Below are 57,671 nucleotides of genomic sequence, written 5' to 3' on the forward strand. Positions count from 1 at the left end.
AACTATTTCAACACGACTTACGGCCCCGAACTCGGACTTACCGTAAAGTTTACTTTCGATACTCAGGACCAGTACAAACAAAAACTCAACCTCGCCATGTCGGCAAAGCAAAATAATTACGATATGGTTTTCGACGCAAACTGGATATATCTCAATCAGTTCGCGCAAAAAGGTTACTACTACAATCTGTACGATTACTTTAAGGAAGGAAGCAAGTACGAGGGATTGAGCGCGAATTTCGACGACGAGTATCTCAAAAACAATTTCTTCAATAACGGACTGTACGGAATACCGCTCACCGAAACTTTCGGCGAGATATCCGTGGCGTATATCCGCAAAGACTGGCGCAAAGAGTGCGCCGCCGATACGGCTTACAAAATGCCCGACGGCGTGAAATACAATTCGTCCAACAAGACCGTAACTTACGCCGACTTAACCGACGGAATAGACGATTTCGACGAGTTGCAATACTATCTGTATTGGGTGCGCGACCATAAAGCGGGCGTAACTCCCATACTTTCCAACAGCAACGCGACTTGGGGCGCGTGGGACGTAATCAACTCGCGCAATCTGCCGTCGCACTCGGCGGGCGACTTTACCAAGGCGGGAATTAAGCAGGAAATAGTGCTTTCGGGCGATATTACCGCCACGGCTTATATAGACGAGGGCGAGGTGGTTGCGGCTAACGTGACCGACGAGCGCGAAGACGCTCCCAAAGGGCTTTCGAGCTATCCCGCGGGTTTCAACACCTACGACAACAAATGGCAGGAAGATTACGAATTTGCGTACAAATGGGCGCAAGACGGTATAATATCCAAAGACGTGCTGTCGGTAACCGATTCGGACGCGCGGTTCAAAGCGGGTACGGGCGGTTGCGTAGTGCAGACTATAAACAATTTCAACAACGTGGAAGCCGCGCTCAAAAGCCAGTGCGGCAATGCGGCGGAACTCGAGATATTCGTAAACGAGCAGGCGTTGCGCGAGAAAAAGGCGGGTTACGCCCGCACCGACTTTAAGGCGTGGAACTTTCTTTGCATACCCGTAACGGTGAGCAAGAACAAAATGGAAAAGTGTCTCACGTTTATGAACTGGCTTTTTTCGTCGCGCGAAAATCACGACTTGTTCCAGTACGGCATTAAGGGCAAACATTGGGACGAAGCCAAAGACGGCAACGGAAACGCGATAGAAAACACCGTTGTGCAGTCGCTTGGGAACGCTTATCTGTTCCCCGCATATCTGTTGACCTGGAACCCCAACTATATTCGCGTTAACGAAGCGTCCGACCCCAAAGTGCGCGAGTATATGGAATACATGTATGACCGCGACCGCTACGTAGGCATACCGTATTCGGGATTTTCGTTCAACCACCAGCGCACGCAGGAGCTTCAGACCGCTCTTGCCAACGCCAAAATAAGCGAGAACAGAGCGAAAGAAAAAGCATATATGCTCGGACAGATATCCGACCCCATAAACAAGTGGAACGCCGAACTTTCGCAAAGGTACGACGACTCGTCGCTACAGTCGGCTCTCACGGTAATCAAGAACGAAGTAATATATCAGTTGCAGCAATTTATAGACAGTCAGGGCTGAAAAGCTGCGAGCGAGAAAACACGAGGAGGCGGCGAGTAATTGAAAAAAACGGGAATACGTATGCTGATATGGGCTCTTATATGCTCGGTAGCGTTAGCCGCAACCGCGGTAACGGCTCATGCCGACGAAATAGTGCCCGACAGGTACGAGATAGCGTATTATGCCGGCGAAAGCGACTTTTCTTTGTATATAGACAAAGAGGGCAAACTGTATTCGTCGGGCAATAACGGCAGCGGACAGCTCGGGCGCGGCAACGCGGGAACGGAAGCGCGGATAGTGCCGGCGCAAATTCTCGACGGAGTGAAAGAGGTTAAAACGGGGCGCGAAGGCTTTGCGCTCGCGCTCAAAACCGACGGAACGGTATACGCTTGGGGCAACAACCAGTACGGTCAGCTCGGAAACGGCGCGGGATTTTCGTCGGAAGCGGCGTATAACGCAACGCCCGCAAAGGTGGAATTGCCCGAAAAAATAAAGAGCGTGGCGGCCGGCGCGAGAAATTCGTTCGCGCTTACCGAAAACGGCGACGTATACTCCTGGGGAAGCAACCAGCACGGTCAGCTCGGCACGGGCGGCGAAACGGGGCGGCAGGAAGTTGAGGGCACGCCCGTAAAGCTCGCGCGTGAAAATTTCGGCGGCGAAGCCGTAGAGGAAATAGCGTGCACCGAATACGCGGCGTTTGCCCGCACCGCAAGCGGCAGCGTATACTCGTGGGGGCGCAACCAACACGGTCAGCTCGGCTCGGGTAACGAAGACGTTGCTTACAAAGCAGTTACTCCGCAAAAAACCTCGCTTGAAAACGTAACCAAAATTTCGGCGCGTTCCACAACCGCAATGGCTCTTGCGGGCGGCGAGGTGTATGCTTGGGGTCAGAATAACTTTTATCAGCTCGGAATAGGCGAAGCGGACGGCATGCAATATTCGGCTACGCCCGTAAAAGTGGATAAATTCTACTCGCCGAACGGCGAAGAGGAGAGCGTTACGGCGGCGGATATTCTTTGCGGCGGAATAACGAATTTCGTGATTTCCGCAGAGGGCGACGTGTACTCGTTCGGAAGCGGCGGCGACGGCAAATCGGGCTTTCCGCTAAGCTCGCTCGGCGAAAGCGCACCCGTAAGTCTTAATAACGTGTTGCGTCCCGTGAGAATTACCTTTTACGAGCCGCGTTCCATTTACGATATTACCGAAAACAACAAGACGGAATTTCAAGGCTCTTTACCGGTGGATACCGCAACGCCCGCGCAGGTGAAAATCACGGCGGGAATAGGGTCGTCGGGCGACAGGACGTTTTGCCTCGACGAAAACGGAAAAATGTGGAGCTGGGGCAACAACAAAAACGGCTTGACGGCGAGCGGCGATATAACCAACTGCACCGTGCCCGTGCGAGCCACGCTTTACCGCAATTCCAACTACGACAAAACGGTGGAGCAAAAAAACTATCTCTTAAAGCCCGCAATCGCGCTTATTATCATATTCGGCTTGGGCGCGGCGGGACTGATATATTTGGAAATAAAGAAGCGGATAGGGCGCAAACGCGCGCTTGCCGAACAAAAGTAAAAAGAAGTTATTCGTATCCGAAAGGACGATAACGATAAAAAAATTTTTTGAAGGAGAGGAGAAATGAAAAAATTCAAGACGTCGCTTATAGCAACGATTTGCGCGATATTGCTCGTATGCGGTTTTGCGCTCGTAGGTTGCGGCGACACAGACGACGGAGAAAAGGAACTTACCGCGCTCGACGCGCCCACCGGGCTTGTGTTTGAGAACGACGCGGTAAAGTGGAACGCCGTTCCCAACGCTAAAGAGTATACCGTATCGGTTAAACAGGGCGACGTGCAAGACGTGAGCAAAATAGTTGCCGAAGCGTTGTTCGATATGAAAGATTTCGCCGCGGGCGAATACAAAGTATCGGTGAAAGCAAACGCCGTTGCGGGCGCGTTCAAAGAGTCGGCAGAGTCCTCGATAGACGTTACCGTAACCGAAACCGAGGGAAGACTGCCCACGGTTACGGATATAGTATACGAGGCGGGGCGCGAGCTTGTGAGTTGGTCGCCCGTATCGGGAGCGGATTTCTATGCGGTTGAGGTAACGAAGGGTACGGAAGAGGTGTATTCCAACGCCGAACTCGTGGAAACCGAAATAGATACAACCGCGTGGCCGAGCGGAAACCTTGTAGTTAAAGTGCAGGCTTGCGTGCTCGAAGAAACCGAAGAAATCGCGAACGGTCGCTTCGGCAGAGGAAACATAACCATAGAGTCTATGGGCGAACTCGCCGCACCCGTCAATCTCAAAATAGAGGGCGGCGAAATAAAGTGGGACGAAAACAACGCTCGCGGCTACAAAGCGGTTATCAAAAACAAGGCTAACGGCGCAACCGTAGACGTTAATACGCAGTTTGGCAAAAACTCGCTCAAAGTTGCCGCAATGGGACTTTCGGACGGCAGTTATATAGCTGAAATTCAGTCTACGAGCAATCGCCACAACACGACCGAAAGCGCGGTTGTAAGCAAGGAGTTCACCGTTGAAATTGCGGCTAAATTCCTTCCCGACGATATCGCTTCGTTCGACGGCAACATGCCTCGCGGCGAGCACGGCAAGGCGAGCAAAGTAACGGTGAACGGCACCGATTACGCCCGCGTTCAGCCCACCGCCGACGGTTGGGGACGCGTTTGCAGTCCCGACGTAACCGTTGATTGGGACTCAAAACCCGTTGTGTTCTTGGAAATGGGCGACGTTGTGGGCGGCTATCACATGGAACTTTTCTACAACGGCAACAAAGTCAACTGCTTGCGCGACACTCAAAACACCGAGTCCGCAACAGTGGATATAATAGCTCAGGTTGTAAAAGAGGGCGGCGACGCGGAGGACTATACCGGAATGCGTTCGGTTGCGCTTAGATTGGGAGTGGACCACTCCACAACCACCACCGCGAACGACGCGAGCGCGGACTACAAGAGCGTTACGGTTATGTACGTAACCGACTATAAGCAAGGACTCACCGAACCTACCAAATTGGCTACGCCCACGGGCATGACCATTGATGCGTTCGGAGTAATGAGCTTTAACGGTGTGCGTTTTGCAAAACGCTACGAGGTAACGGTAAAGAACAAAGACACGGGCGCACAGGTAGGCGAAAAAGTTTCGCTCAGCGCAACCGCATTCGATTTGAAAGGTTTTGCCGCAGGCGAATACAAACTTTCCGTTGTTGCGGTTAATCCGCTCGACGCGAACGCGCTTGACAGCGACGCGGGCGTATTCGACTTTAAGGTGGAAGAATTGAAATCTTACGCCGCCGAACAAATAAGCACCGCCGAGGGTGGAATGTTCGTTTCCACCGGTAACGGCGTGCAGGCAAAATACGACGCCGCAAGCGGGCTTTCTATAATCAACGAACCCGTAGAAACCACAGACCCCGAGAACTCCGACGCAGAGCCTACGCTCAGCGTGAAAGGTTGGGGCGCGATAGGAATGAAAGACGGCGTTTCGGTAAACTTTACTCGCAATCCCATAGTGCTCGTAACGGTAGCCCGTTTGGAAGGCGGCAAAGCGTATTACGCAAAAGCGTCGTGGGACGGTCAGGGCGAATTCAACACCAACAACGATACCGTGGCGGATATAAGTTCCGAAACCGTGCTTGCCATTCGCGGCGGTTGGAATTCGGATAATAACCAGCTCGGAGTAGGCGAAAAGAACGGCTTTAAGTTCCAGTTCGGCGTAACGGGCGGCGGCACTACGGCATATCTCAAAGGCATCAAAATTGTACAGATTTACGCAACGGGCGCGCTTCCCCGTCCCGAAACACCTACGCAACTTGCCCGCCCTACGGGTATGAGCATTCACGACCGCACAACCGTTAAGGCTAACGCGGTTGCGGGCAACGCCGAATACGCTCCCACGTATCGCATTAAGGTTGCCGAAAAAGACAATCCCGAAGCGGTTGTAGCCGAGCTTACAAAACAGGAGCTTCCGCAAATCATGCTTTCGCGCCTTGAGCTTACGAGCGGCAAAACCTACACCGTTTCCATAGTGGCGGAGGGCGATACGTACTCCGACGATACCAAACCGTTCTTTGCCGACAGCGAAGCCGCAACGATGGATATAAAATACACTCGGCGGCTCGTTGTAGACGATTTCAGCAACTACACGGCGGAACACGTGGGCGGCGGCAACACCATAAAAGCCGAGCCCGACGGAAAGGCTCTCAAGATTTCTTCCGATAACGATTGGGGCATGCTCAAAATGGCGCTTCTCACCGGCGACCTTGCCGATAAGAACGGACTCAGCGAAATAAGCGCACTCGAATTCCATTTCGGAGAGGTAACCGGCGGTCCTGCGTTCACTTCGAGATATTTCCATTACGAAACCGTTGAAGATACCGAAAGCGGCGAAGAAAAACAAAACCTCGTTTGGAAAGACGGCAGAGGCGATACCTCAATAGCTACGGGCGATATTATCGTGGAAACCAATCTTTTCGAACGCGTAACGTTTACCACGTTTAACGGCGAAAACGGGTTCTTGCTCGGCATAGGCTTCGGCGGCGCAAACAGCGAAAATAATACGAGAACTTATCAGATTACGAAAATCGTAATTGCCGATTACGAAGAAATCAAGGCATAAACGCAATTTTCGAAAGAGCAAGCCGTTCGACTTGCTCTTTCGATACTGTAAAATTCGACTGACGGAAATGGTATCGCAGAAGATACCGAAGGATGCGGCATGAAAAAGAAAATGATAACGGCAATGCTTATAGTGAGCATATTGCTCTCTGCGGCGGCGGGCGCGACTACGTTTGCGCTGCCCGCTCAAGCGGCGGCTACCGTGGATAAAAAGATAAGTTTTATGCAGGAACTTACTTTGCCCACCGAAGAGCAATATAAATATAAGGATTGGAAACAAACCACTATAGACTTTTTGAACTATGTGCTCGACGAAAGCAACGTGTACGACGAAGACGGCAAAAACCGTAAAATCGCGCGTTTTACCGTGGGCAAAAACATAGACGCGTACTTTGGCGAAACGGGGAATCAGGTTTGGAGCATACCGCCGTATATCGGTAAAAACAGCGATACCCAAATCGGCGAGGGCATAACCGTGATAGCCGCCGTAATGAGCGGTGCGCTTTGCGGCATGGATATGACCAACTACGAATACAACGGCAACACGTTTAATCTCGTAAAATCGTGCACCGAGTATTTTCAGGCGGACAACAAACTCAACGTGGTTCTCAACGGCGGCGCAGGCGGCGAGGGCGGCGTAACTTTTTGGTACGAGCTTTTGCCGGGCGTGCTGTTTTCGGTGCTTGCGGACAACGCGCCCACCGAAACGTATTTATCGGATATGATAACCAAATCCGCTCGTCAGTGGCGCAAGGCGGTTGTGGGCATGGGCGGCGCAAGCGCGGACTTTTACCACACATCTTACAACCTGATTAAAAACGAGCCGTTCGACGGCAACTGGTACGAACCCGACGCGGCGGCGGGCACGGCGTATATACTGTATTCGGCGTATGCGCTCAACAAAAATCTCAAAGCGGAAGGCAAAACTCCGTATGCGACAGATGCGGAAATAGCCGAGTTTTTGGAAGCCGCAAAGTGGAGCATGGACTATCTCGAGCGCATAGACTTTTCGCCGTTTTACGAGGTTCTCACCTTTTTGGCGCCCTATCTTGCCGCGCGTATGAACGCCGAGCAGGGCACCAACTACAACGTAGCCAAAATGATTAACTGGACTTTGGACGGCTCGAGCCGCGTGCGTTCGGGCTGGGGCATGATAAACGAGAATTGGGGCGCTCATTACACAAACGGCTTAATGGGTTCGCTCACCGACGGCGACGGTTACGCGTTTGCGATGAACACCTTCGACGCAATGCTCGGCTTCGGTCCTATGCTCAAGTACGACGCCCGTTTTGCCCGCGATATTTCGCGTTGGGTGCTTTGCGTGAGCAGAAGCGCACAGGAATACTATCCCGAAAATTACGACCTCACGGGCGAATACAAAACCTACGACGGGAACAGAGTGTGGCACGGCTATACGCAGTCGGGTCGTTGGTTCGGACCCGACGACGAACGCGCTTCGTTTCTGCCCTACGAGGGACTCAGAAAATACCGCCGTTACGTGGTGTGGAAAGACGGCAAGCGCACCACCGAGTGGGATAACTCGCGCACTCCTTACGCGAGCGGCGACGCGTTCACGTTCGACTGGGGCGGCGACACCGATTACGGCTTATACGGAGCGGCTCATTCGGGCTTGTTCGGCGCGACTATTTTCGCGACCGACGTGCCAATGATACTGCGCACCGACTTGAACGCGCTCGACGTGTTCGGAGCGGGCAGTATTCCGTTTAACATGTATTACAACCCCTACGAGGAGAGCAAGACGGTAAGCGTAACGCTTTCTGCGGCGGGCGGCAGGCTTTACGACACCCTCGAAAAAGACTACGTTTCGGCGCAGGGAAGCGGAACGGAGGTGAAAATTACGCTTAGCGCGGGGCAAACGGTGATATTGGCGGAAATACCCGCGGGCAAAGAGGTGGTTAAAAACGGGTCGGTTTATTCTTGCGACGGCGAGTTTATAGCTCAGGACCGCGGAGCGATAGACCTTACGCTCACTACCGACGGCGGCGAGACTGTTTCGGCGGGCGACAGCGTTTCGGGTACTGTGAAAGCCGATTTGAAAGTCGAATTGCCCGACGGCGCGGCTGTTGACAAAATAACTCTCGATTTCGGCGGAGTAATGCTGTACGGCGGCAAGACCGCGCCGAGCGCACCCGTTTCGATAGACACCGAAAAACTGCGCAACGGCGTGGGCACTATGACCGCCACTCTTACGCTTGCGGGCGGAGTGGTGGAAAAGTCGGAAATAAGCGTGCGCGTGATGAACGTGGTTAAATCTCCCGCGCTCGAATACGCCGACGTAAGCGAAATGCAGTCGGCTTGGAGCGAGGCAACCAAACAATGGCACAACAGTTACCCCGACAGCGACCACGTTGCAACAACCTCGGTGAGCGGAAACTCCATGCGGGTAACCATACCGCAAAACCGCAATTTCGGCTTTGCCACGAGCGAACTGTTTTATATAGACTTTTCGCGCGAGCCCGTGCTCGAACTCAATGTGACGGGCGCGTCCAATCAGTACGCGATTAAAATCTACGTAGACGGCATGGAAGAACCCACGGGCACGTATGTGGTGAAAGACAATTCGGCTACGGGAAAAATAGAACTTTATATAAACGAAGAACTCAAGAAAGAGGACCGCACGTTTTTCCGCGAGGGTGCGCATTTAAGCTCGGTGCAGATTGCCGCAACGGGCGGCGCCGGCGCGTGGGTGGAGGTTTCGGACGTATCGGTTTACCACATGTATTCCACGCCCGTGCTCGAAGAACCCGACTCTTACGAATGGGGGCGCGAGTTCGCGGCGGTATGGATGAGCATGTGGACGCCGAGCGGCGGAACTCTTTCTTACAACAACGAAGGCAAAACCGAGATAAGCGGCGGCGCGGCGTTAAGCCCCAAAATTTTCTGCGACCTCGGGCAAAATCCCGTAATATCGCTCATGCCCGTATCCAACACCCCGTATTACGTGGGCGTGATTTTCGAGGGCGATGACACCGTGTACCGTTTGGGCGAATACTCGGGCTCGGAGCGCAGAAATATCGAAATAATGCCCGCAATGCGCAGTAAGTATCCCAACGTGGAAAAGAGCGGAACTCCCAACGTGCGCATAGTTGTGGGAAGCGACGACACCGTTGTGTTCGGAACGGTAAACACCTATTACCAACTGCCGGTTTGGGGCACAACGGTTAAAGACGAAGCGTGGCTCGACTTTGTGAAAGCGCAGGGCGGCGCGGCGGCTTCGCTCACGCTTGACGCAAGCAAACGCGCCGTAATCAAAAACGACGACAACGTTTCTATTCAAACGAGCATAGGCGGCATGAGCGGAAAGTTTATAGTGGACTTTAACCGTAACCCGCAGCTTGCCATAAGAGTTATAAGCGTGTCCAAAAACGCGCAGTGGCGCGTAACGCTCAAACCGTTTACCGAAAACAAAACTTACGTTTTGCGCGGTTGGAGTCAACAATACGATTTGCGCAATCCGTTCACGGTAAACGTGGCGGAAGCGGTTAACAACGCTTTGCGCGGCGAACAAAACGTATACGTAAATATAGAGGTAAAGGGCGGCGGCAACTCCATAACCGTGCGCGACCTCGCCACCTCGTATTCTGTGATACCTCCGCAGTGGGGCAACGTGTACACGCGCGAAATCGCAACGTGGGAACGCGGCGAAAATCCGTCGAGCGTGAGCGTTGACAACGACGGCAGAGTTACCGTGCGCGAGGCGGCGGCGTTCAGCAACGGACTTTATTCTTCCCGAATTTCTACGGTGCGCGAATATCTTCCGTATTTGGTTCTCGACGTGGAGAGCATAGAAAACGGCGGCTGGTACGTAAACGTGACTACCGCGAGCGGAAAGTTCAACTACGGCGGCAAATCGGGCAGTACGCAAACGGGCAGAGTGGAAATAGACCTCGGCACGCTGTGCGGCTTTGCCGAGGGGACGGAGAACGAATTTTCGATAGAAATAGGAGCAACGGGCGAGGGCTTTGCGCTCACTCTCAACTCCGTGGCGTTTTTGCACAAACTCAAAATGCCCGAGGCTTCGTTCGACGTGAACTCCAACACCGTGAAAGTAACTCTTTCGGAGGGCGCAACGAGATACTCTTACACCGTGCTTAACTCCGAAAACAAAAAAGTGGGCGAGGGGCGTTCGGAGTCGGCGAGCATTTCGCTTTCCGCGCTCGGGCTTCCCACGGGCGTATACAATATGTATATAGTAGCCGAAGCGGACGGTAAAATATCGTCGTCGCCGCGCAGAAGAGCGTTTAAGCAAGGCGACGTGCCGTCGGTAACTCTCGGAAAACCCGCGAATATCAAAATGCAAGGTTCGGCGATTGTGTGGGACGAGGTGGAAAACGTAACCGCGTATTCCTACAAAATTACCGACGCCGACAACAACAAAGTTATTGCTTCGGGCGAAACCGAGCAAGCCCGCTTCGACCTCGCCTCGATTGGGCTTACCGCGTTTAACCACTCCGTGGAGCTTACCGCGCTCGGCGACGATGCTGTTTATCTCACGGGCGAAACGGTGCGCTTCGAGTTCTTCACGGGTGTTGCCGCAAGATTTACGCCGAGGTCGTTCGCAACCATGACGAGCACCAACAACGGCGCGTACGGCGAATACGACGCCGAGAGCGGCACGGCAAAAATAATCGTACCCAACAACGCCAACTGGGGCAACGTGGCTTCGCTCGCGTTCACTCTCGATTTCGACAAGAGCCCCGTGCTCGAAATAAAATTCGGCTCGGAGAATTTGGGCGGATACTATTTGCAGATAAACATAGACGGCAAAGTATATTACCTGTGCGACAACACGTTTGATTTTTCGGATATTATTCTCGATATAGGCGGTGTGCTCGCCTCGAGAGAGGACGGACCTTCGGAACGCATAACCGGCAAGCACAACGTGCGCATACTGTTCGGCGCAACGGGCGACGTCATAACAAACTCGCCCGTGGTGAATATTCGTTCGGCGCGAGTGATTGAAATGACCGAGGGGCGCGGCACGCCCGTATTCGGCGAACTCGCAACTCCCACGGTGAGAGTGTCGGGTAAAACCGCGAGTTGGAACGCCGTGGAGCACGCAACGAAATACAGCGTTGTGATACGCAACGAGGTGGGCGTTCTCATTTCCGAAACGGTTACCGGCACGAGTTACGATTTCTCCGTTTTGGCGGTTGACGGCGAATATGCCATAGAGGTTACCGCAATCGGCGACAACTATTACAACAGCGACACCGCGGTGGTGGTGTTTATGCTCGGCGCGGACGACGGCTCGCAAAGCGGATGCGGTTGCGGTTCGGCATACGGAGCGGAGTTCACGATTGGCGGCGCGGCACTGCTCGCGATATCCGCCGCAATACTTGCAAGGAGAAAGAAAAGAAATGAAAACAAATAACAGTAATAGCGCGAAGTCTTGTAAAGAGCTTTACGAAGCGTTCGACCGCTCGCAGGTGAAAGGCGCAAAGATTTGCACGTTCGAGGGCGTGGACGGTTACGACGTATACAATCCGTCTGTGCCGTTCACGCTCGGCGGCAAACGCTATATCGCGGGCAGAGTGGAGAAGCGACGGGACGAACGCTCGCACGTGCGCTTCTTCGAAGAAAAAAACGGCGTATTTCACGCCGTTCCGTCTAAGATACTCAATTTGCAAGACCCGTTCGTTTCCATAATAAACAACGAGGTGATTTTGGGCGGCGTTCAGGTGGAGTATTTCACCGACTACTGCATTTGGACCACCGAGTTTTACCGCATGAAAAGTCTTGAAGATATAGAACTTATAACTCGCGGACCCAAACTTATGAAAGATATTCGTCTTGTTCAGCTCAAAAACGGAAAAATAGGAGTGTTTACCCGTCCGCAGGGGCAAAAAATGCTTGACGAATACGGTTGCGTTGCCAAAATCGGATTTACGGTTGCCGACAGCCTTGCCGACCTAAATCCCGAAATGATGGAGTCCGCTCCGTTTATAGAAGATATTTTCAAGCCCGACGAGTGGGGCGGCTGTAACCATGCCATGCTGTTGGAAAACGGAGAGTTGGGCGTTGTGGGGCATATAGCTTCCCGCACCTACGAGGGCAAGGAACAGAGGCTTCATTACTACGGCATGGCGTTCCGCTTCAACCCCGAAACGCTCAAGGCAAGCGCCGTTAAGATGATAATATCGCGCGACTGTTTCCCCGCCGCGGAGGGCAAACGCCCCGATTTAACCGACGTTACGTTTACCGCGGGCATAGTGCCCGATTGCGGCGGCAAAGCCACGGTTTGGTCGGGACTCGGCGACGTGAACGTGGGGTGCGCCGAAATTCCCGACCCATTCGCGTAATACTTTGTAACAGAATGTAATAATTTATAATAGTTTATAATAAGGTTTGTGTTCCATAGGGAGAATATGAAAAACAATAAATATCAATCGAACGCACCTAAAAGGACAAGTCAAGGTAACAATGTAATTGGAATAGCAGAAGCTGTTCCAATTTTTTATGATATAATGTGAGCTTATATCAAAGACTAAAATATACAAATCTCAAGTGTAGGCCTATTGATTGACATTATATTATAGTGTGATTATACTTAATACCGTAAAATAAAAACAGTTTGAAAGGAGTAAACAAATGAAATTACCTGAAAATTTCGGAGAGAATGTTTTTAACGATGCGGTGCAAAAGGATACTTTGCCCAGTGATACGTACAAAGCATTACGCGCAACCATAGAGGAAGGTAAACCACTGGATACTGCTATTGCGGGCTCTGTAGCTTCCGCTATGAAAAAGTGGGCAATATCGAAGGGCGCGACACATTTCACGCATTGGTTTCAGCCGCTTACGGGGCTTACCGCCGAAAAGCACGACAGCTTCATAGAGCCCGAAAGCGATCACGTTATAATGAAATTTTCGGGTAAAAATTTAATAGTGGGCGAACCCGACGCGTCGAGTTTTCCGTCTGGTGGATCACGTGCAACGTATATGGCGCGCGGCTATACGGCGTGGGATCCGACGTCGCCCGCATTTGTGAAAGACGGAACGCTTTACATACCGTCTATTTTCGTATCGTACACCGGCGAAACGCTTGATAAAAAAGCCCCGCTGTTAAAATCCATGTCGGCGCTCGACAAACAAGCAAAGAGAATATTGAAGTTATTCGGTATAGAGTGCAAAAAGGTTGCTACTACAGTAGGTCCGGAACAGGAGTATTTCCTTATTTCGGCAGAGGACTACGAAAGGAGAAAAGATTTGCGCTTATGCGGAAGGACTCTTTTCGGTGCACCGGCTTCGCGTGGGCAAGAGCTTGAAGATCACTATTTCGGTGTGCTTAAACCCGCAATTTCGGCATACATGCGCGATTTGGACGCCGAACTGTGGAGTTACGGGATTCTATCCAAAACCAAGCATAACGAGGTGGCTCCCGCGCAACACGAAATGGCTCCGGTATTCACTACGAGCAATATTTCGGTCGACGCCAATATGCTCACTATGGAAATCATGAAAAAGGTTGCCGAAAAGCACGGGCTTGTTTGTCTTTTGCACGAAAAGCCTTTTGAGGGGATAAACGGCAGCGGCAAGCATAACAATTGGTCGATGTCTACCGATACGGGCTTAAATCTCCTTAATCCGGGTAAAGAGCCGGAGAATAATACGCTTTTCAAACTGGTGCTTGCGGCGGTTATTAAGTCTGTGGATGATTATCAGGGAATTTTGCGTGCGTCGGTTGCTTCTGCCGGCAACGATCACAGATTGGGTGCAAACGAAGCGCCGCCCGCAATTATATCGGTTTATCTCGGCGATCAACTGGGAGCGCTTGTCGATTGTATTGTAAAAGGGGAAAGCTATGTTCCCGTCAAGGCGGAAAAAGGCAGTATAGGCGTTCCGGAAAGTCCTATATTTCCAAAAGATGCAACCGACAGAAACCGTACGTCGCCGTTTGCGTTTACCGGCAATAAATTCGAATTCCGTATGCCCGGCTCACAAGCAAACGTTGCCGATCCTAACATTGTGTTGAACACAATCGTTGCCGACGCCTTTGCTGCTTTTGCCGATGAGCTCGAGAAAGCGAAAGATATCGAAGCTGCGGCGAATAAAATCATCAAGCGCGAGTTAAAGGCGCATTATCGTATTATTTTCAACCTTGACGGCTACGGTCCCGATTGGGAACCCGAAGCGGCGAAAAGAGGACTTTTGAACAACAAAAACACAGCCGATGCGGTGCCTGTATTCTTTGAAAAGAAAAATATAGACGTATTTGTTCGTAACGGTGTTTATACCGAGCAGGAAGCGGTTGCGCGAGGCGAAGTCGCACTCGAAAACTACAGTAAGATAATCAATATAGAAGCGCTTACTATGCTCGATATGGCAAAACAAGATATTATACCCGCTCTTTCCGATTACGTTGCGAAGCTCAGCGCAAATCTCACGACAAAGAAGTCGGCGGTAAGCGGTGCGCCTTCGCTTGCGGAAACCACTCTTATTACCGAGCTTGCGACGCTTAATGACAAATTGTTTACGGCGGTGCGCAAATTGGAAGGCGATTTGGCGAACATAGATAAAGACGACGTAAGAGCCGCATCCAAAGCGATGGCTCATACGATTATTCCCGATATGGAAGACGTGCGCACGGTAGCGGACGAAGCCGAAAAACTTGCGGCAAGCAACTATTGGCCGTATCCTTCATACAGTGATATGTTATACAGAGTTAAATATGCAAAATAAGTTATCGGAAATTATGAAATGGTTGTGCCGGTACAAAGATAATACACAGTGTCGCGGCGTAGTCATTGGAATAAGTGGGGGCAAAGACAGCACAACGGTTGCTATGCTTGCAAAGAAAGTTTGGGGTGACAAAGTATTCGGCGTACTCATGCCGAACGGAATTCAAAAAGATATAGACGATGCATTTAATATAGTTAAGACTCTTGGCATCGAACATTGTGTCGTCAATATCAATACTACTTACAACTCACTTGTCAACGCGGTCGAGAATTGCCGTTGTATTACCGATAAGGCAAAGACGAATGTCGCGCCGAGACTTCGAATGACCGTTTTGTATGCGATTGCTCAGTCGCTCGGATATAGGGTTATCGGTACCGGTAACGCAAGTGAAGCATATGTAGGTTGGACAACCAAATGGGGTGACGGCGCATACGACTTCAATCCCATCGCACATTTAACCTGTACGGAAGTTATGGCTCTCGGTGAACTGCTTGCCGATCAATTCGGATTGGATAAAAAGTATGTTGTAAAGACGCCGTCGGACGGCTTGTGCGGTAAGACCGATGAAGATAGCTTTGGGTTTACCTATGTCGCTCTCGATGACTATATAAGCGGCGATATGACAAACATCGATTATGAAACCGTTCGCAAGATTGAGCAAATGCATCAAGCGTCGGAGCATAAAAGAAATATGCCTGCCACATTAAAATAGTATTACATTTTTAGGAGAAAATATATGTTGGACGAACAAATCTATGCACTTGTCGGTGACTATGCTTTCAGCATTTGGTTTCTGATAGGTGCCGCACTCGTGTTCTTTATGCAATGCGGCTTTGCAATGGTGGAGACGGGCTTTACCCGTGCCAAGAATGCAGGCAACATTATAATGAAGAACTTGATGGACTTCTGTATCGGTACGGTTGTGTTTATGCTTCTCGGCTTTTCTCTGCTCATAGGGCAGGAGGCGGTCGGAGGCTTTATAGGCGTGCCCACGATGGGACTGTTCAGCGACTTTTCAACTTTCGTTGCCGAAAATGCTTCGAGCTTTGTTTTTAACCTTGTATTCTGTGCAACTGCGGCGACTATTGTTTCGGGCGCAATGGCAGAGCGTACGCGTTTTATTTCTTACTGCATCTATTCGGCGCTCATTTCTCTCGTAGTTTATCCCGTGGAAGCGGGTTGGGTTTGGGGCAACGGCTGGCTTGTAAATTTGGGATTTGTCGATTTCGCCGGCTCGGCTTGTATCCACACCGTAGGCGGTATCGCTGCACTTATCGGTGCAATTATGCTCAAACCCCGTATCGGTAAGTACGAACGCAATGCGGAAGGAAAAGTTATAAAGGTTAACGCGATTCAAGGTCACAGCCTGACGCTCGGCGCACTCGGCTGTTTCATCCTTTGGTTCGGTTGGTACGGCTTCAACGGCGCGGCGGCGACGTCGTTAAGCTCACTTGCTAACATCTTTCTGACAACAACCATAGCGCCGGCTATTGCAACAGTCGTGTGTATGATATTCACTTGGATCAAGAACAAAAAGCCAGATGTGTCTATGTGCCTTAACGCATCGCTTGCCGGACTTGTGGCGATTACCGCAGGCTGCTATACCGTTGACGCTCTTGGCGCAACGGTAATCGGCGCGGTTTCGGGAATTCTTGTTGTTGTCGTGGCGGAACTGTTGGATAAAAAATTGCATATAGACGACCCCGTGGGGGCTGTTGCGGTACACTGTGCAAACGGCATATGGGGAACAATCGCGGTCGGTTTCTTTGCTTGCGTAGATTTCCAAAGCGGTGCGGCGGGTATTGATGCTGCGGGGAATCTTATCGACAAGTCAATGCTTGGTGTGTTCTACGGCGGAAACGGATATTTGCTCGGCATACAGCTTGCGGGTGTTCTTGCAATTATAGCGTGGACCGTTGTGTTGATGATTCTCATCTTTGGTGGTATCAAGTATATTCCTGTAATGATCAAAGAAAAATGCGGGCTTATTAAGGCAATCAAGATCGGCAAGACATGGAATGGGCTTCGTGCTTCGGCAGACGACGAAGTGGCGGGACTGGATATTTCCGAACACGGGCTTGACAGTGCGTACGCAGACTTTTTACCCACTGCGCCTTCCTATGACGGCGAGGGCGCAACTGTGGATGTAAGCGGAGTTCAGCCTGCAAATATAGAGCTTGTTCCTAACACAGCCGAAAGCTACACTAAAGTAACGATTATTACCGGCCAAGACAAGTTCCTAACGCTCAAAGACGCTATGGCACAGATAGGCGTTACAGGCATGACGGTTTCTACCGTAATGGGTTGCGGAGCGCAAAGCGGCAAGACGGGGCAATACAGAGGCGTTAAAACTTCTATGCACCTTCTTCCCAAAATTCAAGTGGAGGTTGTTGTTTCCGAAGTCGATCCCAAGCTTGTGGTTGCCGTAGCGCAAAAGGTTCTTGCCGACGGAAATTATGGCGCGGGTAAGATTTTTGTAAGCAACGTAGAAAATGTGATGCGCGTTCGCACTGGCGAGACGGGCAAAGCGGCACTCTCCAACGAGGTTACAGACTAACAATTTTGCTCACAATCAAATTATTCGGGAGCCGTGCAGTATTATTTGGCTGTGCGGCTTTCGGGTACTTAGAAATCGAGCGAAAAAAAGGATAAATATAATGTTTAAGAGTAATTTGAACAATGCACCGCTTGAAGGTGAAGTAAGGGTCCTTTCCGGCTGTGCGGTCAGCGCAATTATAGACAGAAGCGGCAAGACAATGACGGGCGAAAATATCATACGCTCGATAGCTACAATGCACGATCGCTCCAACGGTTTGGGCGGCGGATTTGCAGGCTACGGAATTTATCCCGATTATAAGGATTATTATGCGTTTCATCTGTTTTATAACGATTTTCAGTCGAGGAAGGAAACGGAAGATTTTTTGAATAAACATTTTGAAATCGTCTATTCGTCTGAGATGAAAACACGCAAAATAAAGAGCATAACAAACGTGCCGATTATCTACCGTTACTTTTTGTATCCGCTTTCGAAAAAGCTGAACAATTCGCTTATGGATGAAGAGCAGTACGTTGTAAAATGCGTAAATCGAATAAACGCCGAAATAGACGGCGCGTTCGTATTTTCGAGCGGAAAAAATATGGGCATTTTCAAGGGCGTCGGCTACCCGGAGGACATAGGTAAGTTTTATCTGCTGGATGAGGAATATAGAGGGTATGCGTGGACGGCACACGGCAGATATCCGACAAATACTCCCGGATGGTGGGGTGGCGCGCATCCATTCGGGCTTTTGGATTATTCCGTAGTTCATAACGGCGAAATATCCTCTTATGACGCGAACAGGCGGTATATCGAAATGTTCGGATATAAGTGCTCGCTACAAACGGATACGGAAGTTATAACATACATAATCGACTACCTTATCCGCGTGAAAAAATTGACTTTACAAGAGATCGCAAAAGTGATTTCCGCGTCGTTCTGGTCTACTATCGAAGAAAAGAGCGAGGAGGAAAAGCGCGAGGAAACCTTTTTGAGAAAGGCGTTTCCGTCGCTTTTGATCAACGGACCGTTCTCCATTATTTTCGGTTTTAAAGGCGGAATTATGGCTCTCAACGATAGGTTAAAGCTACGCTCTATGGTTTGCGCCGAAAAAGGCGATCTCGCATATATATCGTCGGAAGAGTGCGGAATTCGCGTAATTGAGCCTGATCTCGATAAGATTTTCGCACCGGCGGGCGGACAGCCTGTAATTTATACATTAAGGGAGGACGAATAATATGGATACGTTCATTCCTAACGAATACGAGGTCGTTCGTAATGCGGAATATTGCATCGGTTGTCGTGTGTGCGAAAGGCAATGTGCGAACAGCGTACATAAATTCGATAATGATTTGGGCAAGATGATTGCCGACAGCAGTAAATGCGTAAATTGTCACAGGTGCGTCTGTCTGTGTCATACGCACGCAATAAAAATCGTCAAGTCGGATGATGTTTATCGAGTCAATGCCAATTGGTCTATGCAGACAATGAATGAGGTGTACAGACAGGCAAACTCGGGCGGTGTGCTTCTTTCGTCTATGGGCAATCCCAACGATTATCCCAAATATTTCGATAAAATTTTGGTAAACGCATCGCAAGTAACCAATCCATCGATAGATCCTTTGCGCGAGCCTATGGAAACCTGCGTATATCTCGGCAAAAAGGATGCGGAAATCAAGCGCGACAATCAAGGTAGACTTATAGACACGCTTGCGCCCCAATTGAAGCTCAATATGCCGATTATGTTTTCGGCAATGAGCTACGGATCTATTTCCTATAACGCTCACGAAAGTTTGGCGCGTGCCGCCGAAGAGCTAGGTATTTTTTATAACACGGGCGAGGGCGGATTGCATAAAGACTTTTACAAGTACGGGAACAACACGATAGTGCAGGTGGCTTCGGGTAGGTTCGGCGTACACGCCGATTATCTTGCGGCTGCCGCGGCAATCGAAATAAAGATGGGGCAAGGCGCAAAACCCGGTATAGGCGGACATCTTCCCGGAATAAAAATTTCCGATGACGTTTCAAAAACGCGAATGATACCTAAGGGCGTGGACGCCATTTCTCCCGCTCCGCACCACGATATTTATTCGATAGAAGATTTGCGGCAGCTGATTTACACTCTCAAGGAGGCAACCGATTACCGTAAGCCTATCATAGTGAAGATCGCCGCCGTACACAATGTTGCGGCTATTGCGTCGGGCGTGGCGCGCTCGGGCGCAGATATAATAGCAATAGACGGATTTCGCGGCGGTACGGGCGCGGCGCCCACAAGAATACGCGACAACGTAGGTATTCCCATAGAGCTTGCTCTTGCCCGTGTGGACGAACGACTACGGCAGGAAGGAATACGCGACAGCGTTTCGGTCGTGGTTGCCGGGTCTATTCATTCGAGTGCGGACGTAGTTAAGGCAATCGCTCTTGGTGCCGATGCGTGTTATATCGGAACGGCGGCACTTTTGGCGCTCGGCTGTCATTTGTGTCGTAGTTGTCACACCGGCAAATGTAATTGGGGCATAGCTACCCAACGTCCCGATTTGGTAAAGCGTCTCAATCCCGATATCGGCTATAAGCGGCTTGTCAATCTCATAACCGCGTGGAATCACGAAATAAAAGAAATGATGGGCGGTATGGGGTTGAATTCTATCGAAGCGCTCCGTGGAAATAGGTTGATGCTTCGCGGCGTAGGACTGAATGACGCCGAGTTAAAGGTGCTCGGGATACGTCACGCAGGCGAGGATATGTGAGGGAAGCGGATATGAAAAGAATTTATGTCAACGAAAACTGTTGCCTTGGCTGTAAGCTGTGCGAATACGAATGTATGTTTGCCGGCTCCGGCTTGGACGAAATGTTTAAGCTGAAAGGAAAATTAGACCGATACGTTCCGAAAATCAAGGTAGAGGGCGATGACGGGGTAGACGTCCATTTCGCCGTCAATTGTCGCCATTGCACGAACGCGATATGCGTGCAAAGCTGTATTGCGGGCGCGCTTTCTAAGTCGGATGACGGTATGGTGGTGATAGATAAGAATAAGTGCGTCGGCTGTTTCACTTGCGTGCTTGTTTGTCCGTTCGGTGCTATTATGCCGGATGCGAGCGGAAAGGCGGCGCAAAAATGTATGCTTTGCACCGACAACGGCAGGGATATGCCAACTTGCGTAAAGTATTGTCCGAACGGTGCAATCGTATTCGAGGAGCGTGATTGAAATGAAATACGTTATTATAGGCAATTCCACGGCGGGCATCGCCGCAATCGAGGGAATACGCACGATTGACAAGTCGGGCGATATAACAGTCGTTTCGTCGGAAAAGCATCACTGCTACGGCAGACCTACGATATCTTATTATTTGAAAGGCGATATAAAGCGAGAGGATATGCTTTACCGTCCCGTAGATTTTTACGAGAAAATGGGCGTAAAGTTAATGCTTGGTGAAACGGCAACGGAAATCAACACCGCCGACAAACAAGTTGTTTTAAAGAGCGGAAAGAACGTCGAGTACGATAAGCTCCTCGTTGCAACGGGTTCGCGCCCGTTCGTGCCGAAAATGGATGGGATAGACAAAGTTAAAAAAGTTTTTAACTTTATGACATACGACGATATGCTCGCGCTTGAAAGTGTACTTGCAAAAGACAAAAGCGTGCTTGTGGTCGGTGCGGGGCTTATAGGCTTGAAATGTGTCGAAGGTATTTTGGAAAGGGTGAGAAGCGTTACCGTGGTCGATCTTGCCGACAGAGTTCTTCCGTCGGTATTGGATAGCGAGGGTGCGGCGTTTGTGCAGAACAAATTGCAGGAGCGTGGTATAAAATTTGTGCTCAGCGACAGAGTTACAGAGTTTGCCGAAAAATATGCAAAACTAAAAAGCGGAATGGAAATCCCGTTTGATATTCTGGTTATAGCCGTTGGCGTTGTTCCGAACGCGGAGCTTGTAAAGGATGCCGGCGGCGATTGCAATAGGGGAATAGTCATAGATGCGCAATGTAAGACTTCGCTTACCGACGTCTATGCGGCAGGCGATTGTGCGGAGGGTTACGACAGTTCGATTGACAAGAATCGCGTGCTCGCTATTCTTCCCAATGCGTATTTTCAAGGCAGGTGCGCAGGAATAAATTTGGCGGGCGAAGAAAACTCTTTCGAAATAGGTATTCCGATGAACGCCGTAGGCTTTTTCGGGTTGCACGTTTTAAGTGCGGGAGTATATGAGGGCGAGTGTTTGCAAGAAAAGTATAAAGACGGTTATAAAAAATTGTTTGTTAAGAATAACCGGCTTGTCGGTTTTATTTTAATCGGAAATATAGCACGAGCGGGAATATACACTTCGCTTATCCGTAATAAAACCGATTTGAACACGTTGGACAAAGCTTTGCTATTTGATGAGCCGCAGCTTATGGCGTTTTCCGAGGAAACGAGAAAATGCAAACTTGCAAGGATGGTGTAATATGGTAATCAATATTGACGAGAATATGAATTTTCAAATGCTCAATAAAAGAATACGAGATGCGGTAGATAAAGAAACTGTTTTGAACGGTTGTATCGGTCAACGCTATATAGGCACGGGGGTATCGGATAAAAAGATAGTCATAAACGGTACTCCCGGCAACGCATTGGGCGCGTATCTTAACGGTGGCGAGATCTATGTCTATGCTAACGCGCAGGACGCTACGGGCGACACTATGAACAGCGGTACGATAGTTATACACGGTAATGCCGGCGACGCTACCGGTTACGCTATGCGCGGCGGCAAAATTTATGTTCACGGCAATACAGGCTACCGTGCAGGTATTCATATGAAAGCGTATATGGAATACAAGCCGGTCATCGTAATAGGCGGTCGAGCGGGATCGTTTCTTGGGGAATATCAGGCGGGGGGAATTATCGTCGTACTCGGTCAAAATGACGACGGTTTGCCTATAATAAACAATTTTTGCGGTACGGGTATGCACGGCGGTAAAATATATTTACGCTGTAAAAGTTTGCCACATAGAATTCCGTCGCAAGTGCGCGCCGAAAAGTTATGCGGCAACAAAGATGCTGAGCTGATAGGAATAATAGATGACTATTGCAAATATTTTGATGATATGAACGCCGACCATTTGCTCGACGCCGACTATTTTGTGCTGACGCCGAACAGCGAAAATCCGTATAAACGTATGTACACCGATAATTGAAAAGTTTACAAAATTTATTTTATGTGATATGATATGAGCATGATTGATTTCGAATTATATAAGTTATTTTATACTGTGGCAAAATACGGCAGTCTGAGCAAGGCGGCGGAAGAACTGTTTATCTCACAGCCTGCGGCATCTCAGTCTATTAAACGATTGGAAGAATTGCTTGATACTCCGTTATTCAATCGTATGCATCACGGAATGGAGCTTTCCGCTCAGGGCGGAAAAATCATATTCGATGATGTAGAGCAAGCTATTAAGTTGCTTTATGGAGTGGAACAAAAGCTTGCCGCACTCAAACAGAATGCGACAGGCACGATACGCATAGGTGCTTCGGAGACAATTTTTCAATACATTCTGTCAGAGAAAATCGTTGAATATAACAAGCTTTTTTCGCAAGTGAAAATCGAGCTTATATCCGATGTTTCACCTAAAATCTTTGCGCTTATGAAGAAGAATGAATGTGATATCGGTTTTGTTAACTTGCCGATTGCAGACGACGAAGATATTGTTATAGACAAGTCGATAGTGTTTCTGAACGACATATTTATCGGCGGTGAACGGTTTTCCGAACTTAAAGGAAAAGAGTTGAGTGTGAGAGATTTGCAAAAATATCCGTTGTTGCTTATGGAAGAACATACGGTATCGCGTGAATCAGTAAACAACTACGGAGTGAGTCACGGCGTTAATTTTAAGCCTGCGGTTGAAGTAAACAGCTGGGGATTTATGAAAAAGCTCGTTATCGACGGTATGGGCATAGGCTGTATCCCACGCGAGTATGCATTGAATAGGCTAAAAGAAGGCTCGCTGTTCGAGCTAAATGTAATTCCTTCCTTGCCGGTCCGTTCGGTAGGAATGGCACTCCCGAAAAACGTAAATATGACGTTTGCGTTGCAGTCGTTTATCAATCTTTTTTTATGAGGATGAAATAAGAATGTACTTTGATTGAAATTATTCAAGCGTTTAATCTGTCTGATAAATAGGCAGAAAACAACTTAATAAACGGTTAAAGGGAGTCGGAACTTACTGACTTCCTTTTTCGTGCGCCGAATATTAAAATCAGATAAAATTTTCAATTGACCATCAACTTTTAGTGTTTTCAAGCGCTTTATTATGGAGGGAAAATTTGTAAGGATACCCAACCAAAATGTGATTTTCGTGGCTTATATATGGGTAGCAAAAATTAGAATTTGGTGAAATTTAATAACAGGCAGTGAACTTTGGTGATTTTAATGGCTTTATTATAGAGGGAAAAATTATTTTTCTAAAATGCCCTTACAATAGGGACGAAATTTAGTATTAGTAAGTGAAGGACAAAATTTAATTATGCCGTAGAGGAGGTGGTGCTTATGCGCTAACAGTAGACTTGCAAGCGGTCTTAAAATGCTTGTAACAAATAAAACTTTATGGAGGAACAATGGAACAAAAACAATTAAAGCAGTTTACTTTCTACGACTTGTATTGGGATTTAATTAAGCAATCGGACGACTCTTCGGCAGGGCGTATGGTGCGGAATATTTGTCAGTATATGTTTACCGATGACGAAGTAACCGAGCCGCAAGACGACAAAGAAAACTTCTTTTGGAGTAACATAGTGGACTTGTTGGAAGAAGATAAACAAATCGAATTGAGCGGCAAACAACCGAAAAATCTCAATGCTAAAATGCGGCACTTTACGTTCGTGGATACATACTACAAAGCAATCAAGCTGATGACCGAAGCGGAGAGCGGACAGTACGTGAAGGCAATTTGCGAGTATATGTTCAACGACACGGAAAGGAAATTGAAATCGCCCGTGGACGCATACTTCGCGCTTGCCAAACGGAAATTGGGACTGTCGAGAACGCGAAAGAAAATAGGCTCGGTAGGCGGTAAGCAAGAGCGCATAAAGGTAACGGACGAGCAAGTGGAAACGGCTACGAAAACGGAATGCGGCGTGTCTTTTGAAGAATTTATGAGTATGCGCCCGAACGTGCAAAACGACTTGTATGCTTCGCGGCAACACCTATTGAACGGCATAGATTGGGCGTGGTTGGACATCGGTATGGACAGACAGCCGCAATGGAAAAGGTGTAACAGTTTGTATCAGCTTTTAACTCACTACAAGGAAATCGTAAAAGACGTATAGACGGAGCAAAAGCGGAAGCAAATAGGGAGCTAATAACGCGAGAAAGGAAGCAGGCTAAGGGTTTTCAGTTTGAGGACTGAAAACCGCCCGCCGTAAACGGCGGTTGCGAAGTGGGATACCCACCTTCGCGCGGCGTTCGCCGCAAAGAAATTACGACCACAGGAGGAACAAAACATAGGAACACAACCGGTAATATTCGATATAGCTTATACGCCGTATAAGTTACCGAGAAATGCAACGGCAGAGGAAAGGGCAAAGCACGAGAAACAACGCGCTTTCTACGATATGTCCGGCGCAGACAATATCTACAATTACATAACTACGGAAGGCAAGATATACGGCGAGGAAGCGAAGAAATTCACAATGCTCGAATACTTGCAAAAGAGTACGGGCGTATTCAACCAAGACGGAATGCTAACAAAAGAGCAAGTAAAGGAAATGAAGCGGCGAGCGCAAACGGGCGAGAAGAATTTGTGGCACGGATTTATATCGTTCAACAAAGAGAACTCACAGCAAATAGACGATCCCGAAAAGTGTATCGCACTCATAAGGCAAACCTTCGGGCAATTTTTTAAGGACGCGGGCTTCAATCCCGACAATATGGACTTATTGTGCGCATTGCATTTAGACCGTCCCGAACACTTGCATATACACTATATGTTTTGGGAGAAAGAGCCGAGAGTAAAGAATCAACGAGCGGCAGGGTATAAGTATCGAGCGAAAGGCAAAATACAAATGTCGGCAATAGACAAAATGACGGAAAGGCTGAACGCCTATACCATCGACGACGACCTTGCAAAGAAGCGTAAGAAAGTCATAGACGAATTGACGAGAACGAGCAACGAATATGACGTTGCACATCTCAACGATATACTGCGCCGATGGCTGAAAGAACTTGCCGACGAATTACCGAAGGACAAGCCGTTATGGTACGGAAGCAAGGGGCTTGCCGAACATCGCCCGAAGATAGATTTGGTAGCCGAGTGGCTCATAGATTTGGACGATAAAACACGCGAAGCCGACCACGCATTTAGGAAAGAACTTCGAGAAAAAGAGCAAGCATTGAAGGGCATAATGGGCAACTATTATAAACAGCGATTGGAAATAGAAAAGCGGCAAATGGAAGCCGTGCCGAACTTCGTTGACCATCAATGCATAAAGACAATACACACCATAGACCGATTGGAGTGGGATTATAGGCGTAGGCTCGGCAATATCGTTCTCAAAAAGGTGCGTGAGATACAAAGGGAAACGTATAAGAGAAATCCACGCAGGAAGTACAAGACGAACGATAAAAACCTAAAACGGCGGCTTGCTATATCCCATAGAAAAGTGCGCGGCATAATGGACGGATTGTTCGGCTCGGTAGCGGAATTGTTCTCGCCCGAAACAACGAACTACCGCAATCGTTTACGCGAAATAGAAGAAGAAATGCAAGCGGAGTATGAAAAAGAAAATCGTCCACAGGAAACGGAACAACCTAAGCCGACAAACAGCAAATGGGATTGGGGGAAATAATATGTAAAAAACAAGCCAAAGTCGTATTAACATTCCGTAAACGCTTGACTCTAAAATCTAACTGTGCTAAAATATACTAAATCGTATATATACGACGCAAAATATTTACGGAGATTTGTTTATGGAAAAGAAAGACAGAGCGGTAAAAGACAAGCGTTACGAGGATAAGCACAAAGAAGAAAGAAAAGCCAAGTGTATGGTATGGGGAACGAGCGTACCGAGAGAGAAAGCCGAGAGAATAAACGAGTTTTTGAAAAGATACGGCTACACGAAGGTACAACTAATCGAAGCGGGATATGAAGAATTGTTAGCCCGACACGACACCGACTTTGCAAAGCTCAAAGACGGTTACGATGACTTTTTCGGTTTTGAGGAAGTCGATAAAAAGAAAACCGAATAACTTTAAATCTTTTCGCAAAAGGAGGAAAACGCGATGAAGAGAGAACATAGTATTCAAAGCTATAAGGACGCGGAGTAATTCCGAGTTACCGTCCGAATAAGTAGTATTGGAGAAAAAACAAATCAGTTATTTAAAGAACTACGGCGGCACGGAATATGTGGTAATAGCAACCGAGAGCCGCGCCGCGAAAGAAACGGTAACGGGGAAACTGAAAAAAGTTTTATTACAGGACTTGTCCGAAAGGGTGCGTTCGGAAGGAGAAAATCTATGAACGTAGCAAAATCGGAAACTTATAACAAATACAACGACGGAGGTGAAGAAATAACCGCCTTGTACAGTAGGTTGAGTTGCGACGACGACCAAAACGGCGATAGCAACAGTATCGTACACCAAAAAGAAATGCTCGGCAAATATGCGCAGGAACACGGTATGCCTAATCCGCAATTCTATGTGGATGACGGATATGGCGGAACGAACTTCAACCGCCCCGATTTTCAAAATATGATAAGAGATATAGAATCGGGCAAAGTAACTACGGTTATAGTCAAAGATATGTCGCGCTTCGGTAGAGATTATCTGAAAGTAGGTTACTACACGGAAATCTTTTTCGGAGAGAGAAACGTACACTTTATAGCCGTGAACGACGGAGTAGACAACAACAATGAGTACGACAGCGATTTTACGCCGTTTAGGAACATCATCAACGAGTGGTACGCAAAGGACACGAGCAAGAAAGTACGCGCGGTATTAAAGGCGAAAGGCAATTCGGGAAAGCCGCTATGCAACTGCCCGCCGTATGGGTATTACAAAGACCCGACGAATAAGGACAAATTGCTTGTGGACGAGTACGGTGCAAACGTGGTACGGGAAATTTATTCGCTTTGTTTGCAAGGTTACGGTCCGACGCAGATAGCGCGGATATTGACTGCGCGCGGCGTAGATTCGCCCGTAGTATGGAAAAGCAAAATCGGCGTAAAGTACAGTTTGGAAAAGTTTGAAACGCCGGAAATATGGAGTACGCGAGCGGTAATCGGAATACTGTCCAACCCGTTGTATCTCGGACATACCGTGAACTTTCGCACAAGCAAGAAATCGTACAAGAGCAAGCAAATCATATTCCGTCCGAAAGAAGATTGGGTAGTGTTCGAGAATACGCACGAAGCGATAATCGACCAAGATACTTTCGATACGGTACAGCGACTGCGCGAGAGTAAACGCAGACCCGCGAGATTGGGCGAGATGAGCGTATTTTCGGGACTGCTGTTTTGCGCCGACTGCGGCAAGAAGATGTATCTTAACCGTTGCAAGGAATACAAGCAATATGACAAAGCGCGTTTTGTTTGCGGAACATACCGTAAAGGCACGGCTAAAAACAGAGGCTGTACGTCGCATTCCATAACGCTTGACGCGGTGGAACAAATCGTACTTGCGGACTTACAAAGAGTGCTTGCTATGGCGAAAACGAACGAAAAGGAATTTGCGGAACTGTTACAAAGCAATTATAACAAGGAAGCCAAACGAGATTTAACCGCAAAGGCGAAAGAGTTTGACGAGAGCGAACGGCGCATAAAGGAATTAGACAGTATCATACAGCGAGTGTACGAGGACAACATAAACGGTAAAATATCCGATGAGCGGTTTAAGAAAATGACGCAATCCTACGAGGACGAGCAAGCCGAATTGACGGAAAGGGTAAAGGTACTTCGGCGAGAGTTGGAAGCGGCAAAAGAGCAAAGCGACGGTACGGACAAATTCTTGCGGCTTGTGAGAAAGTACACCGAGATAACCGAACTTACGCCCGAAATAGTGCGGACGTTTATTGAAAAAATAATCGTCCACGAAAAAGAGAAAGTAGACGGTAAACGTCGGCAAACAGTAGAGATAATTTATAACTGCGTGGGAGCAATTCCATACAGCGAGTAAAAAAGGGTAGAGAGTGGCGTAGCCGTTTGCGCTACGCCATATATCTACCAAAACAACCTAAATTATCCCTATGGAACAAATAGGAAGCAATAGCTTATAATAATTTTTGATAACTTTTAATATTTTATAATAGTTTTTTGGGGCGGGGCGGGGAATTATACCGATTCGAGGAGCATTTTGTCGGCAACGAGCGCGATAAATTCTCCGTTGGTGGGCTTTTCGTTGCGGTTGTATACTCTAACGCCGAAAAGGGAGTTTATGTTTTCTATCTTGCCCCTGTTCCATGCTACCTCTATTGCGTGACGAATGGCGCGTTCTACTTTGGAGGGGCTTGTGTCGAACTTTTCCGCAACTTCGGGATAAAGTTTCTTTGTTATGCTGTTTATAATTTCGGGATTGTCTATCGCGAGCTTGATTGCTTCGCGCAAAAATTGATAACCCTTTATGTGCGCGGGTATGCCTACCGTGATGAAAATGTTGCTTATCTTTTCTTCGAGCGAGCGGTTCTTGGGTTTGGCGGCGGCGCGTGCGGCGGTGCGTTCATCTGCAGGCGCGGATACCGAAACGGGCGCGGGCGAAATGAGTTCCATTATGCGCTTTCTCAGGTTTTCCGCGCTCGCGGGCTTGAGCATGTAGTAGTCCGCGCCGAGGTTCATTGCTTTGGATATAAACGCGTCTTGACTGAGCGCGCTCAGTATGAGAATTTTGGAGTCGGCTTTTTCAATGCGCTCCAAAACCTCGAAACCGTCTATGCCGGGCATAACGAGGTCGAGCACGAGCACGTTAGGGCGAACTTTGCCGAAAGTTTCAATCGCCGCTTCGCCCGTTTTGGCAACAGCCGCTATTTCGCAGTCGTTATCAGCCGCAAAGAATTCTTTAAGGCTTGCAAGGAGTTCTTCGTTGTCATCAACCAACATAATTCGTGTTTTCATGTTAACATTTTGTCCTTTTAATTTATTTTCCGATAGCATTATACAACTTTTAAGCAACCGTTGCCAAACGATGAGCGTGTCGAACAATTGCGGAATAATGCGATAAATGAGTTGTTTTGTCAAATGCGAAATTTGCTTAAATCTCTTGACAATTGCGCCCCTTTATAGTATAATACTTTAGCATCGTAGCGAGGTGTAGCGCAGTTTGGTAGCGCGCTTGGTTAGGGACCAAGAGGCCGCGAGTTCAAGTCTCGCCACTTCGACCACAGAGAGCAAAAAGCCCCGAGGCAATAAGAAAGTTATCGGGGCTTTTGTAATAGCCCCGAATTCGGCGCAATCACGCCGATTTTTATGTTTTGTTTACAATTTTATATTTACTTGTTTAACTTAAGTCCGCCGAGCACCTCGGTTATATCTTCGGGGTTTTTCGAGGTGAACGTTAAGAAATACTTATAGCCGCCGTGCTCGAACTTTGCGTAAGCTATGTTTTTGTCAGGCGTTACGCTGTACGAATAAGAAATTAAATCGTTTGAGCCTGTTTTATCGAGATTTTCGAAATCTTCACTGTTAGCAAGCGTATAATTATTTACGAAAACAATAGAAACCTCTAAAAGATTTTCATCTAAAAAAGTTGTATAAGAGCTATAAACAAGTTTTTTTGAATTTTTGTCATGGTATACGTCAAACTCGGTATTGCTCAAATCGGTTTGAGGTAACAATACTTTATGCGTTGCGGTAAATTCAGAATATGAAATGATGGTATTTTCAAGGTTTTCGTCATTATATTTTATAGGGTCGGACGATTTGCCGGGAATAAAAACCAAACATAACGTAACTATCAATGCCGCGGCTACGGTGGAAACTACGGAAAAGAAAGCGATTTTCTTTGTTTTCGTTTTTTGCTCGGCAGGCTTCGGCGCGGGTTCGAGCTTTATTTGAGAGAGCCTGTTTTTGAACTCTTCCGAAACCTCGATTTCTTCTTCGAGCGTTTCGTTGTAAAGCCGCAGTTTTTCCATTACGAATTTTTCATCTTTGTTCATATATGTATCCTCTTTTTAATATATTTCTATTCCTATTGCGTGATTGAACGTTTCGTTATCGTTCAATCGCATATAGCCGCGTTTTATCCATGTGTTTCCCGTGCAAACGCTTAAGTAAGAGTCTTTGCGGAACATTATATTGTTGCTGTTGTAATATTCTATTTCCATAAAGCCGCTTGCCGCCATTGCATGATTTGTTTTGTAATAAGCTATATTCAATCTATCGTATTCGTCGTTTGCCAACGGTCCGTTTGTCATGTTGTAACCCGACATAAACACCACAACGGGGCGACCCGTATATATTTCGGTTAGATAAGCACCGATATCGAGTTTGTGATTTTCTACGGTTTCGTAATATTCTGCGTTGTAACCTTGTTGGTTTATATATTTTTTGAGTCCGCTCTTAAAGTTTTCGAATGTAGTGCCGTTTTGCTCCGCCGTTAGCATGTATTTATATAAATCGTTGCTAATAATGGATGTTATTATAGAGTCCTGTATGCGATATTTTATTTTGCCGTTGATTTCGAAGATTGTTTCGTAATCGGGGATAAGATTGGGATAAAAAATATCGTAATACCCGAGCACGTTGCCGCCCGCTATGTTGGCACATGTATTTACATGAGTTGAAGTGTAATAACCGGGGAGTCCGTATTCGAATTCGTAAGAGTCTTTACTGCGGTAAGCGTAAGATATTATATCGGTTGAGCTTGTCCCTCCGTCGGAATATTCGCCGTAGATATCCGACTGTTCGGCGGCGATTGCCAAAGCGGAGTATTCGGCTACGGAGTTGTCGGTAAGGTCGGTGTACGTATCGTTGAAATAATAGAAATACACGAACTTATCTATATATACGGGCAAGCCTTTTGCCTGCGCGAAGGGCGACGGGGTGTTGAAAAACATTTCGGTAATATCGTGGTAGAGGTCGCCGTTGGGAGTTGTGAAATAGGTCATTAGCGCGTAAGCGGGCTCGCCGTTTACGGTGAAGGTGTATTCGTAGCCGCTCGGCGACAGGTCGTAAGCGTATACGTTTCGCCTATTATACTCGCCGTCGGGCTTTTCGCCGAACGCGGCAAGCGTTTGAGTCAGGTAGTCTGCGGGGTCTTGGTTGGGTTGACTGAGCGCACGCGCCGCAACGGCGGCGGGCAACAAAAGCGCGGCAATCAAACCGAGACAAACGGCAAGCGCAGACAGTTGCCGTCGCCTGTGGGATTTGGTTTGCATTTGAATTGTTTCCTTTTGTGAGTTGGTATATATTAAGACAATCCAAAGGCGCGTTTTTGCTAAGATTTATAAAATTTCTTGAACTTTTTTATCGAATTTTTGTATAAAGTGCGGTTTTTAGACGGCGTAGGCAATATTACGCCGCACATTTCGCGCCAAGAAGCGTTGTTCAAGCGCATAAAAAGAACCCGTTGTTCGTCGGGTCTGAGTTTTGCCAAACAGTCGCGTATGTGCATCATTTCAGCCATGTTATCCGTTGAAACTCCCGATTTGTTTATCAATCGTTCCAGTTTATCCGAGGAAACGGCGGGGCAACGCTTGAGTTGCTTTTGCATGTTATACGCGCGATTGCGCAAAGTTGTATACATCCACGATACCAAGGCGCTTCCGCTGCGGATTGAGCGGCTGTGCTCAACCAACGCTTCCAGCATTTCGCCAACCGCATCCTCGGCATTTGTAATATTATGTAGAATATTGTTAGCAAAATTGAGGGACTTTTTAGAGTACTTATTCACAAAGTACGTATAAGCGGCGTTGTCATTGTTTTGGATTGCGCGAAGCATAGCCTCCGCGTCCAAATTTTCCGTATCGCTCATAATAATCCGTTATAACCTCATTTTGCCGCGCAGTATATACGCTCGGCAAGACAACAAATATACCAAATTTTGGCTGCAAAGTCAATCTTTTTATCGGCGATTATCGAAAATTATCAAAAAAAGAAAAAAACTATTATAAATTATCATAAATAATCATAAATAATCGAAAACAAACAATAAAAATGAAAACTTTTTGCTTTTTTGGGAAAGTTTTCATTTTGATATTGACATGGCGGTATTAGTTTTGTATAATGGTAACGGAGGCGATATAATGGAGCTTATAGAACGCAACGATTATTTGGATTGGCTCGAAAAGTACCGCGACAAAAAAGTTATAAAAGTTATAACGGGTTTGCGCAGGGCGGGCAAATCCACTATTTTCGATTTATATATAAACAGGCTAATAAAAAGCGGCGTGGGCGTAGAGCGAATTGTAAAGATAAATTTCGAAGAGCTTGAAAACGAAACTTTGCGCGACAGGACCGTTCTTTACAATTATATAATGCAAAAATACGATTCAAGCAACAAACTGTACGTTTTTCTCGACGAGGTGCAGAGGGTGGACGGATTTGAGGAAGCGGTAGACAGTTTGTTTGTGAAAGATGGCGTCGACCTATATATAACGGGTTCTAACGCAAAGTTTTTATCGTCGGAAATAGCCACGTTGCTTACGGGGCGATACGTGGAAATAAACGTGTTGCCGCTGTCGTTCAAAGAGTATTACGGGCATTTCGGCAAAGGCGGCAAAGACAAGCGCGAGCTGTTTATGGATTATATCACGTTCGGCGCGCTTCCCGGAATTTTTATGTTCGATAACGGCAGCGCCGAACAGCGCGAATATACCGAGAGCGTATATAAAACCGTTTTGGAAAAAGACGTTTTGTTGAGAAATTCCGCGGCAAGCAAACAGCTTGTGGAAAACATATTGAGTTATCTCGTGTATAACATAGGGTGCTTAACGTCGGTAAAACGCATTACCGACACTCTCAATTCCAACGGCACAAAAGTGGCGTATAACACCGTGGCGAAATATTTCGAAACGCTTCAAGACTGTTTCTTTGTGTATAAAGCCGACCGCTACGACGTGACGGGCAAAGAGTATTTGAAAATGATTAACAAATACTACATTACCGATTTCGGATTTAAGTATTATATACTCAACAACAAAACGCTCGAACTTTCGCAGATACTCGAAAATCTCGTATTTCTGGAATTGAAACGGCGCAGATACAAAATCGCAACGGGCAAGGTTGCCGAAAAAGAGGTGGACTTTGTAATAAAGGACGGGAGCGACGGAATAAAGTACGTTCAAGTTGCGGTTACCGTTATGCCCGAAGACAAGCTGAAACAGGAGTTGCGCCCTTTTTACGAGGTGAAAGACAACTATTCCAAATTTATAATCACGCTCGACGATTTTTACGTTAAAGACCACGACGGCATTACAACGGTAAACGCGCTCGATTTTCTTTTGGGAAAAGAATTAAGCTCTTGACTTATTTTGCGCGGTTTGATATAATGTGATAAAAGGGATTATATATTGTAAAACTCTAAACACACCATATAGAGGAGTGGAAATATGGTAAAAACCAAAAGAAAAATCGGGGCTATCCTTATTACCGCAATACTTGCCGTGGCTTTGGCTACGGGAATGTTTTGTTTTGCGAGAGGGGGAACGATTTCCGCGTTTGCCGAGGGCGATGAAAACGCCACGGAATATGCGGTTTTCGTTGTCGGCGACGGCACTGACTCGTATATACCGCATGCGGACGGTGAAAAAATCGTTTTCGGGAGCGCGGAGGGCCGCGAAATAGCGGTGCCTAAGGTTGTGAGTAACGTTGAGGGCGTTACAACCGTGTATTTGCGTATCGATATTGTTTCAAACGTGAGAACCGAACCGCTCATTAAATTTTACTGGGTGGACAATACGGGAATTTACATAGACAAAGGGACGGACAGCCATTCGCCCGCCGACGGGTATCACGGCAAAGGCGAAGAGGTAACTTGGGCAACCGAGATGGCTTCACTTTATGCTGTTAACGGCGAAGCGCAGAGCGGCAAATACACCATGACTTTTACGTTGCCGCAAGAACAAGCGGTTGAGCTCGAAAAAACGGGCAAGCCGTACGCGCCTTTAGAGGTATCTTTCAATATAGAACAGATAGATTTGAACGGCGTTGATACCGACGATAACAAAAACTTTTATAGAGCCGAGCCTGTAAATGCTACTATTATTTACGGGCAGAGCACTCCCACCGTTAAAATAGAGAAGAAAAGCGGGACGGGCGCAAGCGCGACTTACACGGAAGACGAAACCGTAACTTTCGATTACGGCAACCGCAACAACCTCGACGCGGGCAGTCAAGTGCCAGTAACCGTTAAGGGTACGGGTAACTACAAGGGCGAGTTTACCGTAAGGTTCGAGATTAAAAGAGCGGGCAACAAATTAGGCGTATCGCTGAGTTCTTGGGACTACGGCGCGTTTGCCGCCGACAAAAACAAGATAGCGGTAAACGCCACGGAGGGTGCGGAGAAAACGCAATACACCGTGACGAGGAAAAACGAACAAGGCGGATTCGAAGAGTTCGACGACGTGCTTACCGATTTTTTGCTTGAAAACGGCGCGTACACGAACGAGGTAGCCGAAAAACTCAACGGACTTGTCGCGGGCGAATACAGGCTCGAGGCGGAAATACAGGAAAATGAAATAAAAAATCATAAGGGCATAGAGTATTTGCACAGCGATGGTATTAACGGATATCCGTTCGAGGTGCATAAAACTCGGTACGCGCACCCCGTGCTCACGCTCATAGCGGGAGTGAACGACACCTACTCGGGCGGCGAACTTTCCATGATAATAAACGGGTTCGACTCGCGGTTTATGGATATTTCGTTTACGGGCATTAGGTGGCAAGACGGCGTGCTTTACGCGACGGACGCGGGCACTTACACGGCAACGATTACCATAACCAACGAAAACTGCGAGTGGGCGGACAATGCGGAGAGCGTAACGCTCAAGTGGACGGTTAACCCCAAAGTTCTTACTCGCCCCACCGACGACCGCACCGACTTTACCATAAACGGCTCTGACCAAACCTACAATCCCGCAGGGTTCGACGACCGCTACATGACCATAACGGGCAACGTGCGCGACGACGCGGGCACAACGGTTGTAACCGTGGAACTTAAAGACAAGAAAAACTACGTATGGGACAACGGCAGTACCGACGCGATTACGTTCGGTTGGCACATAGACACCGCCGACGTTGCGTTTGCGGTAACGGTGTGCGTGCTCGCCGCGCTCATACTCGCGTGCGCCGCCGTAGCGGTGATGCAGTTTATAAGTCATCGCCAACGCATGACGGTGTTTGCCGAGATAGGCGAAAGGCAACGGCGCGAACCCGAGGAGTTAAATGAAAATAACGCCGACGGCGAGCCGAACAACGAGGGAGGGAACGAATAATGAAAACGGGATTGACTCTTTCTATGATATTCACCGCAGGTCAGCTCGCATTTATTATAGTGCTTGCCGTTCTCGTACTGATGGCAATAGGCGTAAACGTGCTTTTCGGAGTTATGTGGCGGCTCAACGCCGAACGCGCCATGCACAACGAAGACCTTAAGAACAAGCGCGAGGCGTTGCTCGACAAGCTCGCGTATCTCAATTCGGGCGGAGAGGCCGCGCCGCAGAACTGGATAGACTTTGCCATGTTCGGCGACGATGACGACGAAACGGCCGAGCCGGAGAGCTACGGCGAAATAGCGGCGGGAGTTCAGCCGCCCAACACCGTGGAGCTTGCGGTGGGCGAAATGTCGGCGCGTGCGCGTGCGAAAATGGGACTCAAAGCCAAAGTGTTCGACAACAAGCGTTACTTTGTGCGCTACTCGCTCGGGTTCGACGCGAAACTCAGATTTTCGGACGACGACACAAAGGCGCAGTACGCCGCCATTATGGACGAAATAAAGTCTTACTCGGGCGCGGTTATAGAAGAAGATTTCGGGTGCCGCAGGGTGTTTGCAAACAAGGAGCTTGCGGCGAAGATAAGTTTTATGGGCAAGCGTTTGGGAGTGGCTCTCGCACTCGACCCCAAAGAGTACGCGGGCGGCAAGTTCGATATAGAAGACAAGTCGGACAAAAAGAGTTTTGCCAAAACGCCGCTGTTGGTGCGCGTTAAAAACGCCGACAACGCCGACGACGTGCGGCAGTTGCTTGCGTTTGTTGCGCAAAAGTTCTCGCTTGAGAAGAACGCTACGCAAAAGGGCAGATACGACTTATCCGAGCGCACGCGCGACGAACTCATTGCGCACGGCTCGGTACGCGTAGTCCTCATGGGCGAGGCGGAATAGTTTTGTAACCCCTGTCATTGCGAGCGACCGTTTCGGTTACATGTCATTGCGAGCGACCGTTTCGGTTACGTGTCATTGCGAGCGAGTGAAACGAGCGAAGCAATCCCATACATGAGGAAATGACAGTAACTGTACTTGTACCATGCAGGGGATTGCCGCGGGCACTGCGTGCCCTCGCAATGACAAAGAATATAAACGTATGGGATTGCCGAGGGTGCAAGCACCCTCGCAATGACAATTAACATAAACACAAAAAAAGGAGAAAGGAACAATGTCTAAAAAAGGCGAACTTAAAAAAGCCATAGCGCAAAGCCGCGAGGAGATTGAACAGCTCGAGCGCAAACTCGGCAGAAGCCAAGTGGCTATAATAGAAGCCATAATTTCGCAAGCCAAGCCGAGCGATAAAGATATAGAATATTTCCGCACGTATGCCGAGCTTATAGACGTAGAGCGCGAAAATCTTCAAAAGCTCAACGAGGAACTCAAAAATCTTTAACAGCAAAAAACGCCGCATCAGCAAGCGGCGTTTTTCGGTTTGGTCGGCGTATTCAGTCTTTAACGTAGGTTAGGCAAACAACCTCGTGCGCGCCTTGGTTCATAACGGTGATGCCGTTTGACACACAGCGGTTGTCTTTGTTGAAAATACATTTCGCGTTGCACGCAACCGAGGTGTCTACGCTGTAGTTTGCGGGTATGAAGTCCGCCGCCGCTTCAAACATGGAATTGCGTTTCTTTTCGTCGGGCGAATAGGTAAGGCAGTCGGTGTTTGTGCTCACGTCTATGCTCTTTGCGCAGCAGCAATAGCCTTTGTTGAATTTGCATTCTTTCAAGCCGCATTTAATGTCTTTCACTTTGGGTTTTCTCCTTATAAATTTATTTACCCGTTTAGTGTTGCCGAAATCGGCGCAAGATATGCGTTGATACGATATACTTCTTGACATTCGCCGCCGATTGATATAAAATAATCGTGTGAAGAAAACCGTGTTTGCGCTCGCGTGCCCGTTGGTTGCGGCTTTGGTTGCCGTTTGCGCGGTATCGCCCGTTTGTTGCGTTGCCGCAGTGCCCGCCGCGTGCGTTATTGCTTACATGCTCGGCGTTTACGGCGGCGCGTTCCCGCTTGCGGCGGTTGCCGCGGCATTCGCGTGCTCGGCGTTCTTCGCGCCTTACGGCAAAGCGCTGTTTGCGGCGGCGGCAACTATGCTTGCGCTTATAGCCGCGGTTCGCGCGTTTAGGAGCAAACTCGGCTTATGGGCGGAAATCGCTCTTTGCGCGGCGGCGGGACTTGCGGGCGCGTTGGGCGTTGCGTGCGTTTGGTCGGCAGTGCAAGGTTCGCCGCTTTCTTATACGGTAACGACGGCTCTGCGCATAACCGAGGAGCAGATAGAAGAAGGCGTTTTGTGGTATGTAACGGGCTTCGGCGCGTTCACGGGCGGCGCGGGTTGCGCGGGCGGTATTGCCGCGGCGCACCTGCTCGGAGCTTACAAAGACGAGCCGCGCATTGCCGATATGCGACTTTCGCGCAACTATCTCGCGGCGGCGGTTGTTCCCGCGCTCGCGTTTGCGCTGTTGTCGTTTTACGAGCCTATGAAACCCGTTACGCTCACCGTTATGAACGTAATGGTTACGCTCCCCACCGCGCTGTGCGGCGTAACTCTGCTGTATCACTCGCTTGCGCGGGTGCGCGGCAAACCCAAAATCGCGGCGATAATCGGGTTTTGGCTGATAATCGCGGCGGCGGCTGTGTTTTGGGACTACGGTCTTACGATTTTGGGCTTTATAGGACTCGCCGACTGCGTAATAAACGTGAGAAAGCTGTTGGACTGGGCACTCAGTTAAAAAAGGAGAAGAAATCATATGAAAGTTATACTTAAAGCGGACGTGAAAGGTCAGGGAAAAAAGGGCGAAATCATCAACGTATCGGACGGATACGCCCGCAACTTTCTCTTTAAGAACGGTTTGGCGGCGGAAGCCAACGCGGCGGCGGTGAACAGCGCGCGCATTTCCGCAGAAGCCGCCGAGCACCGCAAGGCTGTGGAGAAAGCCGCGGCGCAGGAACTCAAGGCTAAGCTCGACAAAGAGAGTATCGCCGTTAAAATAAAGGTGGGCGAAAACGGCAAACTGTTCGGTGCGCTCAACACGCAAAACATTTCGGACGCTCTCGCCAAAAAGGGCTACGAGGTAGACAAGAAAAAAATCGTGATTGCCGAGCCCATAAAGTCGCTCGGGCGTTATACCGTTACGGTGAAATGCTACGCCGAAATTTCGGCGAAATTAACCGTTGTGGTGGAAGGGTTATAGGGATAAAAAAACAAAAAAACTTTGTAACAGGAGAAACAATAGAAAACCATGGCAGAAAAGAAACAGGACCAACTCAAGCTCAATAAAAACCTTGCCCAAATGCTCAAGGGCGGCGTAATAATGGACGTAACCACTCCCGAGGAGGCGGAAATAGCGCAGGAAGCGGGCGCGGTTGCGGTTATGGCGCTCGAGCGCGTTCCCGCCGATATCAGGCGCGACGGCGGCGTGGCTCGCATGAGCGACCCCAAGATGATTAAGGGCATACAAAAAGCGGTTACAATTCCCGTAATGGCAAAGGCGAGAATAGGGCATATTGTGGAAGCCCGCGTGCTCGAGGCTTTGGGAATAGACTATATAGACGAGTCGGAGGTGCTCACGCCCGCCGACGACGCTTACCACATCAACAAGTGGGACTTTAAGGTTCCGTTCGTGTGCGGCGCGCGCAATCTCGGCGAAGCTCTCCGCAGAATAGGCGAGGGCGCGTCTATGATACGCACCAAAGGCGAGGCTGGTACGGGCAACGTGGTGGAAGCCGTTCGCCACATGCGCCAAATGATGAGCGAAATCAGATTGCTTTCCAACAAGCCCTCCGAAGAGCTTATGACCTACGCGAAAGATATATGCGCTCCCTACGATTTGGTTAAATTCGTTGCCGAAAACAAAAAACTGCCCGTAGTAAACTTTGCCGCGGGCGGAGTGGCAACGCCCGCCGACGCCGCGCTCATGATGACGCTCGGCGCGGAAGGCGTGTTTGTGGGAAGCGGTATTTTCAAGTCGAGCAATCCCCGCAAGACGGCTCGCGCCATAGTGCTCGCCACGGCGCATTACGAAGACGCAAAACTCGTTGCGGAGGTGAGCGAGGACCTCGGCGCACCCATGCGCGGTATTGAACTTTCCACGCTTAAGGAAGAAGAAAAGCTCGCAACTCGCGGTTGGTAAAAGGGGCGGCGGGTTGCCGTGTCATTGCGAGGAGTCCGCAGGACGACGAAGCAATCCCCTGCATGAGAAATAAAAACCCGACTTGACAAATTTCGAACATGAGCAAAAACAAAAATAACGTTACAATAGGTATACTCGCGTTGCAAGGCTCGGTGACAGAGCATGAGCGTGCGCTCGAGAATATAGGCGTAAAAACGGTGCGGGTGCTCAAACCCGAGCACCTCGAGGGCATAAACGGCATAATACTTCCTGGCGGAGAGAGCACCACTTTGGGCAAATTGCTCAAGCTGTTCGGTATATTCGAGCCGCTCAGGGAAAAAATACAAAACGGACTTGCGGTGTTCGGCACTTGCGCGGGTCTTATCCTGCTCGCAAAAGAGATAGAGGGCGAACAGCCCCATCTCGGAGTAATGGATATCCGCGTGCGCCGCAACGCCTACGGCAGGCAACTCGACAGTTTCGAGTGCGAGTCCGTAATAACCGAATTTTCCGCCGACCCGCTCGAGCTCGTGTTCATTCGCGCACCCTGGATAGAAAAGACTTTCGGTAATGCCCGAGTCGTAGCCGAGTTGGACGGTCACGTTATTGCCGCGCGGCAAAACAACATGCTCGTTACGAGTTTTCACCCCGAGCTTACCGAGCAATCCGCCGTACATGAATATTTTGCGAAAATGTGCGGCGAACGCGCGTCCCGCGCATGAGGAGGAGCGAATGAACAACGGATTTTTGCGGGTAGCCGCGGCAAATCCCGAACTTAAGGTTGCCGATACCCGCGGCAACGCCGCCGCAATAATCGATATAATAAAAAAAGCCGCCGCCGAGGGAGTGGAACTGCTCGTTTTTCCCGAGCTTTGCATTACCGCTTACACTTGCGGCGATTTGTTTTTACAAAAAACTCTGCTCGACGGTGCGCAATCCGCGCTTAAACTCATAGCCGAGAGCACGAAAAACCGCAATATTTTGGTTTATACGGGGCTTCCCGTAAGAGCGGGCGGCAAGCTGTATAACTGCGCCGCGGCGGCGTTCGGCGGCAAGGTGATAGGCGTTACGCCCAAAATTCATTTGCCCGAGTACGGCGAATTCAACGAATTGAGATATTTTTCTTCGGGTAAAAACGCTTGCGGCACGGTTATGGTTGCGGGCGAAAACGTGCCGTTCGGCTCGTTTACCGTAAATTTGCGCGGGGTGAGCGTGGGCGCGGAAATATGCGAGGACTTGTGGGCGCAACGTGCGCCGAGCAATTCCGCCGCGCTCGTAACCGTAAATCTTTCGGCGAGCAGCGAAACCGCGGGCAAGGCAAAAAAACGCCGCACGCTCGTAAAGAGCAGGTCGCTCCGTTTTGCGGGCGCGTATATATACGCCGACGCGGGCAGGGGCGAGAGCAGTACCGACCTTGTGTTTTCGGGTCACTCGATTATAGCCGAAGAGGGCGAAATCATAGCCGAAAACAAGCCGTTTGAAAACAAGCCTTTCACCGTTGCCGATATTGATACCGAAAAACTTGCTTTCTCCCGAATGCGCAACAACGTGTTTGGCGGAGAGAGTGAAAACGGCGGGGTTTGCGTGATTTGCGAAGAGAGCGAAAACGGCAAAAATAACGGCGGCGATAAAAAAGCCGATTTGCGCAGATACGTGAGCCGCCTGCCCTTTGTGCCCGAATGTGGCGACGAGGAGCAAGCCGAACTTATACTGCGCATTCAAGCCGAGGGGCTGATGAAAAGGCTCAAGCACACGGGCGCGAAAAAGGCGGTGCTCGGCGTTTCGGGCGGGCTCGACAGCGCGCTTGCGCTTTTGGTGTGCCTTCGCGCTTTCGACGGCTTGAACAAACAGCGCAAAGACCTTATAGCCGTATCCATGCCCGGTTTCGGCACGAGTGACGAAACGGCGGCAAACGCGCTGTTGCTCGCAAAGGAGAGCCGCGCCGACTACAGAATAATAGATATAAAATCGAGCGTAACGGCGCACTTAAAAGATATAGGGCACGACTTAAACGTGCGCGACGCGGCGTATGAAAACGCGCAGGCGAGAATGCGCACAATGATACTCATGGATATAGCCAACGGCGAAAACGGCATAGCCGTAGGCACGGGCGATTTGAGCGAAGCCGCGCTCGGCTGGTGCACCTACAACGGCGACCACATGAGCATGTACGGCGTAAACTCGTCAGTGCCTAAAACCTTGGTGAAATACCTCGTTAAATACGAGGCGGAGCGCATAGGCGGCAAGACCCGAACCGCGCTCACGGGCGTTTTGAACACCGAAATAAGCCCCGAGCTTTTGCCCGCAAAAGACGGGAAAATAGCGCAGAAAACCGAGGAAATAATAGGCTCGTTCGAACTAAACGATTTCTTTTTGTATCATGCCGTATTCGAGGGCGGCTCGCCGCAAAAGACTCTTTTATACGCGGCGGCGGCGTTCGGAGGAAAGCCCGAGGATTACGCCGAGCCTCTCGCCAAATTTTACAGGCGGTTTTTCGCCTCGCAATTCAAGCGGTCGTGCTGTCCCGACGGCGTAAAGGCAACATACTCGCTCTCTCCGCGCGGCGATTGGAGGATGCCGAGTGATGCGAGCGTTGAGTTGTGGTTGGGCGAGCGTTGGGAATAGTCATTGCGAGGAGGGCGTAGCCCGACGCGGCAATCCCATGCGGGTTACACCTGTCATTGCGAGGAGGGCAAAGCCCGACGCGGCAATCCCATGCGGGTACACCCGTCATTGCGAGGGCACTTGTGCCCGCGGCAATCCCATACATTAGGAAAGCAGTAGCAACTGCACGAGTTCCATGGCTGAGATTGCCACGCTCACTGCGTTCGCTCGCAATGACAAAGCAAAAACCCGCTCGCAATGACGGGAAAAAGAATGTCATTGCGAGGAGGGCAAAGCCCGACGCGGCAATCCCATACATTAGGAAAGCAATAGCAACTGCACGAGTTCCATGGCTGAGATTGCCGCGCTCACTGCGTTCGCTCGCAATGACAAAGCAAAAACCCGCTCGCAATGACAAGGCATGAGAAAAGGAAAAATATGTTCGGAAAAAAGAAAAGCAAAGAAATATCGAATGTAAAGGCGTTGTGTTTGGGCGGCGGCGGAGCAAGGGGCTTTGCGCATATCGGCGCGGTAAAGGCGTTCGAAGAAGCGGGAATAAAGTTCGATTTGATTGTGGGCACGAGCGTGGGCGCGCTTGTGGGCGCGGTTTACGCCGCGGGAGTAAAGAGCGATACGCTTATGCGCTACGCCGAAAGTTTGGATATGCACGATATCCACAACGGCATAGTGATTGCGCCCAACGACCCCATGAAGATAGGCAAGATAGTAACCGACCTCGTGGGCGTTAAAGATATAGCGAGTTTGCCCACACGGTTTGCGGCGGTTGCGGTAGACTTGGTTGCGGCAAAGCAGGCGGTGCTCGATAAAGGCAACGCGAGCATAGCGGTTGCGGCGTCTTGCGCCGTTCCCGTGCTGTATAAACCCATAGCTATGGGCGGCAAGCACCTGTGCGACGGCGGACTTATGAACAACATTCCCGCCGACGTGTGCAGAATGCTGGGCGCAACGCGTGTGATTACGGTAGACGTAAATCCGGGGCGGGGCGGCGGCACTGCGGGCATGGGGCTTATAGACGTGCTCAAAGGGACGCTGGGCATAGTGCTTTCCAACTCCTCGGCGGAGGGACTTAGGCACAGCGACGTGGTGATTGCGCCCGACACGTCGGCGTATTCGTCTATGAGCAAAGACGGTTGGAAAGAGATGGTTGAACTCGGGTATGAGGCTACAAAAGCCGCAATCGAGAAGCAACGGAACATGTTCCATGACTGAGATTGCCGCGCTCACTGCGTTCGCTCGCAATGACGTGTTGACTTTCCCGTCATTGCGAGGCATGAAATGCCGAAGCAATCTCCTGCATGAGAAAATAAAATCTAAAAAAACGGAGGCAATATATGGCGCGTTCTGAAAACGGCGGAAACAATTGGGCGATACGCATAGGACTTGCGGTAGTTCTCGTTGCCGCGCTTTTGATAAGTTTGATATGGACGAATACCATAAACGAGAAATTCGGACTTACCAAAACGCAGGAGAGCGTTTCGCTCGAAAAAGACGACTATTCGGGCACTAAAACCGAGGAAATACTCGAGCTCGGCGGCGACCTTAACGTGCATTTCGTAGACGTGGGGCAGGGCGACGCGTGCATTATAGAACTGCCCGACAATCGCAACATGCTTATAGACGCGGGCGACACCCACACCGAAAACAAAACGCGTCTTATCGAGTACATAGAAGAAAACATAAACGACGAAAACGGCGAAGATATAAAATATTTCGATTTCGTCATACTCACGCACCCCGACTCCGACCATTGCGGCGGCATGGCGGACGTTTTGGAAAAGTATCCCGCGAAAACCTTTTATCGCCCCAACGTATACTCGGCGTATAAAGACGGCGAGGCGGGCGACGACTGGACCGACCCCGCAAAAGAGAGCATAAAGGCGCAAACCGCGAACAGCAAAAACAACGAAAAGACCACGAGGGCATACGACAACGCGCTCAAAGCGGGCTACAACGAAAGCAACGTAAACAACGTAGAGAGCGAAGTGTTTATTATAGACTCCGAAGACCCCGAAACGGGAGTTATTACTCCCGAGGGCGCGGGCGAGGGCGACGCGAACTACTACGAGTTCACCTTTTACGGCGCGGACAAAACTTCGTCTTACAAAGACAACAACAACTACTCGCCCGTAATGGTGCTCGATTATCACGGCAAAAAGTTTATGCTCTCGGGCGACGCCGAAAAGGAAGCGGAAGCCGATTTCGTGAAAAAGGCGAAAGAGGGCGAGGGAAAATACTCGGTGTTTACCGACGATTTCAGCGTGGACGTTTTCAAGCTCGGTCATCACGGAAGCCGCACTTCTTCAAGCGAAGATATGATACGCGCTATGACCACGCCCGAAAACCGCGCGAACGTGATAGCCGTAATATCTTGCGGGGTAAACAACAGCTACAAGCACCCGCACGCCGAGGTTATGGAAAGGCTGGCTGCGCTCGGTTTTACCGATGAAAACATAGTGCGCACCGACTACAACGGCACAATCGCAATGTCGGTAAAGGGCGTGGAAACAAACGGCGTGCTTTCTTACGAGCTCTTCATGGGCGCGGAAACGGTGGTTAAAAACGTAAACGTGGTTAAAACGAGCGAGCACGCCATAGGAAACGACAAAATCCACCTCACATGGACGGAGATAGTTATACTCGGCGTAATCGTAGTAATAGCGGTGCTCATTGTAATGCCCGCCGTAAAACAGGCTCGCAAGCAGGTGAGAAAGGCGGCGAGGGAAGCGGGAGTAAGCTCTTCGGGCAGAAGCAAAGGAACACGCCGCAAATGAGCGACAACGAGCTTGGAAACAAACAAACGGGATTTGTCGGCTCCGACAAATTCGGGCTTATGCGCGAACCGATATACGGCATAATCGTTGTAACGCTGTTCGCGCTCGGCATAGTGTTGCTCCCCGGCGAGGACCTCGGCTCGCTGTTTTTGGGCGGAGGCGGCACAAACGCCCGCAACCTCGGCAACGCGGTATTCAGATTTGTAGGCTTCGCGCTTTTAACTCTGCTTGCCGTGAATATGGGCGTGAGAATATTCTCGTTCAAAACGGGCGCGAAAGGTTTTTTGCTCGCTCTGCCCTTTGCTTTGGTGGCGGCGAACAACGCGCCGTTCGCGGGTTTGGCTACGGGCGAAATTTCCGTAAACGCGAGCGGGCTCGGCTGGTTTCTTTTCGCGCTCAACTGCGTTTCGGTGGGGCTTTTCGAGGAGCTTGTTTTTCGCGGAATTATATTCCCTCTCGTGCTTGCCAAAACAAAAAACGACCGCAAAGGAGTTTTCCTCGCGGTCGTGATATCGTCGGCGGTGTTCGGAGCGATACACCTCGTGAATTTGTTTTCGTCCAATCCGTTGGCGGTGCTGTGTCAAGTGGGATACAGCTTTTTGGTGGGCGCGATGTGCGCCATGGTAATGCTTTTGTGCCGCAACGTGTTCGCGTGCGCCCTGTTGCACGCGGGCTACAACTTTGCGGGGCTTGCCGCCGATACCCTCGGCACGGGCACGGTGTGGAACGCCTTTTCGATTGCGCTTACCGTTTGCGTGAGCCTTGCCGCCGCGGGATACTGGGCGTATCTCATGTTGCGGCAGGTAAAAGCCGAGGATATAAAGCCCAAACTCATTCGCCTATAATGGTTTGCGCCACCGCAAGCGCGGTGTCGGACGGTATCGCAAAGCCCAGCCCCTCTACGCCGAGCCCTTTGGACTTGGCGTTTACTATTCCTATCAGTCTGCCGTCGAGGTCGAACATGCCGCCGCCCGAGTTGCCCGAGTTTATGGAAGCGTTGGTTTGAAGCAGTTTCATGGTTACGCCCTCGATTGTCATATCGCGCTCGAGCGCGCTTATTATTCCGTCGGTAACCGTGCCGCCCAGAGTTCCGAGCGGGTTGCCTATCACCACCACGGGCTGACCCACTTTGAGCTTTGCCGACTCTCCGAAAGTGGCGTAAGTAAGCGTTTCTTCGGGCGATATTTTTATTATGGCTATATCGTGGCCCGAGTCGCTTCCCACAAGTTCGGCGGCGTAGGTGTTGCCGTTTCTCAGGCGCACGCTTATTTCCACCGCGCCGTCTATTACGTGATGATTTGTAATCACCGTCCCGTTGTCTGCTATTATAACGCCGCTTCCCGCGCTCGTCCCGCGCGAGGTTACCGGTCTGCCGAACCAGTCGGTGCTCGAGGTTTCAACGGTGCAGGTTATTTCCACAACCGAGTCCGCGACCTGTTCCACAACGTCGGCTATTGTTCGCTCGCCGTTCGAGAGCCGCGAAATCGTTTCGCCGTTTTGAGCGTGGAGCACCGTGGGGGAATCGGGCTTATCGCCGTATATCGCGCAACCCGCGACCGCGCACACCGCAAACGCGAGCGCGATTATAAGGCAGGCGATTAGTACGGGAATTCGGCGGTCTTTCTTTTCTTTCACGTTGGTTATCATTTTTCGCTCCTTACTTATCGGGTATTTTTATTATTGCTTATTTTACTGCGATTGAGTGAAAATATTATGTCGGTTATGAAAAAACTTGACAAACCGCCCTTATGCTTTACGCTCCGCCGTAAAATCGTTGCGCAATGCCGCGGAATATGTTATAATAAACGCGGAGGTATAACGCAATGAAAACGATTAAAGTTACGCAGAGCGCGAGCGGAAAGTTTGCGCCCGACACCGCGACGGTATCGGTCGAAGTGAAAACCGAAAGCAAAAAGTACGGCGAGGCGGTAAGCGAACTGAACTTAAAAGCCGAAGAAATAATAAAAAGTTTCGCGGCGGCGGCTCTCGATAAAAACGAAATAAGAAAGAGCGGCGCGAGCGTTGCGCAGATTAAGCGCGACGGCAAAACTTTGTTTGCGGCTCGTACCGAAATAAAAGCATCTCTCCCCATAACCGACGGGCGCATGGAGAGAGTTTTGGCTGCGGCGGAAAGCAGCGGCATGGGCTGGAACAGCGAATATTCGCTTGCGGATAAGTCGTATCGCAACGCGCTTGCGGCGGAAGCCGTGGCGGCGGCGCGTGCGAGTGCGCAAAACATTGCCGCGGCGGCGGGCGTAAAGCTGGGCGAGCTTTGCGGCGTGGAATACGCGGCAGGTTTCGGCGGCGGGGCGCGACTCATGCGTGCGGCGGCGTTTGGCGGCGCGTGCGCCGAGCCCGAAGACGTGGAAGCGGTGGAGTCGGTAACCTGCGAGTGGGAGATAGCCTGACATTTTGTATAATATATACAGCGTTTTTAGTCGAAAAAAATTACGTATTGATTTGACACGAATTCGCAACAATGTTAAAATGATAACTGCCGAATACTTCTCGCCGAGGAGATAAATTGCTTATGGAGGAAAACAAGAGAAGCGAGCAGTGTTGCCGCGACGACGTGGCGCGTCTTGCGGGCGTGTCGGGCGCAACCGTGTCTTACGTTTTTTCGCGTAAGCGTTACGTTTCCCCCGAGCTTGTGAGAAGAGTTATGCGTGCGGCAGAAGAACTGGACTATCACCCCGACCTTTTGGCGGCGGCGGTAAGGCGCAAAAGCTCTGACACCATAGCCGTACTCACCGACGACATGGCAAGCCCGTTGCAAATAGAAATAATCCGCGCCATTCAGGAATCGGCGATGAACAGCGGATATTTCACACACATTTGCGGCGGCGTAAAAAACCTCGACAGCTACGTAGACGACTTTATTTGCCGCAAAGTGGACGGCGTGTTTTTGTCGGTAGACCCCGCAAAGGTGAACAACAAGAGCATAGAAAAGTTGCTCGACAGGGGCATAAGCGTAATAATAACGTCGCTGAGAGGGTTTTCCGACCCGCGCGTGTGCGGACTCGAGCTCGACTTCGGAGCGGGCGTGAGCATGCTCGTCGAGCATTTCAAAGACCTCGGGCACAGCAAGATAGCGTTTTTGAGCTGTTTCGACGACAGCTACGAGTACGACAAGCGGCTGAAATCGTTCGGGAACAACATGCAAAGGCTGTTCGGCGAAGCAAATCCCGTCACCGTTTGCGGCTCGCCGCCGTGGGAGAGCACCATAGACCGCGGTTACGAACTCGCAAAAAAGCTGATGAGCACGGGCGCGGAGTTTACCGCCGTGATGTGCACGAACGACTTGATGGCTCTCGGCGCGATGCGAGCGTTTCAAGAGAGCGGACTCAAAGTGCCCGAAGACGTGTCGGTTGCCGGCATGGACGACATACTGTTTGCCCGCTCGTCTTACCCCGCGCTAACCACCATAAGCCACCGTTCGCTCGAATACGGGCACAGAATATTCGGCATACTCAAGCAAAACATAGACAATAAAAGCGTTGTGTCGCGAGAGCGCATTTCGCCGTCGCTCGTAGTGCGGGAAAGCACCGCGGTTTGCAAGAGCGTAAACAAGTAAAGAGTTGCGGAAATGCCGCGCTTGAATATATTTGTCGGTACACGTGTAGTCGACGAAAAGCAAGGAGAAGAAAAGAAAGTGAAGGATACCCGTATAAGAGAGGACGTTTTTCCCGTTCGCGTAGTGGCGCAGTCGGGAGCTATAGAGGGCGCGGAGTCGCTCGTTGAGCCCGTGGATATGCAGATAGGCACGAGTGAAACTCGGCTTGTGAAAATATCGGGCAAGGCGCATTTGGTGCTCGATTTCGGAAAGGAATACAACGGCGGCGTGAGAGTGCTCACTCACCACGCGGGCGGCGGCTCGGTTAAAGTGCGCATTCGTTGCGGAGAGTCGGTTGCCGAGTGTTGCGCCGAATTGGGCGAAAGGGGCGCGGGCAATCACCACACGCTCCGCGACGCGTTCGTTGAACTGCCCATGCTTTCGGATATGACCTTTTTCGAAACGGGTTTCAGATTTGTTCGCATGGATTTTCCCGAAGGCACGGATATGCTCTTAAAGGCCGTAACCGCCGTGTACGTGCACCGCGACTTAAAGCCGATGGGCTCGTTTAAGTGCAACGACGAGCGGGTGAACGAAATTTTCGATATCGCCGCTCGCACGCTCATGCTCAACATGCAGCGTTACATATGGGACGGAATAAAGCGCGACCGCCTTGTTTGGGTGGGCGATATGCACCCCGAGACCATGGGCATTATAAGCCTGTTCGGGTCTGACGAGTCGGTGCTCGAATCGCTCGAATACTCGCGTGCGCATACGCCGCTTCCCGAGTGGATGAACGGCATAGAAAACTATTCCATGTGGTGGGTGATAATTCTTGCCGACTACTACCGCCACAACGGCGACGCGGAATACATAAAGTCGCAACGCGACTACATATACGGCGTGATGAAGCAGATAGGCTCGCTCGTATCCGCCGAAGGAAAGGTTACGGCAAGCGGACTGTTCGACTGGCCGAGCCACGAAAAGCCGGACGAAATAATAGGCACTACCGCGCTCGTGTATCTTGCGGCGCAAAAGGGCAAAGAACTGTTTGCGCTTTTGGGGTTGGATACGGCGGTATGCGACGAAATAATAGGTAAGCTCGAGGGATATGCGGATAAGGCGGCGGAGTGCAAGCAGTGCGAAGCCATGAAAGTGTTTGCGGGACTCGAAAAGCCCGAGGACGCCTACGCTTTTCTTTCGAACGGCAACAGCCGCGGAATGAGCACCTTTATGAGCTATTACATTCTTTCTGCCGTAGCCGCGGCGGGCAAGCCCGAAAAAGCGGTGGAAATAATGAAAGAGTACTACGGCGCAATGCTCGACAAGGGCGCAACGTCTTTTTGGGAAAATTTCGATATGGACTGGGTAGAGGGAACTTCGCGCATAGACGAGCCCGTAAAACCCGACGAAAAGGACGTGCACGGCGATTTCGGTGACTACTGCTACGTAGGCTTCAGGCACTCGCTGTGCCACGGCTGGTCTTGCGGACCCGTGCCCTTCCTCATAAAAACGGTGGGCGGCATAGAGCCGCTCGAAGCGGGTTGCAAAACTCTCGCAATAAATCCCGTGAGCGCGGGCTTTAACGCTTACGAAATAAAATATCCCACGCCTTTCGGCACTGTGGATATCTCGCTTGAAAACGGACTTTTCACCGTGGCTTATCCCGCGGGAGTAAAACCCGCCGTTCCCTCGCACCGCAAAGACGTTAAACTGAAAAAGAAATAATTTTTCCATCGGAGAAAAGGGGTTATGAGAGCAACACGCTCGCAATGCTTTTGAGCGATATTGCGAGTCCGCTCCAAATGGAAATAATGAAAGGCGTGCAGGAAACTTGAAAGTTTTGTTAAAACAGTTGACTGCCGAGTGCGGTTTGTGATAAAATACTATAGCGTATACTGTAAAGGTGTGCGCTTATGTTTCCTTGCGCGTCTTTTGGCCTGAAAAGCGCGTGCGGTAAACGTAAAAATTCCTGCCTTGTATAAAATATTTGTTTTATTCGGGTGGGGCAATACTACTATAAGGAGGTAGAGTAATAATGCCTACGATTAACCAGCTTATAAGGAAAGGTCGCGAGAAACCGGTGTTTAAGTCGCTTAGCCCCATTCTCGACAACAATCCGCAGAAGCGCGGCGTGTGCCTTTCGGTAACCACGACCACCCCCAAAAAGCCCAACTCGGCAATTCGTAAGATTGCAAGAGTACGTCTTGTAAACAAGATGGAAGGTACGGTCTATATTCCCGGCATAGGACACAATCTGCAAGAACACAGCGTTGTGCTTATCCGTGGCGGCAGAGTGAAGGATTTGCCCGGCGTGAGGTATCACATCATTCGCGGTGCGCTCGATACCGCGGGCGTTGCCAAACGCAAGCAAGCTCGCTCGAAATACGGCGCAAAGCGCGCCAAATAATCGGTATTACGGTACCGACGAAAAACAAATATTAAACAGGAGGTAAATCACACTATGCCCAGAAGAAACGGCGTCCCCAAGCGCGACGTTCTGCCCGACCCGGTATACGGCAGCAAGGTAATAACCAAGCTCGTTAGCCAAATAATGCTCGACGGCAAAAAAGGCACGGCGCAGGCAATCGTGTACGACGCATTCGATATCATAAAAGAGAAAATGAACCTCGAACCGCTCGACGTATTCAATCAGGCTCTTGAAAACGTAAAGCCGCTACTCGAGGTTAAAGCTCGCAGGGTGGGCGGCAGCACCTATCAGGTGCCCATGGAAATCCGTCCCGAGCGCAGACAGACTCTTGCCATTCGTTGGCTTGTAATGTTTGCGAGAAAGCGCAGCGAAAAGACCATGAAAGAGAAAATGGCGGGCGAGCTTATGGACGCTTACAACAATGCCGGCGCGTCAATCAAACGCAAAGAAGAAATGCACCGCATGGCTGAAGCGAACAAGGCGTTCGCGCACTACCGCTGGTAGACTCGGAGAGAGAAACAGATTATGGCAAGACAATATAGTTTGGAAAATACCCGTAATATAGGTATAATGGCGCACATCGATGCAGGCAAGACCACCACGACGGAGCGCATACTGTATTACACGGGCAAAACGCACAAAATAGGCGAGGTGCACGAAGGCGCGGCAACCATGGACTGGATGGCGCAGGAGCAGGAGCGCGGCATAACCATAACTTCCGCCGCTACCACCACTCAATGGCGCGTAGACCGCAGCGCGAACAGCACCGAACCGTATAAGCGCATAAACATAATAGACACCCCGGGTCACGTTGACTTCACCGTAGAGGTGGAGCGCAGTCTTAAGGTGCTCGACGGCTCGGTTGCGGTATTCTGCGCCCGCGGCGGCGTTCAGCCCCAATCCGAAACGGTTTGGCGTCAGGCGGACAAATACGGCGTACCCCGCATTGCATACGTAAACAAGATGGACCGCGAAGGCGCGAACTTCTTCAACGTAATGGATATGATGCGCACCCGTCTTAAAGCCAATCCCATAGCTATCCAGCTTCCGATAGGCACGGCGGACACGTTCGTAGGCGTTATAGACCTCGTTACCATGAAAGCCGATATCTACAAAGACGACCTCGGCACGGTAATGGACGAAACCGACATACCCGCCGAACTCAAGGCGCAGGCGGAGGAATACCGCGCAAAACTGCTCGAAACGGTGGCGGAAGCCGACGACGCGCTCATGGAGCGTTATTTCGAGAACGAAGGCGCGGATTTCACCGTTGAGGAAATAAAGAAAGCGCTCCGCAAGCTCACCATTGATATGAAAATCAATCCCGTGACCTGCGGCAGTTCGTTTAAGAACAAGGGCGTGCAAAAGTTGCTCGACGCTATCGTGGACTACATGCCCAGCCCCCTCGATATTCCCAACGTGAAAGGCACGCTTATGGACGGCGAAACGGTGGAAGAGCGCGAAACGAGCGACTCCGCACCTTTCTCCGGACTTGCGTTTAAGATTATGGCCGACCCGTTCGTAGGAAAGCTCGCGTTCTTCCGTTGCTACTCCGGTACGCTTACGTCCGGTTCTTACGTTCTCAACTCCACCAAGGACAAAAAAGAACGTATCGGCCGCATCCTCATGATGCACGCCAACAACCGCACCGAAATAGACGAGATATTCGCAGGCGATATCTGCGCGTTCGTAGGACTCAAAGACACCACCACGGGCGACACGCTTTGCGACCCCGCCAAGCCCATTGTGCTCGAGAGCATGGAGTTCCCCGAGCCGGTTATAAGAGTTGCAATCGAGCCCAAAACCAAGGCTTCGCAAGAAAAAATGACCATGGCACTCGTTAAACTCGCCGAGGAAGACCCCACGTTTAAGACTTATACCGACCAAGAAACGGGTCAAACCATTATTGCCGGTATGGGCGAGCTTCACTTGGAGATAATCGTAGACAGACTTTTGCGCGAATTCAAAGTGGAAGCCAACGTAGGCAAGCCGCAAGTCGCTTACCGCGAAGCTATCCGCAAAAAGGTTGACGTGGAAGGCAAATACATTCGTCAGAGCGGCGGTAAAGGTCAGTACGGACACTGCAAAATCATTATGGAACCGCTTGAACCCGGCAAGGGCTACGAGTTCGAAGACAAGACCGTGGGCGGAAGCATTCCCAAAGAGTACATTCCCGCTATCGACAACGGTATTCGCGAAGCCAAGCAGAGCGGCGTGCTCGCGGGCTACGAATGCGTTGACTTTAAGGTTACCGTATACGACGGTAGCTTCCACGAGGTTGACTCTTCGGAAATGGCGTTCAAAATCGCGGGTTCTATGGCGTTCAAAGAGGGCATGCGCAAAGCCGACCCCATCATTATGGAACCTATCATGCGCGTTGAGATTAACCTTCCCGAAGAATATCTCGGCGACGTTATGGGCAACGTAAGCTCGCGCCGCGGCAACCTGCTCGGCATGGAAACCATAAACGGCAGCCAGGAAATCCGCGCCGAAATTCCTTTGAGCGAAATGTTCGGTTACGCAACCGACCTTCGTTCGCGCACGCAGGGCAGAGGTCAGTACACCATGACTTTCGACCATTACAGCGAAGTGCCCCGCAACGTGGCGGAAAAGATTATAGGCGACCGCGCGAAGAAAGACTAATCGGCAACGTATTTGTTCCATGCAAGGGATTGCCACGCTCACTGCGTTCGCTCGCAATGACGTTATTGTTCGCTACTACCCCCCCCCTGTCATTGCGAGGAGGGCATAGCCCGACGAAGCAATCTCAGCCATGAGGACGTTGCAGCCACTGTACATGTTCCGTGCGCGAGATTGCCACGCTCACTGCGTTCGCTCGCAATGACAAGTAAACACAAAAGAATTTGCAAAAATGCAAGTAAAACGATTGAAATATTTTAACGTTTGCGTTATAATATAAAAAAACAAAAAAACCAAAATTAAAAAACAAAAATTTTCGGAGGAAAATTCAAAATGGCAAAAGCTAAGTTCGACAGAAGCAAGCCGCACGTTAACATCGGCACCATCGGCCACGTTGACCACGGCAAGACCACCCTTACCGCAGCCATCACCATGGCTCTTGCAGCCAAAGGCTTGGCGGAAAAGAAAAAATACGACGAAATCGACTCCGCTCCCGAGGAAAAGGCGCGCGGCATCACGATTAACACCGCTCACGTTGAGTATCAGACCGAAACCCGTCACTACGCTCACGTTGACTGCCCGGGCCACGCCGACTACGTAAAGAACATGATTACCGGTGCCGCTCAGATGGACGGCGCTATACTCGTTGTTGCGGCTACCGACGGTCCCATGCCCCAGACCCGCGAGCACATCTTGCTTGCCCGTCAGGTTGGCGTGCCCAAGATTGTAGTGTTCCTTAACAAGACCGACCTTGTCGACGACGAAGAACTTCTCGACCTTGTTGAAATGGAAGTTACCGAGCTTTTGGAGAGCTACGGATTCAAAGACACCAAGATAATCCGCGGCAGTGCGGTTAAAGCTCTCGAGGCGGCTATGGCGGGCAACACCGACGACCCCGCAATCAAGCCCATTTACGACCTTATGAACACCGTAGACACCGAGATACCCGCTCCCACGCGCGACATAGACAAGCCTTTCCTTATGCCTGTTGAAGACGTGTTCACCATCACCGGCCGCGGCACCGTTGCTACCGGCAGAGTAGAGCGCGGACAGATTAAGGTTCAGGACCCCGTTGAAATCGTAGGTATCAAAGACACCAAAACCAGCGTGGTTACCGGTATAGAAATGTTCCGCAAGAGCCTTGACTTTGCTCAGGCGGGCGACAACGCGGGTATCCTTCTTCGCGGCATAGACCGTAAAGAAATCGAGCGCGGACAGGTTATAGCCAAACCCGGCTCCATCACCCCGCACACCGAGTTCACCGCCGAGGTGTACGTTCTTAAGAAGGAAGAGGGCGGACGTCATACCCCGTTCTTCAACGGCTACCGCCCGCAGTTCTATTTCAGAACTACCGACGTTACCGGCACCATCGAGCTTCCCAAGGGTGTAGAAATGGTTATGCCCGGCGACAACATCTCCATCACCGTTAAGCTCATCGCTCCCATAGCGGCAGAGCAGGGCTTGCGCTTCGCTATCCGCGAGGGCGGCAGAACGGTTGGTTCGGGCGTTGTGGCTAAAATAATAAAATAAGGTTAAATCCTTAAATATAACGAAACAAGACAGAGCCAAGGCAATATGCCTCGGCTCTTTTCTGTTGCTCTTATTTGTTTGTGAGGTGGGGGGATTAAAAGGTTTTTATTAAAGAGTCTACGTCGGTTATTTCCGCGCCGTAAACCTCTTTAAGATATTTAATGCCGTAGTCGTAGTCTTCTTTCGTGAACGAGTCGGTTGCGTCGCTCGCCACAACCACTTTGTAGCCGAGTTGATAAGCGTCGGCGGAGGTGTGGCGCACGCACATGTGGGTGTGCAGTCCCGTCATTATCACGGTAGTTACGCCCAGTTCGCGCAATAAAAGCTCGAGGTCGGTGCGGAAAAACCCGCTGTATCTGCGTTTGGGCACAACGTAGTCGGTTTCGCGCAAATTAAGCTCGGGTATCACTTTTGCGCCTTCCGTTCCCGCTATTGCATGGTCGCCCCAAAGTTTGAGCTCGTGGTCTATGCCCTTTAGGTGCGCGTCGTTGCAAAATATTACGGGCACGCCGCTCTTTCGTGCCGCGTTCAAAAGTTTTGCGGTTTGCGGAACTATTGCAAGTCCGCGGTCGCACTTGAGCGCGCCCGTAACAAAGTCGTTGAGCATGTCTACCACCAGTACGGCTTGTTTTTCTTTCATAATTATATCTCCTATATGTATTGTCATGTGTATATACACATGTTGTAATTATAAACTTAATTTCTCGGGTTGTCAATGAATATAATTGCGGAAAACCAAAAAATGTGTTAGAATATAAACGAGAGATATTTTATGAACAACAACGAACGACGCAACCGAATTTACGAAATACTCGAATCGAGCGACGCATGCATTAACGCGTCCGATTTAGCCGAGCGTTTTTCGGTTACGCGTCAGGTAATAGTGTCGGATATCGCGCTGTTGCGTGCCAACGGCAAAAAGATATCGGCAATGCGCAACGGTTACTTTTTGGAGCGCGAAAAACCAACGGGTTGCACCGAAACTTTGATTTGCCGTCATTCGCTGGATATGACCGAGCAAGAGCTTTGCGCCGTGGTAGACAACGGCGGTACGGTTTTGAGCGTTACGGTAGAGCACCCTATATACGGGCAAATATCTGGCGAACTCAATATTGCGTCGAGGTACGACGTTGAAAAGTTCATGCAAAAGGTGAAAGAAAACAATGCCGCTCAACTTTGCGACCTTACGGGAGGCTTGCACATACATATTATTCGAGTGCCCGATTCGGCGGCATACGAACGTATAAAAAACAAACTCTTAAAGCTCGGTATTTTGGAGAGCGACAACCGTCTCGCCAAGTAAGATAACCGCCCTAAAAACACGACAAAAAAGCGCCTGATATTATCAAGCGCTTTTTGTTGGTAGCGGTAGTTGGATTCGAACCAACGACCAATCGGGTATGAACCGAGTACTCTAGCCAGCTGAGCTATACCGCCACACAGCTTTACTATTATATCAAAATAATTTGATTATTGCAAGTCTTTTGCGGCGGTTTGCAAAGAAAAATAATCTCCGTTGAAGCAACGGAAAAATAATCACACATTGCGGCGGAATAACATAGTATGAGTGTAGAGAGATTATCTCACAACAAAGGAGAGGTATGTATGTTCAGATTTAATTTCGGATGCTCAAACAGATGCGATTGCAATTCGCAAGAGCCCGATTGTTGCTGCGAGCCTAATCCGCCCATGCCGCCTTGTCCCGACCCCGTTCCCTCGTGTTGCGTAGGACCTACCGGACCGCGCGGACCTATGGGACCCATGGGGCCTATGGGATTTCCGGGCGCAATGGGTCCTACCGGACCTCAGGGCGTACAGGGCTTACAGGGCGTGCCCGGCGCGGTAGGACCTACCGGACCTATGGGGCCTATGGGACCCGTGGGAGCAACGGGCGCAACCGGAGCAACGGGCGCAACGGGTGAAGCGGGTGCGGTCGGACCTACCGGACCGACAGGACCGCAGGGCGTTCAGGGTATTCAAGGCGTAGCGGGCGCGGCAGGCGTTGCGGGTGCAACCGGTCCTACCGGACCTATAGGACCGACCGGACCTCAAGGCCCTGCGGGCGTAGCCGGAGCAACGGGCGCAACGGGCGAAATAGGACCCACGGGACCGACAGGTCCTGCCGGTCCGCAAGGCGTTCAGGGCGTTCAAGGCGTAGCGGGCGCGGCGGGTGATGTAGGACCTACCGGACC

Annotated in this window: 46 protein-coding genes and 2 tRNA genes (2 of these 48 running past the window's edge); 40 read left to right on the forward strand and 8 right to left on the reverse strand. The window is 50.0% G+C overall.

The features are described 5' to 3' along the window. From NFR55_RS02350 to NFR55_RS02435, 18 genes are all read left to right on the forward strand, one after another. Nucleotides 1-1,590: the 3' portion of an ABC transporter substrate-binding protein gene (locus tag NFR55_RS02350; RefSeq protein WP_251545847.1), read on the forward strand. Its footprint begins 165 nt before the window's first position; 1,590 of the gene's 1,755 nt are visible here — the last part of the coding sequence; the start codon falls outside the window, past its left edge; its stop codon occupies nucleotides 1,588-1,590. A gap of 39 nt (nucleotides 1,591-1,629) precedes the next feature. After that, nucleotides 1,630-3,144 (forward strand): RCC1 domain-containing protein, encoded by a 1,515-nt coding sequence (locus NFR55_RS02355; RefSeq protein ID WP_251545849.1) that lies wholly within the window; start codon nucleotides 1,630-1,632, stop codon nucleotides 3,142-3,144. 63 nt (nucleotides 3,145-3,207) lie between these two features. Then, nucleotides 3,208-6,204: a hypothetical protein gene (locus tag NFR55_RS02360; RefSeq protein WP_251545851.1), complete on the forward strand. Its 2,997-nt coding sequence runs from the start codon at nucleotides 3,208-3,210 to the stop codon at nucleotides 6,202-6,204. A gap of 99 nt (nucleotides 6,205-6,303) precedes the next feature. After that, a complete protein-coding gene (locus tag NFR55_RS02365; RefSeq protein ID WP_251545853.1) occupies nucleotides 6,304-11,598 on the forward strand; it encodes a hypothetical protein in 5,295 nt (1,764 codons plus the stop codon). Continuing rightward, nucleotides 11,585-12,526 carry a DUF1861 family protein gene (locus tag NFR55_RS02370; RefSeq protein ID WP_251545855.1) on the forward strand — a complete coding sequence of 314 codons (942 nt, stop codon included), beginning with the start codon at nucleotides 11,585-11,587 and terminating at the stop codon, nucleotides 12,524-12,526. The genes NFR55_RS02365 and NFR55_RS02370 overlap by 14 nt, the downstream gene beginning before the upstream one ends. 289 nt (nucleotides 12,527-12,815) lie before the next feature. Then, a complete protein-coding gene (locus NFR55_RS02375) occupies nucleotides 12,816-14,906 on the forward strand; it encodes a glutamine synthetase III family protein (RefSeq protein ID WP_251545857.1) in 2,091 nt (696 codons plus the stop codon). After that, on the forward strand, nucleotides 14,896-15,618 hold the full coding sequence (nadE, locus tag NFR55_RS02380) for an NAD(+) synthase (protein ID WP_251545859.1): 723 nt from the start codon (nucleotides 14,896-14,898) through the stop codon (nucleotides 15,616-15,618). The genes NFR55_RS02375 and nadE overlap by 11 nt, the downstream gene beginning before the upstream one ends. A gap of 24 nt (nucleotides 15,619-15,642) precedes the next feature. After that, nucleotides 15,643-17,463, forward strand: coding sequence for an ammonium transporter (locus tag NFR55_RS02385; RefSeq protein WP_251545862.1), 1,821 nt, complete (start codon nucleotides 15,643-15,645; stop codon nucleotides 17,461-17,463). 100 nt (nucleotides 17,464-17,563) lie between these two features. Next, nucleotides 17,564-18,679, forward strand: coding sequence for a class II glutamine amidotransferase (locus NFR55_RS02390; RefSeq protein ID WP_251545864.1), 1,116 nt, complete (start codon nucleotides 17,564-17,566; stop codon nucleotides 18,677-18,679). A gap of 1 nt (nucleotide 18,680) precedes the next feature. Further along, entirely contained in the window at nucleotides 18,681-20,189 is a 1,509-nt protein-coding gene (locus tag NFR55_RS02395) for a glutamate synthase-related protein (RefSeq protein WP_251545866.1), read from the forward strand. An 11-nt stretch (nucleotides 20,190-20,200) separates the two neighbouring features. Continuing rightward, nucleotides 20,201-20,647: a 4Fe-4S dicluster domain-containing protein gene (locus NFR55_RS02400; RefSeq protein WP_251545868.1), complete on the forward strand. Its 447-nt coding sequence runs from the start codon at nucleotides 20,201-20,203 to the stop codon at nucleotides 20,645-20,647. 1 nt (nucleotide 20,648) lies between these two features. Next, nucleotides 20,649-21,878: an NAD(P)/FAD-dependent oxidoreductase gene (locus tag NFR55_RS02405; RefSeq protein WP_251545870.1), complete on the forward strand. Its 1,230-nt coding sequence runs from the start codon at nucleotides 20,649-20,651 to the stop codon at nucleotides 21,876-21,878. Between the two features lies 1 nt (nucleotide 21,879). Beyond that, the gene (locus NFR55_RS02410) at nucleotides 21,880-22,608 is read left to right on the forward strand and encodes a GltB/FmdC/FwdC-like GXGXG domain-containing protein (RefSeq protein ID WP_251545871.1); all 729 of its coding nucleotides are present in this window, start codon (nucleotides 21,880-21,882) and stop codon (nucleotides 22,606-22,608) included. A gap of 39 nt (nucleotides 22,609-22,647) precedes the next feature. Next, complete coding sequence (locus NFR55_RS02415) at nucleotides 22,648-23,532, forward strand: LysR family transcriptional regulator (RefSeq protein WP_251545873.1); 885 nt, start codon at nucleotides 22,648-22,650, stop codon at nucleotides 23,530-23,532. Between the two features lie 496 nt (nucleotides 23,533-24,028). Beyond that, a complete protein-coding gene (locus NFR55_RS02420; protein WP_251545875.1) occupies nucleotides 24,029-24,739 on the forward strand; it encodes a DUF6291 domain-containing protein in 711 nt (236 codons plus the stop codon). A 285-nt stretch (nucleotides 24,740-25,024) separates the two neighbouring features. Then, on the forward strand, nucleotides 25,025-26,257 hold the full coding sequence (locus NFR55_RS02425; protein ID WP_251545877.1) for a relaxase MobL: 1,233 nt from the start codon (nucleotides 25,025-25,027) through the stop codon (nucleotides 26,255-26,257). Between the two features lie 121 nt (nucleotides 26,258-26,378). Further along, nucleotides 26,379-26,657, forward strand: coding sequence for a hypothetical protein (locus NFR55_RS02430; protein WP_251545878.1), 279 nt, complete (start codon nucleotides 26,379-26,381; stop codon nucleotides 26,655-26,657). A gap of 267 nt (nucleotides 26,658-26,924) precedes the next feature. Then, nucleotides 26,925-28,580 carry a DUF4368 domain-containing protein gene (locus NFR55_RS02435; protein ID WP_251545879.1) on the forward strand — a complete coding sequence of 552 codons (1,656 nt, stop codon included), beginning with the start codon at nucleotides 26,925-26,927 and terminating at the stop codon, nucleotides 28,578-28,580. A gap of 155 nt (nucleotides 28,581-28,735) precedes the next feature. On the opposite strand, the gene spo0A is transcribed toward NFR55_RS02435, so the two are convergent. Continuing rightward, nucleotides 28,736-29,512, reverse strand: coding sequence for a sporulation transcription factor Spo0A (gene spo0A, locus NFR55_RS02440; RefSeq protein WP_251545881.1), 777 nt, complete (start codon nucleotides 29,510-29,512; stop codon nucleotides 28,736-28,738). A 189-nt stretch (nucleotides 29,513-29,701) separates the two neighbouring features. On the opposite strand from spo0A, the gene NFR55_RS02445 reads away from it, so the two are divergent. After that, nucleotides 29,702-29,778, forward strand: a tRNA-Pro gene (locus NFR55_RS02445). A 108-nt stretch (nucleotides 29,779-29,886) separates the two neighbouring features. On the opposite strand, the gene NFR55_RS02450 is transcribed toward NFR55_RS02445, so the two are convergent. The 3 genes from NFR55_RS02450 to NFR55_RS02460 are packed head-to-tail and all read right to left on the reverse strand — an operon-like array spanning nucleotide 29,887 to nucleotide 32,369. After that, the gene (locus tag NFR55_RS02450; RefSeq protein ID WP_251545882.1) at nucleotides 29,887-30,552 is read right to left on the reverse strand and encodes a hypothetical protein; all 666 of its coding nucleotides are present in this window, start codon (nucleotides 30,550-30,552) and stop codon (nucleotides 29,887-29,889) included. Between the two features lie 15 nt (nucleotides 30,553-30,567). Beyond that, nucleotides 30,568-31,773 (reverse strand): hypothetical protein, encoded by a 1,206-nt coding sequence (locus NFR55_RS02455; protein WP_251545884.1) that lies wholly within the window; start codon nucleotides 31,771-31,773, stop codon nucleotides 30,568-30,570. 59 nt (nucleotides 31,774-31,832) lie between these two features. After that, a complete protein-coding gene (locus NFR55_RS02460; protein ID WP_338052311.1) occupies nucleotides 31,833-32,369 on the reverse strand; it encodes an RNA polymerase sigma factor in 537 nt (178 codons plus the stop codon). Nucleotides 32,370-32,598: 229 nt separating this feature from the next. Here NFR55_RS02460 and NFR55_RS02465 point away from each other — a divergent pair, with 229 nt between their 5' ends. The 4 genes from NFR55_RS02465 (at nucleotide 32,599) to NFR55_RS02480 (ending at nucleotide 37,209) form a co-directional block, all read left to right on the forward strand. Further along, complete coding sequence (locus NFR55_RS02465) at nucleotides 32,599-33,861, forward strand: ATP-binding protein (protein ID WP_251545886.1); 1,263 nt, start codon at nucleotides 32,599-32,601, stop codon at nucleotides 33,859-33,861. Nucleotides 33,862-33,945: 84 nt separating this feature from the next. Then, a complete protein-coding gene (locus NFR55_RS02470) occupies nucleotides 33,946-35,829 on the forward strand; it encodes a hypothetical protein (RefSeq protein ID WP_251545888.1) in 1,884 nt (627 codons plus the stop codon). Then, a complete protein-coding gene (locus NFR55_RS02475; RefSeq protein ID WP_251545890.1) occupies nucleotides 35,829-36,713 on the forward strand; it encodes a hypothetical protein in 885 nt (294 codons plus the stop codon). Before NFR55_RS02470 ends, NFR55_RS02475 begins: the two co-directional genes overlap by 1 nt. Nucleotides 36,714-36,984: 271 nt before the next feature. Then, nucleotides 36,985-37,209, forward strand: a complete 225-nt coding sequence (locus tag NFR55_RS02480) for a hypothetical protein (protein WP_251545892.1) — start codon at nucleotides 36,985-36,987, stop codon at nucleotides 37,207-37,209. A gap of 52 nt (nucleotides 37,210-37,261) precedes the next feature. Here NFR55_RS02480 and NFR55_RS02485 read toward each other — a convergent pair whose 3' ends face one another. Continuing rightward, nucleotides 37,262-37,564, reverse strand: coding sequence for a DUF1540 domain-containing protein (locus NFR55_RS02485; RefSeq protein ID WP_251545894.1), 303 nt, complete (start codon nucleotides 37,562-37,564; stop codon nucleotides 37,262-37,264). Nucleotides 37,565-37,682: 118 nt separating this feature from the next. On the opposite strand from NFR55_RS02485, the gene NFR55_RS02490 reads away from it, so the two are divergent. From NFR55_RS02490 to NFR55_RS02525, 8 genes are all read left to right on the forward strand, one after another. Next, nucleotides 37,683-38,549 carry a hypothetical protein gene (locus NFR55_RS02490; protein ID WP_251545896.1) on the forward strand — a complete coding sequence of 289 codons (867 nt, stop codon included), beginning with the start codon at nucleotides 37,683-37,685 and terminating at the stop codon, nucleotides 38,547-38,549. Nucleotides 38,550-38,567: 18 nt separating this feature from the next. Next, on the forward strand, nucleotides 38,568-39,011 hold the full coding sequence (gene rplI, locus NFR55_RS02495) for a 50S ribosomal protein L9 (protein ID WP_251545898.1): 444 nt from the start codon (nucleotides 38,568-38,570) through the stop codon (nucleotides 39,009-39,011). Nucleotides 39,012-39,059: 48 nt separating this feature from the next. Next, the gene (gene pdxS / locus NFR55_RS02500) at nucleotides 39,060-39,950 is read left to right on the forward strand and encodes a pyridoxal 5'-phosphate synthase lyase subunit PdxS (protein ID WP_251545900.1); all 891 of its coding nucleotides are present in this window, start codon (nucleotides 39,060-39,062) and stop codon (nucleotides 39,948-39,950) included. Nucleotides 39,951-40,048: 98 nt separating this feature from the next. Next, complete coding sequence (gene pdxT / locus NFR55_RS02505) at nucleotides 40,049-40,651, forward strand: pyridoxal 5'-phosphate synthase glutaminase subunit PdxT (RefSeq protein ID WP_251545902.1); 603 nt, start codon at nucleotides 40,049-40,051, stop codon at nucleotides 40,649-40,651. Nucleotides 40,652-40,661: 10 nt separating this feature from the next. Continuing rightward, nucleotides 40,662-42,554, forward strand: coding sequence for an NAD(+) synthase (locus tag NFR55_RS02510; RefSeq protein ID WP_251545904.1), 1,893 nt, complete (start codon nucleotides 40,662-40,664; stop codon nucleotides 42,552-42,554). A gap of 417 nt (nucleotides 42,555-42,971) precedes the next feature. Next, nucleotides 42,972-43,763: a patatin-like phospholipase family protein gene (locus tag NFR55_RS02515; protein WP_251545906.1), complete on the forward strand. Its 792-nt coding sequence runs from the start codon at nucleotides 42,972-42,974 to the stop codon at nucleotides 43,761-43,763. Nucleotides 43,764-43,885: 122 nt separating this feature from the next. Next, entirely contained in the window at nucleotides 43,886-45,325 is a 1,440-nt protein-coding gene (locus tag NFR55_RS02520; protein WP_251545908.1) for a ComEC/Rec2 family competence protein, read from the forward strand. After that, on the forward strand, nucleotides 45,322-46,170 hold the full coding sequence (locus tag NFR55_RS02525) for a CPBP family intramembrane glutamic endopeptidase (protein ID WP_251545910.1): 849 nt from the start codon (nucleotides 45,322-45,324) through the stop codon (nucleotides 46,168-46,170). Before NFR55_RS02520 ends, NFR55_RS02525 begins: the two co-directional genes overlap by 4 nt. Here the strand turns inward: NFR55_RS02525 and NFR55_RS02530 are convergent. Further along, the gene (locus NFR55_RS02530) at nucleotides 46,157-46,972 is read right to left on the reverse strand and encodes a S1C family serine protease (RefSeq protein ID WP_251545912.1); all 816 of its coding nucleotides are present in this window, start codon (nucleotides 46,970-46,972) and stop codon (nucleotides 46,157-46,159) included. The genes NFR55_RS02525 and NFR55_RS02530 overlap by 14 nt on opposite strands. A gap of 176 nt (nucleotides 46,973-47,148) precedes the next feature. On the opposite strand from NFR55_RS02530, the gene NFR55_RS02535 reads away from it, so the two are divergent. The 7 genes from NFR55_RS02535 (at nucleotide 47,149) to tuf (ending at nucleotide 55,479) form a co-directional block, all read left to right on the forward strand. Continuing rightward, entirely contained in the window at nucleotides 47,149-47,733 is a 585-nt protein-coding gene (locus NFR55_RS02535) for an SIMPL domain-containing protein (protein WP_251545914.1), read from the forward strand. A 122-nt stretch (nucleotides 47,734-47,855) separates the two neighbouring features. Next, nucleotides 47,856-48,899: a LacI family DNA-binding transcriptional regulator gene (locus NFR55_RS02540; protein ID WP_251545920.1), complete on the forward strand. Its 1,044-nt coding sequence runs from the start codon at nucleotides 47,856-47,858 to the stop codon at nucleotides 48,897-48,899. A 78-nt stretch (nucleotides 48,900-48,977) separates the two neighbouring features. Then, on the forward strand, nucleotides 48,978-50,606 hold the full coding sequence (locus tag NFR55_RS02545; protein WP_251545921.1) for an alpha-L-rhamnosidase-related protein: 1,629 nt from the start codon (nucleotides 48,978-48,980) through the stop codon (nucleotides 50,604-50,606). Nucleotides 50,607-50,916: 310 nt separating this feature from the next. Further along, nucleotides 50,917-51,288, forward strand: a complete 372-nt coding sequence (gene rpsL, locus NFR55_RS02550) for a 30S ribosomal protein S12 (RefSeq protein WP_251545922.1) — start codon at nucleotides 50,917-50,919, stop codon at nucleotides 51,286-51,288. Nucleotides 51,289-51,342: 54 nt separating this feature from the next. Beyond that, complete coding sequence (gene rpsG / locus NFR55_RS02555; protein WP_251545923.1) at nucleotides 51,343-51,813, forward strand: 30S ribosomal protein S7; 471 nt, start codon at nucleotides 51,343-51,345, stop codon at nucleotides 51,811-51,813. Nucleotides 51,814-51,834: 21 nt separating this feature from the next. Then, nucleotides 51,835-53,952 carry an elongation factor G gene (gene fusA / locus NFR55_RS02560; RefSeq protein WP_251545924.1) on the forward strand — a complete coding sequence of 706 codons (2,118 nt, stop codon included), beginning with the start codon at nucleotides 51,835-51,837 and terminating at the stop codon, nucleotides 53,950-53,952. A gap of 330 nt (nucleotides 53,953-54,282) precedes the next feature. Next, on the forward strand, nucleotides 54,283-55,479 hold the full coding sequence (gene tuf, locus NFR55_RS02565; protein WP_251545926.1) for an elongation factor Tu: 1,197 nt from the start codon (nucleotides 54,283-54,285) through the stop codon (nucleotides 55,477-55,479). 94 nt (nucleotides 55,480-55,573) lie between these two features. Here the strand turns inward: tuf and NFR55_RS02570 are convergent, their stop codons facing one another. After that, nucleotides 55,574-56,119, reverse strand: coding sequence for a cysteine hydrolase family protein (locus NFR55_RS02570; RefSeq protein WP_251545928.1), 546 nt, complete (start codon nucleotides 56,117-56,119; stop codon nucleotides 55,574-55,576). A 132-nt stretch (nucleotides 56,120-56,251) separates the two neighbouring features. Between NFR55_RS02570 and NFR55_RS02575 the strand changes: the two genes are divergently transcribed. Next, complete coding sequence (locus NFR55_RS02575) at nucleotides 56,252-56,782, forward strand: transcription repressor NadR (RefSeq protein WP_251545931.1); 531 nt, start codon at nucleotides 56,252-56,254, stop codon at nucleotides 56,780-56,782. Between the two features lie 57 nt (nucleotides 56,783-56,839). Here the strand turns inward: NFR55_RS02575 and NFR55_RS02580 are convergent. Next, nucleotides 56,840-56,916: transfer RNA gene (locus NFR55_RS02580), tRNA-Met, on the reverse strand. 168 nt (nucleotides 56,917-57,084) lie between these two features. Between NFR55_RS02580 and NFR55_RS02585 the strand changes: the two genes are divergently transcribed. After that, a protein-coding gene (locus NFR55_RS02585; protein WP_275556902.1) for a collagen-like domain-containing protein crosses the window boundary here: on the forward strand, nucleotides 57,085-57,671 show its 5' portion. The gene runs 253 nt beyond the window's last position; only the first 587 of its 840 coding nucleotides appear in the window; its start codon is at nucleotides 57,085-57,087; its stop codon lies beyond the right edge, outside the window.

Origin of the sequence: Pumilibacter intestinalis (assembly GCF_943193005.1) — a bacterium.
Lineage (GTDB): Bacteria > Bacillota > Clostridia > Christensenellales > Pumilibacteraceae > Pumilibacter > Pumilibacter intestinalis.

Excerpts from the sequence above, each read along its gene's own strand:
- NFR55_RS02520 (WP_251545908.1), top strand. The coding sequence starts at position 43,886 with ATGGCGCGTTCTGAAAACGGCGGAAACAATTGGGCGATACGCATAGGA.
- NFR55_RS02535 (WP_251545914.1), top strand. The coding sequence starts at position 47,149 with ATGAAAACGATTAAAGTTACGCAGAGCGCGAGCGGAAAGTTTGCGCCC.
- NFR55_RS02365 (WP_251545853.1), top strand. The coding sequence starts at position 6,304 with ATGAAAAAGAAAATGATAACGGCAATGCTTATAGTGAGCATATTGCTC.
- NFR55_RS02475 (WP_251545890.1), top strand. The coding sequence starts at position 35,829 with ATGAAAACGGGATTGACTCTTTCTATGATATTCACCGCAGGTCAGCTC.
- rpsL (WP_251545922.1), top strand. The coding sequence starts at position 50,917 with ATGCCTACGATTAACCAGCTTATAAGGAAAGGTCGCGAGAAACCGGTG.
- NFR55_RS02375 (WP_251545857.1), top strand. The coding sequence starts at position 12,816 with ATGAAATTACCTGAAAATTTCGGAGAGAATGTTTTTAACGATGCGGTG.
- NFR55_RS02480 (WP_251545892.1), top strand. The coding sequence starts at position 36,985 with ATGTCTAAAAAAGGCGAACTTAAAAAAGCCATAGCGCAAAGCCGCGAG.
- NFR55_RS02400 (WP_251545868.1), top strand. The coding sequence starts at position 20,201 with ATGAAAAGAATTTATGTCAACGAAAACTGTTGCCTTGGCTGTAAGCTG.
- NFR55_RS02360 (WP_251545851.1), top strand. The coding sequence starts at position 3,208 with ATGAAAAAATTCAAGACGTCGCTTATAGCAACGATTTGCGCGATATTG.
- rpsG (WP_251545923.1), top strand. The coding sequence starts at position 51,343 with ATGCCCAGAAGAAACGGCGTCCCCAAGCGCGACGTTCTGCCCGACCCG.
- NFR55_RS02420 (WP_251545875.1), top strand. The coding sequence starts at position 24,029 with ATGGAACAAAAACAATTAAAGCAGTTTACTTTCTACGACTTGTATTGG.
- NFR55_RS02430 (WP_251545878.1), top strand. The coding sequence starts at position 26,379 with ATGGAAAAGAAAGACAGAGCGGTAAAAGACAAGCGTTACGAGGATAAG.
- NFR55_RS02525 (WP_251545910.1), top strand. The coding sequence starts at position 45,322 with ATGAGCGACAACGAGCTTGGAAACAAACAAACGGGATTTGTCGGCTCC.
- NFR55_RS02385 (WP_251545862.1), top strand. The coding sequence starts at position 15,643 with ATGTTGGACGAACAAATCTATGCACTTGTCGGTGACTATGCTTTCAGC.
- fusA (WP_251545924.1), top strand. The coding sequence starts at position 51,835 with ATGGCAAGACAATATAGTTTGGAAAATACCCGTAATATAGGTATAATG.
- NFR55_RS02530 (WP_251545912.1), bottom strand. The coding sequence starts at position 46,972 with ATGATAACCAACGTGAAAGAAAAGAAAGACCGCCGAATTCCCGTACTA.
- rplI (WP_251545898.1), top strand. The coding sequence starts at position 38,568 with ATGAAAGTTATACTTAAAGCGGACGTGAAAGGTCAGGGAAAAAAGGGC.
- NFR55_RS02465 (WP_251545886.1), top strand. The coding sequence starts at position 32,599 with ATGGCGGTATTAGTTTTGTATAATGGTAACGGAGGCGATATAATGGAG.
- NFR55_RS02390 (WP_251545864.1), top strand. The coding sequence starts at position 17,564 with ATGTTTAAGAGTAATTTGAACAATGCACCGCTTGAAGGTGAAGTAAGG.
- NFR55_RS02540 (WP_251545920.1), top strand. The coding sequence starts at position 47,856 with ATGGAGGAAAACAAGAGAAGCGAGCAGTGTTGCCGCGACGACGTGGCG.
- NFR55_RS02455 (WP_251545884.1), bottom strand. The coding sequence starts at position 31,773 with ATGCAAACCAAATCCCACAGGCGACGGCAACTGTCTGCGCTTGCCGTT.
- NFR55_RS02450 (WP_251545882.1), bottom strand. The coding sequence starts at position 30,552 with ATGAACAAAGATGAAAAATTCGTAATGGAAAAACTGCGGCTTTACAAC.
- NFR55_RS02425 (WP_251545877.1), top strand. The coding sequence starts at position 25,025 with ATGTCCGGCGCAGACAATATCTACAATTACATAACTACGGAAGGCAAG.
- pdxT (WP_251545902.1), top strand. The coding sequence starts at position 40,049 with ATGAGCAAAAACAAAAATAACGTTACAATAGGTATACTCGCGTTGCAA.
- NFR55_RS02415 (WP_251545873.1), top strand. The coding sequence starts at position 22,648 with ATGATTGATTTCGAATTATATAAGTTATTTTATACTGTGGCAAAATAC.
- nadE (WP_251545859.1), top strand. The coding sequence starts at position 14,896 with ATGCAAAATAAGTTATCGGAAATTATGAAATGGTTGTGCCGGTACAAA.
- NFR55_RS02460 (WP_338052311.1), bottom strand. The coding sequence starts at position 32,369 with ATGAGCGATACGGAAAATTTGGACGCGGAGGCTATGCTTCGCGCAATC.
- spo0A (WP_251545881.1), bottom strand. The coding sequence starts at position 29,512 with ATGAAAACACGAATTATGTTGGTTGATGACAACGAAGAACTCCTTGCA.
- NFR55_RS02470 (WP_251545888.1), top strand. The coding sequence starts at position 33,946 with ATGGTAAAAACCAAAAGAAAAATCGGGGCTATCCTTATTACCGCAATA.
- pdxS (WP_251545900.1), top strand. The coding sequence starts at position 39,060 with ATGGCAGAAAAGAAACAGGACCAACTCAAGCTCAATAAAAACCTTGCC.
- NFR55_RS02515 (WP_251545906.1), top strand. The coding sequence starts at position 42,972 with ATGTTCGGAAAAAAGAAAAGCAAAGAAATATCGAATGTAAAGGCGTTG.
- NFR55_RS02435 (WP_251545879.1), top strand. The coding sequence starts at position 26,925 with ATGAACGTAGCAAAATCGGAAACTTATAACAAATACAACGACGGAGGT.
- NFR55_RS02410 (WP_251545871.1), top strand. The coding sequence starts at position 21,880 with ATGGTAATCAATATTGACGAGAATATGAATTTTCAAATGCTCAATAAA.
- NFR55_RS02405 (WP_251545870.1), top strand. The coding sequence starts at position 20,649 with ATGAAATACGTTATTATAGGCAATTCCACGGCGGGCATCGCCGCAATC.
- NFR55_RS02395 (WP_251545866.1), top strand. The coding sequence starts at position 18,681 with ATGGATACGTTCATTCCTAACGAATACGAGGTCGTTCGTAATGCGGAA.
- NFR55_RS02510 (WP_251545904.1), top strand. The coding sequence starts at position 40,662 with ATGAACAACGGATTTTTGCGGGTAGCCGCGGCAAATCCCGAACTTAAG.
- NFR55_RS02370 (WP_251545855.1), top strand. The coding sequence starts at position 11,585 with ATGAAAACAAATAACAGTAATAGCGCGAAGTCTTGTAAAGAGCTTTAC.
- tuf (WP_251545926.1), top strand. The coding sequence starts at position 54,283 with ATGGCAAAAGCTAAGTTCGACAGAAGCAAGCCGCACGTTAACATCGGC.
- NFR55_RS02575 (WP_251545931.1), top strand. The coding sequence starts at position 56,252 with ATGAACAACAACGAACGACGCAACCGAATTTACGAAATACTCGAATCG.
- NFR55_RS02570 (WP_251545928.1), bottom strand. The coding sequence starts at position 56,119 with ATGAAAGAAAAACAAGCCGTACTGGTGGTAGACATGCTCAACGACTTT.